The organism is Marinomonas sp. CT5, from assembly GCF_018336975.1.
Taxonomy (GTDB): Bacteria; Pseudomonadota; Gammaproteobacteria; order Pseudomonadales; family Marinomonadaceae; genus Marinomonas.
The window spans coordinates 4,191,943-4,248,538 of record NZ_CP025572.1 but is presented as its reverse complement, the minus strand read 5'-3'; the positions used below and the strand labels follow the sequence as shown (position 1 = coordinate 4,248,538).

The window sequence follows — 56,596 nt, the reverse complement described above, 5'->3', positions numbered from 1 at the left end:
TATTGGTGGGTTTTTGTTCCAGCTCAGCCAGCACCAATCGTTTCAGTTGGTTGGCAAGGGGTGATAGCTGGCGACCGCGCATTTGCAACAAATAATAAGGGCTCATGATTATTTTTCTGTCTAGTTTGAGTGCCTTCAAATCGGCCTTTACTTGGTGTCCAACCAATAAATCGCTTACTTCCCTTGCCATTGGGGCTATGGCGTTGGAAGACACCAGAATGGCAATCAATGCCAATAAAGACGTACTATTGGTTATGCTCAATGGCAGCTCGGCACGTTCTTCCATAAAAGCCGCCTCGACGGCTTCACGTATTGGCGCTCGGTGGGATTGCATGACCCATTCAAAGTGCGCAAGGTCACGAATTTTCACGTTATCTAAACTGGCTAATGGGTGGTCTTTACGAACCATGAGAGTGACCGATTCCGTGCGAGCGGGGTAAATTTCGAACTCGTTGGCGTCGTATTGTTTGGGAATTCGTGCGAGCACAAAGTCGTTGTGTCCGGCGATAAGATCACGTACCAGAATGTCACTGGTATCCACGTTAATATCAATTTCGGCTTTTGGTGCTATGGCTCGTAACTGCTGAATGGCTGGGATGACAAACCCCACCGCCGCACCAGTTACTGCACCAATGGCTGTGGTGCCACCGCCACCTTCCTTTAGCTCACCGACTTCGCGAGCAAGGTCACGCAATTCTACCAACAGGTTATGGGCGCGACGTGCCACGGCTTGCCCGACTAAAGTTGGTTCCATGCCTTTGGCGTGACGGATAAATAAACGTGTACCAATGGTTTGTTCTATTTCACTCAACATACGCGATGCTGCAGGTTGTGTCATCGCCATTTCATCCGCCGCAATACCGAGCTGACCGTGCTCGGCAATGACCGAAATTAAGCGTAATTGGTTAAGTTTAAGATGCTTGGCCAGACCTATATCCATATCGACCTCTATTGTTATTTTTAATAATGTCATCTTACTCTAAATGGAAGCGATTTTCGTCTAATAACAATAAAAAAAGCCCAAAAATGGGCTTTTTTGACCTCTTGGGTATGACCCTAAATTAAGGTATAAATTGGCGGTTTACAGCAGCTTCTGGATTGAAGCTGTCCACTGAAATATTCTGCGCTTTTGCCGTCCATTTCCATGTTGTGGCGAGTCGTTCTTTAGTAAATGCACCGTAGCCATCTTGGTCGCTGACGGCGTTATATACCAAAGATTTAATGGAATTAATGGTGTCCGTCGCTGTACTGGCATCGACTTCTGGGACCATCTCATGAACGATTTTTCCACTTTCTTCAGGGTGCTTCCAAGTGTAGTCGATGGCTTTTTTATAGGCTTTTACAAAGCGCTTTGTGGTATCTGGGTGCGCATTGATAAAGCGATCTGAGGCAATCACGGACGTTGAGTAGAACTCTAACCCCGCATCGTACCAAGGTAACACGCGCAATGTTTGGCCAGCACTTTTGGCTTGTTGTTGGTAGATCACAGTGTCAGTTACCCAAGAAATCACGACGTCGATGTTACCGGAAAGTAACATTGGGTTTAAGGCACCAGCGTCCGCTTTAACCAATTTAATGCTGCTTGGAGCAACGCCATTGACGTCTAGAAGCAAAGGTAAGAAGACATTTGATGACGTGTAAGGTGAGGTTGCGATACGTTTTCCGGCAACGTCTTTGACGTGTGTTATGTCTGAGTCTGCCGGTACAAAAAAGGCGTGGGGCGCTTTACTAAAGACAGAATAAACCGCTGAAACAGGAACATCATTTTCAGCTTTTGCCATGAGCAAGGCGACTAGATCAGATAGCCCCATGTCGGCGTTCCCTGTAGCGAGTTTACTAATGGCGTCGGTGGAGCCTCGGCCGCTGGCTACGGTGACATCTAAATCCATCTCGTTGAAAAAGCCTTTTTTGATACCCACATAAATTGGCGCTTTGTCGCCTCCTGGTAGCCAATCGAGCTGAAATTTTACTTTATCAGCGGCCAATGCGGTATTTGCACTTAACGCTGTAAATGTGATGACCCCAGCTAGGCAGATAGTTTGGAAGAGAGAGGTTCTTCGTGTTTGGTTCATTGTTTTCTCCATGCTTCATCCTAGTTTCGCTGTGCTTTTCAAGGCAAGCCAAAGTTGATCTCTGAAACAACCACAAAGAAAACAAGATGAGGAAAGAGCGAGAGGGCTGGGTACACAGTCGAGTAAAATGGAAACGGCTGTCACTTCCCTTTCGACATCCTCTTTGGGTTGTCGATAAGGCAGTGAGCAATGCCCGAACTTGGTTTGTTGACACTTGATACCAAATTTGACCGCTTCTACTCATTGCAGCGCATAAAATGTTTGCGCTTTTTACTACTAAGCAACAAGCAGGCCAGAAATTTTGCTTATAAAGCGGATCATTAAGTGAGGTTTCGTTCTTTTTATGCACTTGAGTTGGGCGATGAATGGCATCCTTGCACTAATAAGTATGAGTAATAGTGCGCCAAATAGGACGATTTTTCTATTATGAGGCATGCCTGTTGATGTTATTAAGACTGGTATAGGGTTTGCTTATTTTCGTTTCATTCGATCTAGAATTTAAAGAGTAGAAGCGGTTAAGCCTTATGGCCTGGACATTGCTCTTTCCTAATAAAAGGAGAGTGTTATGCCCCAGTATTTAATCCGCCAAGCCAAAGCCGTTGTAGGTTATGAAATTCCTCAAGATATCCGTATTCATGATGGCGTGATAGTCGCCATTGCTCCCACATTAGATCGCGAGTCTGACGATGAATTAATAGACGCATCACACTGCGTAGTTTATCCGGGTTTTGTGAATACTCATCATCATCTTGCTCAATCAATTTTAAAAGGCGTACCAGCAGGTTTAAACCAAGGATTAGGAGAATGGTTGGCCAGTGTGCCTTATCGCTTTTGGCCGCAGATTACTCCTGACTTAATGTATGTTGCAGCAAAGCTTGGTTTGTATGAACAACTTCGTTCTGGCGTGACGACCTGTGCCGATCATCATTATTTGTATCATGCGAACACGTCTCCTGAGCTAGAAGATGCGGTTTGGCGCGCAGCGGAAGACTTGGGTATCCGTCTGGTTTTATGTCGTGGGGCGGCTACTGCGCAAGGTAGCCACAAAGGCATGAAAGACAGTGGTATTAACCCCGAGACTTTGGACTTATCGCTCGATCGGCTCGATGCTTCCTATAAGCGTTATCATGATGCCAGTCCATTTAGTATGCGTCGTTTGGTCGTTGCGCCTACGAGTTTGATTCATACCTCTCCAGCAGAAGATTTACGCAGTTACGCACAATGGGCAAGAGAGCGTAATTTGCTTCGTCACTCTCATTTATTAGAAGTGTCTTTTGATGAACAAATGGCACAACAAAATTTTGGCATGAGCGCCATAGATTATGCTGCCAAATGTGATTGGTTAGGCGATGACGTGTGGTTTGCTCACTTAGTGCAAGCGGATGAGCATGCTATTGAATTACTAGCACAAACTCAGACTCGAATAGCTCATTGTCCAACATCAAACTGTCGACTTGGTAGTGGTATTGCGCCAGTTCTGGCGATGGAAAATGCTGGTATTCCTATTACCTTGGGAGTGGATGGATCTGCTTCTAGTGAAAATGCTTCGATGCTTCAAGAATTGAATCTCGCTTGGTTATTACATCGAACACATAGCGGCCCTGCGGCCACAAAAGTAGAGCAGGTACTTAAATGGGGGACGCAGAATGGAGCCGAGCTTTTAGGGTTAAAAACAGGTCAAATTGCTGAAGGTTATGCGGCGGATTTAGTTTTGTATTCTCTTGATGCCCCCCGTTTTGCTGGCGTCCACAGCCCATTAGAAGCGCCCATCTTATGTGGTGAACCTGCGCTAATTAAACACAGTTTTGTTAACGGTAAGCGGGTGATAGAAAACGGCCAAGTAATTGGTGTGGATGAGTTTGAGTTAACACGAGAGGTAAAACACGCTGTACAAGATTTGTTAGCGAGAGCTCCGTCTAATTAATTGGAGAAGCCATAGGAAGCGAGTAAACTAGTGCCCTATTTTATCCATCACTAAGGAAAAGGATGTCTCTCTTAACTCCACAACCTATCTCACAAATAAAACGTTTATCTGAGCGTGAATTAGTGGCTTTATTTGCTCTAATGATGTCTCTCACTGCGTTAAGTATGGATGCCATGTTGCCGGCGTTTCCACATATTGCGGAGTCTTTGGCGATTGTGGACTACCAGAAAACCCAGTGGATTGTCTCAGCGATGATTTTGGGGATGGTATTTGGCGAGATAGTATTTGGTCCTTTGTCAGATGCGATTGGGCGCAAGAAAAGTATTTTGCTAGGCATTAGTGTTTATTTGGTTGGGTCTGTAATTGCTTTGCTAGCGTCTTCGATTGAAGCGTTTTTAATCGGGCGAATGATTCAAGGCTTTGGTGTCGCAGGCCCTAAGATTGCCTCGCGGGCCTTGATTCGAGATATGTACAAAGGCGCGGCCATGGCTCGTATTATGTCCTTTGTGATGATGATCTTTCTTCTTGTGCCTATGTTAGCGCCTTCGGTAGGGCAGTTGGTGGTTAAGATGGCTGATTGGCGCTGGATTTTTGTGTTGTTAATGACGCAGTCTGCCGTCGCCGGTATTTGGTTGTTATTACGTCAGCCAGAAACATTAGCCATAGAAAACCGTATTCCTCTGCGTTGGGAGCGTATTTGGTTAGATATTCGGTTTGTCTTAAGCCGTCGTGATGTGGTGGCTTACACCATTTTGTTAGGCTGTGTGTTTGGTGCGGTTATGCTTTATATCAGCACCGCCCAGTCGATCTTTCAGGATGTGTATGAGACGGGTGATCGTTTCCCATTGTTCTTCGCTATTTTAGCGATCGGTTCCGCTATTATTAACTTCTCTAATGGCAAGATCGTGATGCGTGTCGGCATGTTGCGCTGTGTGGTTGGTGCATTAAGTGTGATGTTAACCATGGCGCTGATTTTGTTAGGGTTGTCTTTAAGTTTTGATGGCGTGCCGCCCTTTGGTTTATTCATGGTGTTGGGTGTGGTGATGTTTTCTTGCCTTGGGATGATTTTTGGCAATGTGAATGCGATGGCGATGGAGCCATTGGGTAAAGTGGCTGGGCTTGGAACCTCTCTGATTTCGTCTCTTTCCAGTTTGATTGCCATTATTTTGGCCGCGATCTTGGGGCAGTTTTATAACTTTACCCTTGTTCCTTTGGCGGTTGGTTTTGTGTTGTTTTCGGCCGTCGCCTTGATCATGCTGAGATACGGTTACCTCGCCAGCAAAACCTATCCAGAAGAATAAGATTTTATTCTGCATTGTTTTAATCCGTCTGTTTGTCTACGTCCTGTCTATAGCAAAATAAGGTAAACTATGGGCTCTGTTATTTAATTTGAGCCCATCTATGTCCTCTAATGTTCTCCAATCTGATTCCCTAGCTAAGCAGCTTTTTTCTATGACATGGCCCATGTTGTTTGGTGTGTTGTCTTTGATGAGCTTTCAGCTGGTGGACAGTGCTTTTATCGGACAGTTAGGACGTTTGCCTTTGGCTGCACAAGGTTTTACCTTGCCAATTCAGATGATTGTGATTGGTCTGCAGGTGGGGTTAGGCATTGCCACAACAGCGATAATTTCCCGTGCTTTGGGCGCTGGAAACAATCGTTATGCCAAACAGTTAGGTGGTTTGGTATTGTTGATGGGTAGCGTGGGGATTGCTTTCTTTAGCGTGATTATTTGGCTATTGCGTCATCCTATTTTGGCGTTATTGAGCGCGCCAGATTCAGTCTATCCCGTTATCGATTCTTATTGGCCCCATTGGCTGCTTAGCGCATGGGTTGGGGCGCTTATCTATTTTTATTACAGCATTTGTCGATCTAATGGGAACACCATGTTGCCAGGTATCATGATGATAGTTACCAGCATGTTGAATCTAGTGTTGGACCCGATTTTTATCTTTACCTTGGATCTTGGTTTGAATGGTGCGGCTATGGCAACGACCGTGGCATTTGGTCTGGGCACCTTGATCGTTGCGCCCAAAGTAGCGCGCAAGCATTGGATTACTTTTGATTGGCAAGATCTGAATATTGGCAAAAGTTTGGCTTCTATTGGTCATATCATGGGGCCGGCCATGATCAGTCAGTTATTACCGCCAGTGTCTTCTATGTTAGCGACCAAGTTGATCGCTGGATTTGGTACGGCGGCGGTCGCCTCTTGGGCGCTGGGGTCGCGCTTTGAATTTTTCTCTATCGTCGCTGTGTTGGCGCTGACTATGTCTATGCCGCCTATGGTCGGGCGCTTGCTCGGTGAAGGCCGTTTGGACGATGTGCGTTACGTTGTGCGCTTGGCGTGCCGCTTTGTTTTATCCTTTCAATTGGCGATCGCGGTGATTACCTTCTTTATTTCTGGCATGTTGGCGAACTTGATGACCAGCGACGAAGAAGTCTCGTCGATATTGCATTGGCATCTGATGATAGTCCCCGTGAGCCTTGGTTTACTCGGCATCTGTATGTTGATGGTGTCTATCTCTAATGCGTTAGGCAAATCCTATACGGCTCTGACTATCTCGGCATTGCGTCTATTTGCTTTCTTCTTACCTTGTTTGTGGGTTGGTTCAGAGATTGCGGGACTGAAAGGTTTATTCTTTGGTGTTTTGGTTGGTAATGTGCTGGCCGGTGTGTGTGCTTGGAGTATGTATCGAAGAGCGCTTAAGCAAGTTGTATATTCATTAAAATGAATAAGAAAATAATATTGTTGTTTTAATTGTTGTTTTGTTAATTCCTCTATCTTGATGATTACTATTTTTAAATCACTCTATATTATTTTTATAGAGTGATTTTTTTATTCAATTCTCTCAATTCTCTCAAACTCCTCTCAATTCTCTCAGTTTTTTAAGCCTCCAGACTCATTTACTTAATCGTTTTGACTGAAAAAATAATGTTTTTAGCCAATATAAAAAAATGATGCAGACTTAGTATATATGTTCAACATCATAACTATACAAAAGGAATTTGAAGTGAAAGACAATAAAAATCATACAAATATAGAATCCGACAGTTCTTTTTTTTTTCAAGAGGAATATCCTATTATTGGTGAATCTTATAATATTACTCGGATTCGTAATCAAATAGATTTCTCTTCGAGAATAAGCTACCCAATTTTTATTTCTGGAGAGGTCGGTACTGAAAAGGTTTCAGTAGCAAAGCAAATACATAAACGTAGAGGATTTGATAAGGCGTCTTTTATATACGTGCCCTCTAATATCGCAGACATTGTTAGCTATAATAGGTTTTTAGAAAAAAGTATATCAAATTCTCCAGGTGGAACACTTTATCTATCTGAAGTTGATCTTTTGCCTGAGAATGTTAAAACCTATCTAATCGACGTATTTACTAGAACTGATTTCAATAAAAAGTTATTTAAAAATAAAACTCGCCTTATTATTTCTTGTACTAATTCGTTAATTTCTAATTTTGATTCTCCTCAATTTATAGCCAAGATCTTTGGCTCTAGCGTGCCTCATTTAGAAATACATATACCCGCATTACGAGAGAGAAAAGAAGATCTTAAGTTACACATCGATTATGTCCTTAATAAATTTTCTCTTAGTCATGTAGAAAGCATCGCCATAGATTTATTGATAAGTTATGACTGGCCTGAAAATCTAGATCAGTTGCAAAGAGTGTTGTTTTTATTGGCCTCCGGCTGTGATGGCAACATAACCAAAGAAGACGTTCTTGCATTAAATCTTATTGAAAAAACAAATGATCAATTTGACACGATTGGAAAAATACTGGCACAAGATATTGAACAATTTGATCACGTTCATCCTGGTCTTAAGAAAGCCATAATATATATAGGCGAAAATTTTAAAGAAGATATATCGCTTTCTGATCTCTCCAATATGGCTTGCACTAGCCCTTCACACCTCTCTTTTCTTTTTAGAAACCATTTAGATTTATCTTTTAAATCTATATTGGTTCAGGTCAGAGTCCGGTACGCCAAGCAACTTATAGAATCATCCCCTCAGATGAAAATAACCGATATTAGTTTGCAATCTGGATTTGGTGATTTAAGTCACTTTGAAAAAATGTTTAAACGTTATATTGGCTGTACACCAAGGCAATATCGCCAAAAACTACGATTAGATAAAAATATTTCTCTTAGTATGTGATTGCATTGAAAACACCAGATTATTAATCGTTAGGACAGAGTTTATAAGAAAAGAAATGCTTAATATCAATTTTAAGAAGTAAATAAAGGAATCGAATATGCCAATTGATATAGAAAAAATGTTATCCGAATGGGCACCGGTTAGCTCTCGAGATATGTATCTGAATATGGTGGCGGATTCATTGGGTAAAGCCTCTGAAAATGCTACTCATGCTCAGCAACAGATTCAGACCATAACGGTTACTAATACGGCATTAGGCTCAGGGCTTATTTACTCGATAGCAGCAAAAGGTTCTTAAGTTGACTAGTGCTCAAATTTGTCAGCTCTAGCACTAAGAAAGGAGCCTATCTCAGGCATGACAAATGCTGCAATTTTCGATTCTGTCAGGTAAGTGAATAGGGCAATCGTAAGCAATTCCCTGTGATGGTTCAGGGCGAATGATTTGTGTTAATCAGCCAAACAACGGAAATGGCTAGTCACCATATGACCAGTCGAACCGCCAGTGTAAGTTGATATTGAATAAACTTTTTAGGAGTACGTTATGCCAGTAAATGAACAAATCACAGATTCCATTACACAGGTAAATACCAGTGTGGTGGGTGAAACGCCAGCTATGGCCATGGGGAATTTACTCATGTCAACCAGTCATGCATTAAGTGTCGCGGCCCATAATGCAACGGCGGCTCAGCAGCAAGCACAGATTACGATGCAAGCAGCCACCGTACAAGGTGTTAACTCTTTGATGGCGATTGGTTCTGCTGTCACAGGCCGAGGAGCAGAAGGAATTATCGAAAAAGGTTAATTCATAAAGCAATGCTCGCTCATTCATAAAACAGAAAAGGAAAAAAATAATGCCAGTAAATGAACAAATCACCGACTCCGTGACGCAGGTAAATACCAAAGTCTTGGGTGAAACCCCGGCTATGGCCATGGGTAATTTACTTATGTCGACCAGCCATGCATTAAGCGCAGCAGCTCACAATGCAACAGCGGCTCAGCAACAAGCTCAAATCACCATGCAAGCTGCCACTGTGCAAGGTGTGAATTCATTGATGGCGATTGGTTCTGCGGTCATTGGCCGAGGTGCCGAAAGCATCATTGAGAAAGGCTAATTCGACGTTAGCGTTAGCTTTATATTGTTATCAACTTAAACAGTAAAGGAATAAAAACATGCCAGTTAATGAGCAAATTACCGATTCAGTTACCCAAGTAAACACCAAAGTTGTTGGTGAAACACCCGCTATGGCCATGGGCAATTTACTAATGTCTACCAGTCAAGCGTTAGGTACGTCAGCCCACAACGCAACGGCGGCACAGCAACAAGCGCAAATTACCATTCAGGCTGCAACTGTTCAGGGAATTAACTCCCTGATGGCAATCGGTTCAGCGGTAACCGGTCGTGGTGCTGAGAGCATCATCGAAAAAGGCTAATTAAGCCATTACTAATCGTAAATATTCATAAAAGAAAGGAGTTAAACCATGCCAGTTAATGAACAAGTAACCGACTCAGTTACCCAGGTAAACACCAAAGTGGTTGGTGAAACGCCTGCTATGGCGATGGGCAATTTGTTGATGTCAACTAGCCATGCATTGAGCACTTCTGCACATAATGCGACGGCGGCACAGCAACAAGCTCAAATCACCATGCAGGCTGCCACAGTGCAAGGTGTTAACTCATTGATGTCTATTGGATCTTCGGTCATTGGTCGCAGTGCTGAAGGCATCATTGAGCCAGGTTAATACCATTTTGATGTGAGATTTATATCTCATTAAATTCCTCAAAAAGGATCGCAGAACGCGTCAACATTGTCTTCTGTGGTCCCCCTCTTAATTGAAAAGGAGCATCTTTATGCCAGTTAATGAACAAGTCACAGACTCGGTCACCCAGGTAAACACTAAAGTCGTAGGTGAAACGCCAGCGATGGCGATGGGTAACTTATTGATGTCAACCAGTCATGCATTAGGTACCTCTGCCCATAATGCGACGGCGGCTCAGCAACAAGCTCAGATCACCATGCAGGCCGCTACGGTGCAAGGTGTGAACTCACTAATGGCTATTGGCAGTTCTGTTATAGGACGCAGTGCTGAAGGTGTTATTGAAAAAGACGCCTAAGGCCGTTATCACGCTCTGACCTGTCTTCGCGGGTCAGAGTGACATTTTCGTAGGAGAATTAGATGAAGAGACTAAACGCACCGCCTGACGCAGATATGTCAGCATTAAACGCCGCTAACCAGTCCGTTGCTCAGTCGACTGCCATGGCGTTAGCGGATGCCACAGACAACTTGCGTAATTTGAATACTTTGAGCACGACAGCCATTGGCACCGCATTGAGTCAACTGCTTGAAACAGGCGATACCAAATACATGGATATCATCACTCAAGCGCAAAATGTGGTTAGCAACGGGGCTGAAAACTTTGGCGCCGTCGGCGAAAAAATTGCCAGTGTTCTGTATGACAGGACTTCATAGTAACCAACACTTTTCTCAATGCTTATTGCATGAGATGTAATCCATCCACCTTTGACTATTGAGATTTGCATTTAAGGAGTGAAGATGACACAGCAGGACATGCGCTTTGAAAACGAGTTTGAACAAGAGCTGCCAGCTGCAGCCATACAAGAATTTAATACGTTACAGTCTTTTTCGATGCAGCCTACTAGCCTATTAGAAACGACGTTAACCGATACATTAGGTTTATCGATGCATAACGCCGTGACTAATCAGCAGCAGTCGCATATGACAACCGCGGCTTCTATCACCAATGCCTGCGCACGACTGTTGCAAACGAAAACCGCTGTGCCTCTTTCCTCTTCTGCCAGCAAACTCAATGACGATAGCCTCAATAATGAACAAGATAATGAGGCCGAAGAAGTACTTGAGCCCAAAAAGAAGGAAAAGAAGAAAAAGTCACGGCTGAGTTTATTTGGTTTTCTTTTTGGAAGAAAAAAAGGAGCGGATGATGGAAAAGCTGAGTGAACTGAAGTTTGACATGAATGCGCAATTAGAGCAGATCGAAGCGTTTACCAGTCAGCAATTGCAGGTTGTGGAAGAGATGATCAATAGCACTCATGAAAAGCTCTCTGTTTCAGACGCAAATAAAGCGGTGGAACAAGTCGGCCAAGAAGTCACCGGAATACTAAGTTCCCTCGAAGAGCGTCTCGAAGAAGAAATGGACAAAATTAACCAGCAGCTGGAAGGCTTGCTACCAACAAATAATCAATAGAGGTTGTTATGGCTAAGAAACCACTCGTCGTCAATGAACAAGTTACAGACTCCCTAACCCAAGTAAATTCGCAAGTTTTAGGTGGTAGTCCCGCCAGCGCCATGGGCAATTTATATACTGCCATGGGATTAGCTATGTCTAATCTTAATAGCAACGCGACCAGCTCTCAGCAGCAAGCGAATATTGGAATGCAAGCGGCCACCGTACAAGGTGTGAACTCACTTGCAGCGATTGGTACAGCAGTATTGAGTCGAGCCTCGGAAGGCATAGTGGAGAAAGACGCACAATAATAATTGTGCGATTTGAATCCAGCAAGATGACCAGAAAAAAGGCCAATAGGAGATATTGGCCTTTTTCAGTCCCAACCACATGTTCGTTTCTGGAGGAATAATGAGTGATGATAAATCCAAAGACCTACAGCAAGTCACCGTGATGATTGATCAACTGACCGAATCAGCCATGTCCGACACCATGGGGCTACAGATGCAAAATGCTGTGACCATCCAGCAAGGTATGCAAACTATCAGCAATGCGGCTACGTCAACCGCTTGTGCGCTAATTCTTAGAAAAGGCGGCTAATGAGAGATGACCCATGGCCAATGAAAGCGCAACCGACAAGGCCCGCCAATCCATCGCCCAATCCACCGCCATTGCTGTGCAAGACGCGGCGGATAACTTGCGCAATTTAAATACCATTAGCACCACGGCCATTGGTGTTGCCATGGCCGAACTGATCGCCACTGGCGACCCAAAATACATCACCGTCATAGAACAAGCGCAAAAAGTCATGGAAAAAGGCACCGCCAACTTCGCCGAACTGGGCACCAAAGCCGCTGATGTGGCTAAAGGTTTTGGCTGATTTCTCCCGCGTTTAGACCAAGTATTTACAGATTGTCACTGCTTAAACTAGCGCTCTTACTTTTTCATTCGATACAAAGGAAACCTTATGAGAATCATCGATATAATCATGCTCGCTTGGCTTGTTGCCATTTCACTTTGCATAGTCAACCCTATTTTTGAAGCCGCGGTAAAAGCATCTTTTGCTGGGTTCTGATGTTACTAAGACGGAGTGGGGGTTACACATAGAGTGCACAACTTTCAGCATAATCCAAAGCAAGCCCACCCATTGGATAGTATCTCATTAGACAGTAATCCCTTATTGCCGCCATTACGCTTGGCTCAAAGAGCGTCTTGGGGCGTCACTCAAAACGACCAGCCACCTTCTTTAAGCTTACGGCCTTTGCAACTCTCGGACGCCCCGCGCTTGCTCGAATGGATGACCGACCAACAATGCGCTGACCTTGCCATAGAACCGCTTCGCTCCTTAGCGCAAGCGGAACGCCTAGTCACCGGGCAGGGCTATTCCCATAAGCATAGATATGGCATTTTCCTGCAACAAAACCACGTAAAAGATGACCTCATCGGCGGCTGTGCATGGGGCCTACACAGCGACGGCGAAGCCTACCTCAGCTATTGGGTATTTCCCGCCTACCAAAGAAAAGGACTGGGTAAAAAAGCCATCTCGATCCTACTCGCGAAAATAAAACATCAAGGTATAAAACGCGTCAGTGCCGAGGTGTTTGACCATAACTACGCCTCCATCGCCTTACTCAAGAGGTTGGGCTTTGTGAGGCAGGGTGAATTAAGGCATGAAAACAAACGTGTGTTGTGTTTTATGGTGCGAATTTAATCATCAATTCCACGCATTGCCCTGCAAAACACCTCGATTCGAACGCGTTTTTCTAACACCAAAAAACTACAGTAAAGACATAGCAACACATTACGTTAACTGTATTTGTTTACTTAAGCACCAAGGAGCCAAACGCCGTGAACCGCCAAACGCCCATCACCATAGAGCAACTATGCAGCGATCAAATAATCGACGCCGCGTACGCTCAGCTGTGTAAGCAATGGCACCTGCGCAAGGCCGTGAAGAAAATGAATCGTGTTTTAGAGACCTTATGTGTCTCTAAAGCAGAAAAGAAAACCTTTATCGGCGCTCTCTATTTCAGGGTACGTGATAAAGGCTACGACTGGTTGGGATATCGCATTGAACTGGTGACGTTAAAAACGCCCACAGGGACAAACGACACGCCCAACCAACACGCACCTTCTAATACGACAACACCCAGTCATACGTCGCATGATACGGCCAATGCTCCCGCTACAGCACAAGGGCACAACCGCCCCGCGCTGCGAGCCACACGCCACTATCAACTGACGATGAACAAAACCTGCATTACAAATCATTCTTTCCACAAAAACAAAGAGCTGTTTCACCGGCTTTATGAGCAAGGGGCTTCGCCAGAAGCCTTGGCGACTTATGTAAAACGATGGTGGGTGTGGGCCAAGGGCGGTGTCGTATTGGACGGGGGAATGGAAGCGATAGGGTACGGGGTGCGGGGTAAATCGTTACTAAATTAGCACCTTCACAACTGAAGTTGTGGATCTGCCCCAACATCTCTGAAACAACTAAAAAACTTTCAACGTCAAAAAACAGCGAATAAAGCACAAAAATGCAAAAACCAAATAAGAAAAGAACCGACTAAAAACCAACATCATGTGGAATCGCCAACAATAAAGGATACAAAATGGAACCTAAAAAGCGAAAGGGTGTGACACTAGACGAATCGACGTTCAGAGGCGACACGTCACAAGGTAATAACCTCAAAAAAATCAACATAAACATACACGAAAAAAAACAGAGTGAGGAACAATTCGATGACTCAGATAATTTGAATCAGAGCGAAGATGATGAAACACCAGATAACATCAAACAAAAAAAACCTACAGATCAAACATCAACGGCATGGCTAAAAGGCATCTTCGAAGCAAAAACAGCAAAACAAGAAGAAAAAGAAAATCGGTATGAAGAAACATCGAATCAACAACAAAAAAACAGCATTGAAACAGACTCTCAACCAAGCTTAATAGAAAACGCACGAATCGCGACACGTAACAAACCAAACGCGGGGATGACACTGGAAGAACAACGCATCGCACAAGAAATACATGAATACGGTCTCCGGAGTATGGAATATAACAAACACATAGACAGTAACCTAAACGCATTGGTGGACGGTACATCATTCTGGTGGCAACTAGGTGGTGGGAAAGGTAATTACGCGGGTGACTGCGCTTTCGCCATAATGGGTACCACACTACTTGTCGTAGACCTGGGTACGACAAAGATGCGCGAAAAATTAAAAACTATCATCACAAATATATTGAATCACAAACAATGTCAACTACAGATCAACGAACTGATACTGGTAATAACTCACTGGCATGACGACCACACGGGGGGGGGGACAGCAGAACCCGACGCGTTCGTGACATGGTTTAGAAACCGCACAAAAAAACACCAACGCGTATCAAAACCATCGAATGTGACAAAGATCACGAATGGGTTCGTAAACCTAAATAATCTGAAAGGAACGAAAAACAATGGAAAAGACGAATGGGTACGAGTGCGGAGTGCACAATGGTTAATAATAAAACGACAAGCATGGGACATGCAAATATACCAACCGCAGATGAAATCTGCCAAAGATCCCAACAACAACGATCAAACGAAAATAGGTAACGACACATGCATAGGCATCGTAATAAACGCTCAAGATGCATGCATACTGACAATAGGCGACATGGAAAAGGACGGTCAGGTAGAACTGGGCAAAGCTATCGCAGCACGAATGGGTGAAAACATACAAATATTCAATTACTTCAAAATAGCCCACCATAGTAGTGGTTCGAACTTGCCGCCGCCAGAAATAATACGCACGCTAAACAACGACGCAATATGGATCAGCTCAGGGCATACATTCAACTCCACGGGATACAATAAGTTCGGACCGCAACTAAAAGAACAAAAACAACTCGGACAACTTATGGAAAAGATCGAAGAAGAACGAAAAGAAAATACGGATGACTCGTCAATGGTCAACGACGATAACTACGAAGAATCATACGCGCAGGAAGAAAGCGTGCAAAAAACACAACACATGTATGCTCTAGTCATCGACTCAAAAACGTATCAAAACAACATGCGAGAATATGTGCCAGCTGCTATGAGAAACTTCGTCAACAAATACAACGCGAGCGTCGTAATAAGTGACGCACTGATCAAACTAACAAAAAACGATAAGGTAAAGATAAAAAACGAAAACAAATGAAAACGAGAATAAAACAAAAAAATAGGACGCGGGCGGGGTTTGGGTATGGCTCAACGAATCGAAAGCATGCGATCCGGAAAGACGTCGAGATGCGTTAGTCCTCCAGAGAACCTTTAAATGGTAACTCTCAGTTTCACAAACGTTACGGCTATCCTAGACTAACAATCGCACCCCAGAGTTTGGGGTCAGATCAAATATTTGGGTCATTAAGTGAGGCTTTATAAAGTAAATCCCAGTTTCACAATCGTTATGGCTATCCTAGTTTCTTGATCTGACCCCAACACTTTGACCCCAACTCTTCAAGATCGGACCCCAACACTTCTTGTCATGTAGCGACTCTTTTGGCGGTGTTTGCCTGCTGTCTTGGCACATAAAAAAAGCGGTTTATCTATGGTTAAGATAAACCGCTTTTTTGTTTTGATTTGCTTTAGTCGCTAGGCTAAATGCTTAAAGAATAATCCCGAATCGATCTAACACCGCTTGGTCAATTTTCTCATCATACTGATAATCCGGCTCTATATATCCTTCATCGCCTTCTTTTAGCGTAGTGTCATAATCATCTGGATAAACGGCCGCATCAGTTCTGACTTTTATTGTTGCAGCTGCAATCACTTGCTCTCGTGTTATTGTTGATGATTCGAGATCATCCGCTGTGTTTACTATGTTTACATTTCCACGCATGTTGCTTTCTCCCTACAAAGATTCAAAGTGGTCACAGACGCCACGGGCCGCGATATTGTCGCTCGAGGCCCACGGCTCATAGTGCCATGTCGACGACCGAGGACCGGCACTGCCGGATCCGGTCCAATACGCGCCGAAACGCGATGCTCCTACGCCTGACGAACCTACTGTATAAACCTGACCTTCTCCATTTGTGTCAGCCCCATACCATTCGTAGCCACTATCTCCGTTGCCACGATCCCAGCGTTCAGACCCCCACTGCCACAAGTTTGGGGTCAGATCAAAAACTCAATGCAAAGGCTCAACAAGTGAGTCTTTATATAGTAATTCTTAGTTTCAAAATCGTTATGGCTATCCTAGTTTCTTGATCTGACCCCAACACTTCCTTCACTCTTTACTTTTCGGGCCAGGTTTTAGGGGTGTGACTCGGCGGTTGGTGAGTTGTTCTATTTGTTGTTTGAATCTTTCGTTGCCGAGGGCCATGTTTTGCTGTGTGGCTTTGCGTATTTGTTGTGTGTTTTTTTCATCCATGTGGCCATGGAATAGTGTTTGGTAGTTTGCGGCTCGCTGCTTTTGGTTTTTGCCTAGGCCGAAGTAGATGGGGTGTGGCTGCCAGAATGCGGCGCTGAGGCTGTCGCTTTCTTGGGCGTGGAAGCGGTAGCTTGACCATTTGTAGTCGGCGGGGTGGTTTACCATGTTTGCTCGGACTGGGTTGAGTTCTATGTATCGTTGGCAGATGAGTAAATACTCGGATGCGTTGATGAGACAGGATTTGAATCGGCCTTCCCATAGTGTGCCGCTACGTTGGTAGGTGTGGTTGAAGTATCTGACGTAACGCCGGCCGAGGGCTTGCATCATTTGTGATATGCCGTTGTTGGTTGTGGGAGTTGCAAGAAGATGAATATGCTTAGTCATGAATACCCATGCGTGGATGGTGACATTGAATTTCTGTGAGTATTCTGTAAGCCAATGGGCGTAGGCGATAAAATCTTCTTCTGAAGCGAAACACACCTGTCGATTATTTCCTCTTTGAATGATGTGTTGTGGTACGCCGGGAAGGCAGAGTCTGGGTAGTCTGGCCATGAACAATCCTTGTATATGGTTGTATCGTTACTTTGGGAGCTTGGGGTCAGATCAAAAACTTAAACAAATCACTCTACAAAGAGTGATTTGGCTAAGTGCGGCCTTGACGGCACCGGAGCGTCCATATATGTCCTGTTGAAATAGTTCCGACCTTGTGAGGTTACACATGACGTTTATTTGAACGTACTCTTCAATCCCACAACACGGCTACTAGACAATGTACGTTTTAATTTGGGCATACCTCGGTAGCGTTCGGAGTATTCCCGGGTGGTCAGTGCCCGGTGGAGCATATCCAATTCCTCTTTAAGCATTTCACTGCGCAGGAATTCTGCGGCACCGATATTGTTTTCCAAAGCTTTGATATGGCTATTTAGATTCATCACCGGCATGCCATAGGCGTACTCGGTTTGCTGGTCTTGGGCGTCTGTCAGTGGGACGTATTCGATGTTTTCAACCAGGGCATCGTACACATCGTGTTCGCTCTTGGTCTTACACTCAGAGGTAAATTTGGTTTTTGAGGCCGCAAAATGCTGTTTTAGGCCATCTAAATCTATTGTCGAATCGTATAAACAACGAATCTGCACTTTTTCTACAATCAAATGCTCGTCGGCCATTTCGCCAAAACTTTGATTTAAGTCTTTAAGATGGTGATAAGTGGCCGCGCTGCCAGTCAATTGCATAAACACGTGGTTGTTGTCGGCGACTTGATAAATCAAAAACTTAATCGTCTCTCGCAGGTTGTGGCTGCCATCTGAGGCACGGGCCAACGACACTTTGTTTTGTTTAAGCAGTTGTTCGATCTGTTTGGCTATTTGAGCGTAAATGGCGGTGATGATGAAAAAGTCGATCATACCGGCATTGGTTCGGTCTTGCTCGGTGGAGCCTTTGCCCCAAACGTCAGGATAATCGCCGACTGGTCTGACATCGGAAACAAACGTCTTCAATTCACCTAACTTGGTTGAACTGTATTTACAGGCCAGTAGGTTGCTGTTGTTGGCTACTTGGCTATCAAAAAGTTCTTTTAAGCCTTTAATTTGGTTGGTTCTCCTAGTTACTCTGTCGATGTCTGCCCAAATATACAAATGGGCTTTTACGTTACTGATCAGTTGATTGATTGCCTGATTGTTGTAGCTGCCATAGGTGCCGGTAAACTGTTTGTGCAGCACGTTAATCACCGCTTTGCGGGCATTTAACCTATGGGTTGTTGCGTTCTTAGGCACTCCTAAGGAGTAACCCCGCTTGATGCGTTTGTGTAGCTTTTTCGGTGAAGAAGACTTGCCAGCCAGTACTTCACGGGTGATCAATATTTGCTCTTCAATATGGTAGGCTTCATCCAGCAATGGCATTTCAATGTCGTTAACGCCGGGCACGCCACTTTTTCTTTTGGAAACCTGCCAAGTACCATCCCTCAGCAATTTGCTATGGTGCTGGCATTCGAAAGTGTCTCGCCTTGGCACCGTGACATCAATCAATTCGCCGCGCAGATTACCTGATGCGGTCCAGGCGAGGTTGTAGTCGTCCATGGTTTTACCGAAGGTACTCTTTGGTTTTGGCCCGGTCTTATCAGATAAATCCGGTTTGACGTACTTATATCTGACGACTAGGCGATGGAGGTAGAACTCGTCGATGATCAAGGTTTTTTGTCCGCTGGCCAGTGGCTCTGCTGCTTTGAGCGGTAGCTTGCTCATGACATTTTCCACGGTTTCGCTCGAAATGATGTCGCTTGTTTCGCCCAGTGCAGTTTTGTTGCTGTTAAACCATTGGATCACCGCTGCTTTGGTGTCTTTGTTTAGACCCAGTGAATGCTCAACACATTGGTAGTGCAGATCGATGGCGGTAGATTGAGAGCTAAGTGCTGTTTTGAGTATATCTCTGGCTTTTTTCCAGGTTGGTTTCGAGCGGTAGTTTAGCTGGTTGACGTCGACGGTTTCTTGCGGGTACATGGAGTCGAAGATGGGATCGACGCTAAAGTCTGTGGCAGCTACCGCTAAGCGTTTGATTTTTTCAATATCTTTTGCCAATTGTGGATCTCTGGCGTTAGGCTGTTTTGTTAACTCGCTATTGATTGTGGATAATTTTGGACCGCTGATCAAAGTTATGATTTCATTGACTTTGTCCCATCGATGATCTTTAAAGTTACTTTCACGCCGTTTGCTTATGAGTTGTATTTCGTCTCGGATAATCGCTTTACCCTTGTCGTCGAAAATGATGATATAAAGTACATCTTGTCTATCGGTTACTGATTTTCGCCCTACGACTATTAATTTCTTTTTGCCGTCGTTTCGGGTTTTTTCTGCTATGGCCAAACTGGCGATAGGGGTGCGGTCTTCGCTGTGAGCAACCAATTTCAATTGATACTCGGGCGCTTTCCAGTCCGCTGTGGTTAAATTGGCAAAGCGTTGCCGGGACAGGTCGCCCGACTGCAGAGGGTGAAACATATCGCATTGATAAACGGTTTTGCGGTCGCCGGATTGACGGTAGCGGATTGTACCGCCATAAGCCAGTTTAATAGGCGCCAGTGGTTCACCTGTGGCATTGTCATAATTTTTCTTGAGGCCGTTTTTAATAAAATCGGCCATAGGACGGTAGGTGGCGGTGGTGGTTGGTGTGGTGTTTTTTGGCATCAGAGTAAAGCACATGTTGGCCAAGTACAGGGCTTCGTTGATGGCTTCGGCTATTTTCTGATAGGCCCGGTACCACAGGTCGAACGGGATATCCGGGTTGATGACGATTTGGGTGTCCCAATCGCTGGGGTCGGGCATGATGTCGGTTTGGCCTTTGTCACTAAACAGTATCCGTAATGCGGTGCCGCCTTTGATGAAAAACCAGTAGATCTTGTTGCCATCTTCGGCATCTCGCCATTTGGCGAAACGGTCGTCCCACTCGATGGCGTCGAGTTTATCTTGCAGGAGCTTGATGCTCACCACGTTAAATTGCTGAATAGCGGTATCTTCGTTGAGCCAGGTGGTCAGTTCCCCGTTGGCTATGATTTGATTAGCTGTTTTGTCTGACATGATGATCCCCATTGCTTGATGAATCGACACATTAGCTTTTTTGAAGCTTTGGCTTCACGGCGTAATTTGGGAAATTTGCAGTGTTTAAAAGGAAAACTGAGGGGAGCACGTCACTTTAAGTTTGGGGTCAGATGAAAAACTCAATGCAAGACCCTGACCCTGTAAAAGATTATGTGTAACTGCCATTTAGTTAACGAGTTTGCGGTCAGATCAAAAACTAATCCCTTAAGTGCTCAAGTGATTCTTTAATGGATAATCCTCATTGTCATCATGTGACTATGTTTCTCTAGTTTCTTGGTCAAACAAAGCAGTAATGATGCAAATCTTCCTCAACCCAACCAACCATAACTCAAGAATGTGTGGAGCCGGATGAAAAATAGTACCTCGTCTTCATCCCAGCTGATGAGACATGCCTATCTTACCTTGGGGTGGTGAGTTGATCTGTCGGTGACACTTCAGTACTCTGCGTAGCTGTGCTGGCGTCATCTGCGCGGCGCAAATAAATGATAAATTTCTTTTGCCTGTTAAGTGAGTGGCGGCAAAGATCCTCTAGCCTCAAAAAGGGAATGGAAAGTCGAATGGGGAGTGCTTGATGAACCGCAATGGACGCTTAAATCGAATCGTTCTCGTTTTGTTGGCCGTTGGGTGTGACCATTATGTCTTTGCGAGTGATGTTACGGCAAATGACCCTGAGCCGCTTCATAGACAGAAACAGTGGTGGATGCACGCTCATGAATATGCTTCGAAGCAGGTGGAATTGTGGTCGAGTGGTATAGACTCATTTTTGTCTAGAACAGACGTGACGGACCCAAATGACACAAAAGTCGACTTAAAAGTCGGAACCATCGCTAAGGAAGGCAACCTCGCTGGGTTTTATGATATTGGGGCACAATTTCATTTTCCTAATACGCGAAATAAACTCGATCTAGTGGTGGAAAGTTATGGTGATTCGCTTGATCGCTATTTCAGTTCATCAGATGATGCTCGGGCTTTGAGCGAATCAGACCAAACGGATGATGTCGCTGATGCCATTTTAGAAACGAATTCAACGGCCGCTTTGCGTTATGATGAAGTGGGTTGGAGTGCGGACGTTGGGGTGTTGATGTCGTTGCCGCTTGACCCATATGTCAGGGTAAGATTTCCTCAAACACATGCCATGACGAATTGGGCGTTCGATCAAGAACCACAAGTATTTGTTTATAACACCAAAGGCGTCGTCGCTCTTTATTCGATGGAAATAAGCAATATCTCCCATGAGTCGCTTGTCTATGGATTGCATGCGGATCTGACAATATTGGCTAAAAATGAGGACGTATACGCTAATCAGAGTTTTTTCGTTAACCAGCTATTAAACGAAGACAATGGACTCTACTACAATGTTAGTTTTCTACAGTCGAGAGAATCTGACGTTTATCGCGATAGTTTTTTATACTATTTTAAATACTCCCACGTACTGCATGACAAATGGCTCATTGGCGAAATAAAACCCCAAGTGACCTATGAGTCAGAAAGTCATTACCAACCAGAGTATTCATTGACCTTAGCTTTAAAAATTCTTTTTGGTAATCATTTTGTCAATTAACATTTGAGAGATTGGCAGAATCGCTGGGTGCAGCTTAAAAAGGAAACCAACGCCTGCTGCCGTGAGGCTTTATCAAGAGCGGCTCTGTAACATTGCGTGTAACTTCTCTTCTCGTTTTTTGATTTTCCCCCAACTTAACAATGCACCCACCACCCCCAACTTCCTATTCGTAGGTTGGTCGCGGAGCAAGCAGTTCGTAAACGAAGAAGACGAGTAAGGCGCTGCCGACGGTGACGAAGACGGCGGTCATGCCTTCTGGCCCAAAGGTGTCCAGCATAATGCCGATGATAAGTAAGCCGATCATACCGCCCAGTGAGTCCATGATGGAGTGGCTCATGTTGGCGGTCATTTGGTCCTGCTTGCAGAATCGATCGCCTAACGAGGCTAATCCAATTCCGTAAATTCCACCTAATGAACCGCCCCAGAAAAATAACAGGGTGAGCGCCAGCCAGTATTGGGTGTAGATGGAAATAGAAAGGTACACGGCGCAAACGACAGAGCAGAAGAGGCAGACCAGCACGATGGTGCTGCGGTTGATGAGCGAAGAAAGGGTGCTCATGAGCATACCTAAACTGACACTACCGATCATAAACATAGTGAGTAGTAACTGTGATTGGGGTTCACTTAGGCCATTCTGCATACCGTATAAAGTAAGAAAGCTGGGCAAGCCAAAGAAGCTGATGCCACCCACAAAAGCCGCGGTTAAGATGACTTTGGCATGACGAAAAGCGAATAAGAAGCGTACCTTTCCCATTTCTTGTGTGGTGCTTTGTTGTTTGCGCATCAGGATGTAGAGGCATAACGGAATACAGGTAATGAGCGTGCCGAGTTCAAATGGCCAAATTCGGTTAAGCCAAGGCATTTGTAGAGCAACAGGGCCTAATGCAATACCGCAAGAAAGCGACGAAGAAAAGAGTCCCATGAATAGTCCTTTCGACTTTCCTTGAGCAAGCATGTTTAACCAAGTTTGTGTGATCACCAGTGTTAGGCCTGTGGATAAACCGTAAAAAAAGATGCAAAAGAGCCATAATGGGTAATTGGTACAATAGCTCATTAGGAAAAGACTGGCAGCTCTGGCTAGGGTGAAAATAACCAAAGAATTAAATAGTCCCCATTTTCCTATGCAGTGTGAAAGAGGGCGAAACAGCAGTAACATGCCAACGATTTCAAATGACATGGCGGTGCCAATCATGGTGTTGTCATAGCCTTGGCTTTGCATTTGAACAGGTATGGTTACATAGTTTATACCCGATGAGAGTTGCACGAATAAGGTGCATAAAATCAATAAAATAGGCGCAACTTTTGTCATTCTGCTTTCTCCTTAATGATTCGCCACAGCATGCATATTTGACCACTTTCATTGAGACTAAATTGGCAACCCATATTGTGTAAGTGGTTGATGGTGGTCTTCAGGTTAATCTCTGTAACAGTGTTATTTGCTATGAAGGCTGGATGAGACAGGGTGTTGCCGGTATTACTAAAGAGCTTTTCAAGGAGTTCTGGTTCGAGAATGGATTGTTCCGGGGTTGGTTCTTCTTGGTTAGTTGAAGTTTTAAATACTGTGGTTAACTGCCAGGCATCCAGACCTTCTTCCGTCAGACTGGTTTCTCCGATAAGGGGGATTTGCAGTAGATCCGAAAGCTGACGGTGAAAAGTTAACAGCTCATCTGCAAAGAATTCTGAGCTGAATAAGGCGTCGGTGTCTAATGGAAAATGCCAAATATGGTGGCTATGGCAACGGGATTGTGTCGCACTGTTGAGCGTCTGGAACCAGCTTTGTACTGACTGTTTAACTGGTTTTTGTGTGAAGGGTTGTAAGCTTTGTGAATATTGGTATAAGGCAATGCGCAAGGCCATATTACTGATGTTATCTGGTTCAGTAAGGGGGCTTTGCAGGTAAAAGTAATGGATAAGTCCTGATAGGGTATTGTTCAGTTCGTCGGCATGAGATAAGCGTTTTGTGGTGTCGGCTTCTTTCTCCTGACTGGAATTGAGGTGGTTCAAATGGGAGCGACGAATCCACCATACTGTTAATCCAAACACTAAGCCTAGGAACACAACGATAATTTTGGCTTTATCAAACACTCTGTTAATGGGCATTAGGCGAGCGTAAAAATGACTTAGTTCTAGATCCATTGCCAGAACACCGATGAATTCACCTTGGTTGTCGTAGAATGGCGAGTAGCCACTAATGAAGGTTCCCCATTGATCTTTGTAGGGGGTGGATGAGGTCATAATCTTATGTTCTTCTAACGCCGTTTTTAGTTCTGGCGGGGCGTCTGTGTAAGGTGTCATTAAGGCGGGCGGCTCATCTGGTATGCCATCACCATCGGCGTCATTTTGTGGGCTGGGGTTTACCATAAAGTAAACCGTGCCGTTTCTTAAAATACAGGTGTAGATATAACGAATGTTGGGGGTTGCTTCGCGAATGCGCTCCATTTGGTTGGCGGCATGCTGATAGCTTGGGTCAGCATCAGTGGTTTGGTCATCAAATGAAGCATGTAATTTGCCATCTAGTGTGGAAGCCGATGCACTGACCGATGAAATCAAACCAATTTTAATTTGCTCCTCTAGGGCTTCGATGGATTTTTTATAGAGTAAATTAATAGTAGTGCCCAGTAATGCAATGAAAATGGCACAACAGAGAACGGATTCGATCGTCGTTTTAAGGGTATGTGAGTTTTTCATAATAGGTTATCCAATCTTGCGAGAATCAAAATGGAAAATAGATAAAAGCCTGGAAAGAGGTATCGACAGTAGCGCATGATGTGCTCTGTTTTATGGCCACCTTGTTCCCGCACTTTGATGAAGATGATGATGAGAATGGATGCAAAGATGCTTAAGTAACCCATAATAATCATGCGTTGTATGAAGGTGGTGTATGGCAACCTAGGCAGTATGTTGCTGGTATAAAAGGTGTAGGCAACGACGGTGAGCATCATGGTAAAGGAGGTGTTGATGCGCTCCGGAAACCCTTTGATCCAGAATACCGACCAACTTGCTGCGACAATAATTGAAAGCGGAAGAATAAACTGCCACAAGTAATAGTCGGCTTTGCGTTGTGCTTTAATACTGATTTTCAATCGTGAGAAGAAAGTTTTTTCAGCATCGTCAAGGTGGTGATAAACATGCTCGCTTATGGTGGCTTGAGGTTTGCCTTTTATTTCCCATTCACTAAGCGATTTGTTGTCCGGCTCTTCTAGAAAAACATGGGCTTTACCAAAAGTGAGTTGATTTTTTTCGTAGGAAAAAGGTTCCATGATGATTTCAAAGTTTTGATCGTCAAATGGAAAACGTCGAAAATCCATTTCGGTAGAGAAAGTGCCCTGAAAGCGTTCGTTGTAAGTGATTTCCCCAGTACTAGAAAAAATGAGGCGTTTGTTCGCTGTTTGTTGTTTACCTACCGTATTGATGAATTCAAAGGCCGGAAACCAGATATTGCCATCACCGATAATCGTATCTGCCGTTTGATTTTCATAGATACGCTGTCCGGTTTTAGGTTTTAAGGGGTTAGTTGTATCTTGCCAAGATGCGACCAAATAACCGTCTATTTTATAGGTTTGGTCGATTGTATTAATGCCATATATTTTGTTAATTGAAATGGAAACATTAACGATATTTTTTGCGTATATTGGCGCAGCAAAAAAGTATCCTACGAATATTATGGTTAACCATTTTAAGTGTCTTTTCATTATGTGTTCTCCTTGGTTTATTTGAAAAAACCAAAATAATTGGCAGTAAGAGGATGTTGGATACTTTTTGGCTTCTGAAAGGCATAGGGAGTCGATAATTCATCCAGTAGCCTGTCTAACATGTGCTGGGTGACATGACTTAGTACAACGACGTGACTCATTCGTTGGTTTTTACCTTTTACCTCAACGTCGTCTTGAGCCAATGAAAATTGTCGATTGATCTTATCGTTTGGTGTACTAAAACGGACGATGTTCGAGCCATTAGGTTTTGGCATGACTATGAGATTTGGTTGGAATTGAGCAAGTCTTGTTAGCTGCTGGTGAAGGTAATTAGCATTGTGCTCGTTTCTTATGGCGATTTTCTTTAAACCTTGAGTACCAAGCGTCGATAATCTTTCCCATAAATAGAGTGCATAGATGCCTTGTCTTGAGCCTGAAACGGTTGAATCTCGTCCAGCAATGTAACTTGGTCGATGTGGCGAGCCTACTTTAAATTTTTCGCGCATTAAAAATATGCCACAGGCCCAAGGGGCTCCAATCCATTTATAAGGACTAGAGCAAATGGACATGACATCTGGGTGGCGAAATTCATAGGGATCTTGTGAAATAGCAAACGGATCGTCTTTTAGATAAGGTGAAAAATTGGCTGACAAGGCGCCGTCTACGTGTATCCAATAACGTCGATCAAATTCACTGTTGTTGCCTAATATAGGTTTTAAGTGGTTGATTATTCGGTTTATCGCGTCACTCCCACCGCTGAATGTTGTGCCGTGATTAAGAATCAAAATGATGGGATAGTCTCGCTCAAGGAAGAAGGCCGCAATTCGGTAGAGATCTTCTTCTTTCACCGCACCAGATTCTTTTGTCGCAAGGGCTTGTTGCCAGTTGCCTTGATTAATTGGGCAATCACCTAAATAGGGGCCAGCGTCATTGAAAGTGCTAAGGCCTAGAATTTGGCAGGACTTTTTAACCGAGTAGTGTGTTGCCTCAGAGTAGATAACGACGGGCTTATTTTTTGTCTGAACGGCCTGATGGTGGCCTTCTACTGCGTACCCATTTAGGTAGTCTCTTGCGTTCCAGAGGGCATATAAGTTTCCTTCGGTGGAGCCCATGGCAGTGGTATGACCCCAATAGCTTCTTGGGGGAAAGGAAGTAGAGAACCCCCACAAGCGAGCATAATAATCAATGACGGCCCGTTCAAATTGTTTGGCGTTTATTTCGTAGGAACCGTCTTCAAAGCCATCACCAAGATTGAGTAGGTTTAACGTTAGAAAGGGCAGCAATGAAGATGAAAATTGCACATCTTGATTCGTTTGATAACCAAGAAAAAGCTGCTTTTTCTCACTCATATTCTCGAAAAAACGGGTGAGTAGGGTTTCTTTTTTAGCGTGTGTAAGGCCTTGTTCGCTAATGGCTAATTGTTCAGGGTAAATCATATTAGGTACGAATCCATATGGAAAAAGATGTATCTAATCTATGTTCTATAAGGCCTGTTTACACGGGTGAATGTGGCTAAAATACAGCAGGATCAAGGGACTTTAGTGAGAGCCTATGACTGTGACTAATAGTGGGTAGAGTTAAGAGGTTTAAGAAAAATATTTTAAAAAGCGGCTAATAAAAAACGCTTATCAGCGGTTTTTTTCATTTGACTTAATCTCGCTATCTGAGTGCTTCCACTGAGACTACTGTCGATGACATAAGCACATTGAGTGTTATTGTCTAGTGGTTGGAAATAGTGCATGTCTGCGTGGCTGACGCTGCCCCATAACCCTATTAATAAGATGACATCGTCCTGTGGTAATGCTTGTCGGAGCGCTGTGACCCGTTTGGCATCAGTGTAAAGTTTGTCGCGTTCTTTTTTTATGGGGAGATCGTTTTCGTGGAGCATGTGAAATTCAATCCAAATACTTTTGTTGGCTGTGGTTAATTTAAGGTCTGCTTTTGAAGCAAATCGTTTGTCACAGCTTTCTACCAAGTCGCTTTTTATGTTGTATTTAAAGTGTTCCTCACCTTGCTGATATTGAGCTGCAAAGTCGATGTGGTTTGCTTGAACCGAGTCCGCAAGAGGTTGGCTTAAATCTAATGCCATCCAGGCACGAATAAAGGGGTTCGTTTGTGGGAGCTTGGCAATCTGATTGGCTTTTTTAAAGTCATATCTGCTAGCCAATTGAGCGAGTAGTGTCTGTTGTAGCATCGAGGTCCCCTTTTTTTATGATGTAGGTTACTGGGTTGAATGCGGCGTGATGCCGCATTTTTTTATGGTGTTGCGCTTAGTCGTCTTGGTTGTCTGGAGCACCAAGCCCTAGAGCGGCCGTGGCAGAGTAATCCTTATTTTTGCTGTATTGGGATAGGTTTTCTATAAAGCGATTGATCAGTTGTTCGGCGGTATTTTCGTCGATGGTTTTTTCACTAATATAGGTATCGATTTCAGTACGAATGTGTCCGCCTGTTAAATCGTCTTTTTCCCGTTGAATGATGATGGCGTAAAGGGCCTGACAGAATGCAAAGGAATCCGTTTTACTATAGATACGGTGCTGTCTTCCGGTATTACTGCTGTTTGGGTATCGAGGTTCGGAATAAGATACGGTGTAAGGTTGAGTTCTTGGGTCGTTGCCGATCATCTCCTCACATGAGAAAAGCACGAAATCGGTTGAACGGTATTTATCTAGCACATCGTTGCAGATTGGGCGGTTTGCTGAAATGGCCAAATTATAGTCGCAGAAAAAGATATCGACGCCTTTGATTAAGCTCGACATTAAAACATTGAACGCGTTTTGTAGGTCGTCCGGAAGCTCGTCTTCTTCTGGCAACTTTTCAAATTCTGCAGATTTTACCATGTAAGAGCTACGCCAACGGGCGAGCAGCTCTACGCCGTTTGATTGATCGCGATATTTATAGGCGACTTTGTAGCCACTGTCGAACATGTCTTCGACATTGGGTTGGTCGGTAAGGAATGCAAATTTACGTCCGTCTGACGCTTCACATAAACGAAATAATAGCTGACTCATGGAGTTCTCCTGTTAGATAGTGACTCTTAGATAGTGACGTTGGCAGGATATAAAGCTTTGCTGTTGGTTACTCGGAGGAGCTATTTATAAAAGCAGGGAAATAGATTATTCGATGTGATGTGTTTTATTAATTTTCAATATTCCATCAAATATGGGTTTGAAGAGTCTCTTTAATGTTACTGGCAGTGGGCGGTTTATTGCTTTCTTTCAGTTTCTTTTTCGTAGTGATTTTGGTCTGTGGGTCTTGAGGCAAGAAAACACGAAGGAATACCGGTTAAATAGCGTAAATTTGGACTGGTTTGGCTTGTGGTGGTAGGGGCTTCATGCGAAATGGAAGCGGTGACAGTGTCTTGCACAGCAGGGGCAATGTCGTTTGTATCGCTGGTGGCGTTAATGGTGCTGTTAGAGTCGTTCGCTGTTTCTGTTCTTTCTGCTCTTGCGCTTTCTTCGGCAGTAACACTTTGTTTTTCTTTTGAGGTTGTTTTTTCTTCAGCGGTAACACTTTGCTTTTCTGTGTGTATTGTTTTTTCTTCGACAGTAATATTGGGTTCACTGCCTTTTTCTTGGCCATCAGGATCTGTTTGGGGTGTTGACCCTGTGAATACTTCTAGCGGTAAATTGCTTAAGCTAAGTGATAAATTATCGATAAATTGCTGGTATGGATTACAGCGATAATCGAACGTGGCCAGAGTGCTAGATTGCTCACTCGTCGTTTTTGCAGACGGGGCTGTGTTCTGAGCTTTTGTTTGATCCTCCGTTGCACTCATACCTTTTTTGTTAGGTACACTTTTTTGGTGTACTGGTTTCGATATAATTCGATATCTATAAATTACTCTTATAAATCGACGTTTTGGCTTTTTCATAATGATTCTCTAAGAAAATATAGAAGTAAGCTACGCGCTTACTTCTATAGGGCGTTTTTATACCATAGTTGACTATGCTAACTATTTGCCAGAGCGCTATGTCATGATGGTTAGATAAGGCCTTTTGTAAGGGAACTAATAGCATCATTGACGAGTTTTTGAATAACCGCTTTTGCTGCAATTTGTTTGGTTAACATTTCGGCTTCTAAGATCGCCTTTTCTCTTTCCATTTCGATATCGAACTCTTCTTGAGAAATAAGATTTTGCTCTTTTGCTACAAGCAAGTTTTGAAATGATGTTTGTTGTTTTTCCAAACTTTCTTTTAAAGCCTCACCTAAAGTATTTTTTAGGGAGGAGTCTTCTAATTTATCGAGTGTTGTCGCAACGAGATGATCAAATGTGGGGTTCATGGTTATATCTCCTATTGTCTTTTAGCAAGTTCGCCTACGATCATAGTGTTCATTAAACGTTGATATTGGCTCATTCTTCGTTTAATCATAAAATCGGATATCGAGTTTTGTTTTTTATGTATTGCCATGTCTTGCTTCCATAAAGAAGCTAATATTCTCGTTTGTTTTAAGGTTTCTTCGTTTTTTTCTCGTACTTCCTGGCGTCGTTCTAGACTTCGTATTTGCACATCAATATCCAAGTAGGCCGAAGAATAGTGAGTAAAACTCCGGTCTTTTTCTGGTACTGACTGTAAAATCAAATAGAAGTGATCAATTTTTTGATCAATTCTTTCCATCTGCTCCACCGTCTTGTCGTCATAGGGAGAAATCATTTCTACGGCACAACCTGACGTTAGAAAAAGGCAGAGAAGAAGAAAGTGAGTAATAATTAATCTTTTCATAATAGTCCTATGAATAATATTAAATGAGATTTAAATAGTACTTTAAGATGCATATGAAAAACTCAGGTTAACTCATGCTATTTTCCCCAAGATATTATTTATCTTTAATTATATTTTTTATCTTTATTAAAGATTTGAATGAATTTTATTTGATCAGTGCTGTGGTCAAAGGGGGAATTATGAAAGATATTAAGAAAGCGCTTAAAATTGCTCAAAAAACGCTTAAACCAAAACCTCAGAAACCAAAATTAACACCAGATCAGTTTAAGCAATTAACTAAGGTAAATATGACGCTCAATATGGTGTTACAAGGGAAGCTGACCTTAAAAGATTTGAGTGATGATACTCAAGATATGTTATTGAAACTTGCTAAAACCTTTATAGAAGAAGCGGCCAAGAAAGCAACTAAGAAGATTGATCCTTAATATTCGTGTTATTGGAGGGAGCGGACTGTCGGCGGATACTGTCAATCAACTTATCAAGTATAGTGAATAACACTTCAATGCTGTAACCTGCTAAAAAGGCGAGGGCCATTGGGGATAGTGCCATTTCGCCCATATTAGGTTTAAGAAACCAACCCGTAATCATTCCTGCCAGGCAGCCTAGTGTTAATCGTAAACGATAGCCTATTTCTCTACTGGATGTATAAGTCAGGTTACGCACCTGTTGTAATAATGTCCGAAGAACGAAAATTAATGCGCCTAATAACCCATAAATAAGGGGGAGTAGGTAGTTCTGCAGCATTTGCACAAAGGATTGTGCGGCAATTAGGTTCGTTGAAAATGCAATGCCAAGATCACTGTCTGATGTATTATCGACAGATACTCTTTTTAATTCTAGTTCCTGCCCAAGCATCCATATATGGTTCCAGTCTTTTAATAATAGGTAGTTCGCTTCAATTTCAACCGGAATCGAATTGGTGATGGGGGGAGAATAATCGGCTAATGTTTGAATTAATGTATAACCAAATAGATAAAACATCTGGATAGCCAGTAAGAATATGAGGGTCAGCACCGTATAATAGCGATACCATGTAATGGTTTTTGACGCTGTTGGGTGGGAGAGTTTTCCGCTGATTTTATCAGGTACAACCGCTTTAATACTTTCTATTGTCACTGGATAAACTTGACGAGCGAGTCGGTCATAGCAATGTATGAGTTGGATTTCGTCGCTGATTGTCCAGCTATTATTATCGACTTTAGCGCTGACACTGATGATGCCTTTTGCTATATCGTTATTGATCGTTAAGTTCCCGTGACGCGCGACATATTGCAAGAGTCGGCGGCCATCTTCAGCAAGCATAGTAAGCTCTTTATTGGACGATGTTGCTTTTATTGATGCATCGTTTGCCACGGGATTTTTCTCTTAATTAATGGTTATGTTTGTAATTAGTAGTGGTAACAGGATACTTCGTTATCTAGGTAATTGATGAGTCTGCATCCACCCTGAGAATTGTTCCAAATGGCTTTGGGGCTGTTAAAACTGTACTCGTTTTGTTCTAAATTGGCTTTGTTGGTATAAATTCTTAGAGATGAATAAGCCTCTAGCTTAGTGTCTTCTGGGAAATGAAAAATATGATTGTTTGTCAATGCTTCTAAACGCCAACCAGATAGCATTACATCTTCATTAGAGATATTGCTTATCTCGACAAATTCATCACCTTCATTACGAAATTCCTTACCATTGAAATTCATATAACTAACGATTGTTTTGCTATTTGCATTGTCACCATAAGATAGGATTGAAACAGTGCGTCCTTCATCATCAAACAAGGTTCCGGTATCGCCTCGATTATTCCAAATCGGTCTATTTGTATTAAAGCTATGCTCGGTATTGCCAGCTGTGTCTATGCAAATAGTGTCGTTGGGTGCAAAGACGCTGCTATCAGGAAAAATATAAACTTGCTTTGGTGATCCTGCCTGAATTCGCCAGCCGCTAATGTCTATCGCCAAGTCACTGTAATTTCGAATAGTTACGGACTCATCTTTAGGCGTCGGGTTGCCTTTAAAGTCAATATCTTCAATTTGAACTTGGCTTAAAGCCTGTATTTTATTGAGTTTTTTCCAGTATTCACCGGCTTTCTGTCGTGTTACTGGCAAGCAGGATGTGAATGAATTGAGCAATTCGGAGAGTTCTTTATGTAGGTTTTTATTGAAAAAAGACATGATTTTTTCCTTTTGGTTTAAGTGTTTTTTTAATATATATTTATAGTGAGTTGGCTGATTCTTTTAATTTATCAAACATGACTTTTTGGTTGCTGTTATCAGCAAAAGCAATGGTGTTTGATATATAAATATTTTGTTTTGTGTCTAGGCTTAAGACACTTGCTCTACCTGTACTTCCCCAAAAGGTATTAACCATAATGCGGTCCTCCGAGGGAATATCATGTAAAATTTTTGATTGATAATGTAATATCTTAGTAGAGCCTTCAGGAAGGTTTGATTGATCTTGGTAATCATCCATGTCTAGTTTTAAGTTGACATAGTTGTCTTTACTAATATTAACTCTAAGTAAGGCGACAGGTCTGAGAGAAGCGCTTGCCCGTCCATTGTTCGTTGCGACAACACTGACATCAAAGAAGCTGTAAATGTCTCTTTGTTCTTTTTTTAATTTGGTTATTTGGGTGTCGATGGCTTGAATATTATCTCTTAGTTTTTCTACACGAATTTCATTTTCTGAAATGACTTCAATTAAGTCTTCTTTAACATCAGATAGTAGAAAGTTTAAGGCATCTGTATTAATTGGAGCCCCTTTGCCTTTTTGAAAGTGCATATCAGCATAATCACGAGTAATTCTTAATACTTGTTTTTCGTAATATCTTGCTTCGTCATCATCAATATAATTTCGTAGAGACCAGTCTTTTATTTCTCCTACCCGAAATTCGATCAATAAGTGTGCTTTATCCTTTGGGTTCAAATACTTGTTTATTGTAGCAATATGCTTACTTAATATAGACTTGGTTTCGGTAATATTCTTAATGTCCATCTTGGCTTTATTGAAGGCAGCATTAATGGTTTCTATTGAAAATTCAGGATAGTTTATTTTGTCAGCCCGGTTGCCGTTTTTATCAAATGTATAGAAGAGATCCTCATCCAAATAAGGTTTAAGCAGTTGCAGCTCATCCGTTGAAAGTGGCACTTTAAAGTCACTTGAATTAATACGACGGATCTCTGTTATTTCGATATGAACATCCGGCTGCTCCACGAAATAAATTTGCCAAATGGGAATGATGGCAGCAGATAAAATACCTAAGATAGAAAGGCTAATCGCCTTTACATGTTTTCGTATCATTTCGTTCATGGTTTTAATCGACATGATCTTTCCTTGTAGACAATCCTTTTGGATCCATCGTATTGGTTATTTATTCAGGTGTTAGCAGTGTTTGTTGTAAGCACTTTCTAACTTTTCATCGTAGTGATTCTCGGCATAGCTCGGGCCGTTGTAATAACGTGCGAAGGTCGCCCAATCTAAGTTTTGGATCGCTTCGAGTAGTCGACTGTTTGATTTGATGAAATGGACAAATGCTATGAGGTGATGTCGTTCTGCCAAAAACATATCTCTGACAAAGGATTCGACGTCGTCATAGCCTGCGGCTTGGTGGTTGAAGCCCATGATTTGATAGCGTCCAAAAGAAGCTGATTTGAGTGCGGCAGTACGGTCAAGTTTCATGGCTGCTTGTAGGCGCACATATTCTTTTTCACCGCCAATATACAAAGAGCGATCCCATTTTGCAGATGAGATCTCGGGGTGAGATTCATCAAAGCGATGGTCACTGTATTTTGAAAACTGATGGGCTTCGAACAAGATACAAGGCGCATCATTATCGAAGTAACCGCTGCCTGATGATTCCACTTCAGAAACGGCTTTAATGGCCGCTACTTCGCAATTTAATAGCGCTGCCGCATCATGATAATCTTCGTTCTTTAAGCCTTTTTCTGGCACAATTTTTGGTAAGAACAAATCTAATGTAGAAGAGGGTTTTTGAATGGCTTTGTTTAACGCTTGGTGAGTTTTTCCATTGCAACTGATGAGACTATCTGGGTTTTTAAAACCTAGAATCTTTTCTTGCATAAGTGCTATGGCATGGCAGGTTTTTGATGCACTTTCATCCGCACCAAGCTCTCCGTCTTCGGCTAAAGGTTCATTAAGACCAATTTTTTCTTGAATGGCATTTAGGGCTTTTTGTATGTTTAATACATCTTCTGTTTTATTTTCTCCACCAATACCAACGGATGATAAAAGAACTAGTTCAGACATAATCTATTCCTATTAAGCTATGAATTAGTCTTAAATCTTAAAGAGAGCGGTCACTTGAGAATTGGGGAAACAGGGGGATTTATCAGGCTAATCAATGGGGAAGAGAGGAAGAGCCAAAACGCCCTATTCACGGTTTCTACAAGAAGTCGTTGCTCGATTACCAGTGTGGTTATGTAAGAAGTTTTAAATTCTCTAGTTTTTTGATTTGATTGCAATACTTTGAGAAAGGCTAAATGTCTACTTTCAAAGCCTGAACTATTTGCTCATACATCTCATCCACCGCTGCTGATTTTTGTGAGCGTTTGCTACGAAAGACAGCCACGTCCATTGCTGTCAATTTAGGTAAGTCATATTCCGCGGGTAAGTTTTGTAAGACTTGCAACTCGGTAGGAACACTGCAACGAGTCAAGGCGGCGACGGCTAATCCACTTTCCACGGCGGTAAGCTGGCCTGCAAGCCCTGAGCTTTTATAGACGATGCGATACGCTTTGTTAGCCTTATTTAAGGCCGACAATGTTTCCATTTGCGCCATGCTGCCTGCTTCGTAGACCGCAATAGGTAGAGGATTGCGCCGCCACACTTCGTATTTTGAAGCCCCCACCCAAACGAGTGGCTCGTGAAAAAGTAACTCGCCATGTTCTGGTTTGTCGCGAGAGATTAGTGCGATATCCAGTTCGTTGTTCTTGATACGTGGAATAAGAGAGGTGGATTGCTCACAGGTTAATTCGATTTCTACGCCCATATAACGGCTAGTAAAGTGTCGTAATATGGGGGCTAGGTACATGGCATAGTCATCTGGAACACCGATGCGAATGAGTCCCGTCAATTGTTTGCCAAACAGGGCGTCATAGCCCTCAGACTGTAATTCGAGCATGCGTCGTGAGTAAGTGAGTAATTCAATGCCTTTGGATGTGACCTCTAAATGGCGAGGCCCTCTGGATAAAATAGCCGTACCAATAATGTCTTCTAACTTTTTGATATGCATGCTGACGGCGGATTGAGAACGATGCACTAAAGGCGCGGCGGCGGATAAAGACCCCGTATCGACCACCGCCACAAAGGTTCTTAACCAGCTTATTTGTAAGTCAGGGTAATTCATCAATATCACCTATTCGTTTTTCGAATGATTGATTAGTAAATTATACGTTTTACTCTTTTATATAACTGAGCGACGCTTGCTGCAAGACAAAAGGTATCAACAAACGGAGGGGTTAACATGGTTTCTGAAGCGGCAGGTGTAAAAGCGGGTTCTTCGACTTTATCGGTGAGTCGAGGCTTGCTCTATGTGTCCTTTGCCGCCATTGCGTGGGGTACGGGTGGGGCTGTCGCGGCCATTCTCTATCGCAATGGGCTTGGGCCAGTTGCTGTGTCGTTTTGGCGCTTCGCCATTGGTATGTTCGTTCTTGCTATTGTGGCAGTTATTATGAACTCGAAAGAGAAAAGACGTGCCATGGGCGCTTTCATTCGTGAACGCTGGGGGCGGATGGTAGTTATTGGTATGGGCTTAGCGATTTACCAGACCGCTTATTTTGCCGCAGTACAATATAGCGGTTTAGCAGTGGCCACCATAGTGACGTTAGGGTTGGGACCAATTTTGATGGCTATCGGTTCTTATCTGACAATGGGTGAACGAATCGGCTGGTCGGGTGCACTGATCATCGCCTTTGCTATTTTTGGCCTTGCTTTGTTGACGGGTGGCGGAGAGATTGGATCTCATTCACTATTAGGATTGGCTTTTGCTTTCCTATCTTCTATTTGTTACGCCTGTGTGACGCTTATTACCAGAGCGATGGGACGGTATGCTTATATTGATCAGTTTAATGTGACCTTTTTTGGCATCGTTATCGGAACCCTTTGTCTGCTGCCATTTGCCTTATTTGAGGGGCTAACTTCTCGCTCAGGCACTATTTTTCAGAGTGTGGTTTTTCTCAGTTATCTAGGTGTGGTGCCGACTGCTGCCGCCTATATACTATTCAATGCAGGTCTTTCTTCTGTCCGAGCCACAACGGCATCGGTGATGGTTCTTATTGAGCCTGTCACTGCTGCGCTGATTGCCGTGCTATTTTTGGGCGAGACACTGACGCCTATCGCGGTGTTTGGTGTCATTATTTTAATGTCATCCGTTGTTGTTTTAGCGCTTTCTGAACGTCATGGTGCGTTGGTCGTGGCTAAACAAAAAGTGAGTTAAGAAAGCGTATTTCGCAATATCGTCCAATCTTTTCTGTTTGTGATTGGTTAGTCTATTGTTATGGATTGGGCGAGTTTAGAGAGGCTTGTGATGTCGGCAGAAAATCGGTTTCAGTTTGCTAAAAGTGCGGCCCTCGATGAGGTGATGTTGCTGGAAGCCTCTATGAGCGATTTTTCCTATGGTACTCATGCCCATGAGGAGTTTTCTTTTGGGGTGACATTATCGGGCCGTCAGGATTTTTTTACTTTAGGCGAACATCATAAAAGTTATTCTGGCAATGTGATTGTGTTTAATCCAGAGGACGCCCACGACGGTCGTTCTGGGGCTGACGATCCGCTTCACTACAAAATGTTGTACATTCATCCTGGCCAGTTAAATCCCATGCTGGAAAGCGCTGGCGTGCGTAGAGCTAAGGACGTTCGCATCGAGCATCCGGTGCAAAGTGACCCCATGTTAAAACATCATATTTTGCGTTTGGCTGCTTTGGTTGAAAGCGACATGTCATCTGCGCTCGAATATTCGTCTGTGCTGTTTGAATTTGCCGAATATTTGGCGCGCCGAAAAGGAGTGGTGATGGAAGCGAAACGACGGGTGAAAGACCCTGTTTTTGAGCGAGTCCGAGACTATTTGCATGCCCATGTTAGTGAGGAGTTCTCCCTCGATGAATTAAGCCAAGTGGCGCATATGTCGAAATACCATTTGTTGCGTTGCTTTCGGGATTATTTTGGGATGACGCCCCATCAGTATTGGCAAAACTATCGAATTAACCGTGCCAGAGAAGCATTGGAACTGGGGATGCCATTGGCTGATGTGGCCTTTGCTTTTGGTTTTACCGATTTGAGTTACTTTAATCGGCGTTTTAAGCCCATGTTTGGGCTCACACCTTATCAATTCAGGCGTACTTTGCTGCGCAGTTAGTCGACACACCTTTACCTGTTTCTAATTTTTATCAAATTATTATTTGAGGGATTCCTATGCTCGCAATCATCATCTACGCCTTTGGGGTTATGTACAGTCCTGGTCCGGCCAATATGCTCGCGCTTTTTGCTGGCATCAATGGCCAAGGTTGGCGTGCTTTTCTGTATTGCGTTGGTGTGGGGGTTGCTATGTTGATCTTATTTTTACTGATCGGCTATCTTGGTAGTGAGATTATTCCTAAAGAATATCAATCGGTTATTGCTGTTGTAGGCGGAATGTATATTGCCTACCTTGGCGTAAAAATCCTTAAAGCGAGCTTCCAAAAAGAGTCGTCTACAGCCAAAGAAACGTCGGTGAGTTTTAAATCGGGGATGGTATTACAGCTTTGTAACCCCAAATCGCTGGTCGCCATCGTGCCCATTGTGACTGTACAGTTTCCGCGAGCGCATGTTGAAGGTGGACAGATAGCACTTTGGTCATTGGGGCTTTCTATTATGGCTTGTGGCGCACCGAGTGTGTATTTGTTGGCGGGGGCGCGTCTTAAAAAAGCGGCAATGAACCCCAAGGTGATGGCTTGGATTAATCGTGTGATGGCCTGTTTACTCTTCTATGTGGCTTATCGGTTTATTTTTAATGTTTAAGGCATACAGAATGGGTGAAAAATAACAATACAGATGATCTGTATTGTTATCTGTATGTCTTTTTAATGATCTGTCTGCGTCTGTTCGGTTGGTGTAAATGCACTTAACATTGTTCTCTCACTCACCTAATTTAGTAAATGAGGTTGATATGATCATCATTGCGTTATTCCAACACATTTCTAGTTGTTTACAACGTTATACGACTCGCAAAAAACTCAGCGCATTATCTCATCACTTGCGTAAAGACCTTGGCATTATGCAAGACAGCTTTGAGGCGGAAGTGAGTAAAGGCAATGTGTTTACTTTGATCAAAGAATTGATTGCTGCTCCTCACTTAGCGGCCGCAAAAAAGAACCGCACTGAGGGGAAGTAGGAGACTCCTTGCTCTCAAAATAGAGCAAGGAGTTTTTTTGTTTAGTCCTCAAATGTGCCTTTTATTTGCGTTACGCCATCTTTTACATGGCAAACACCTTTCGCAAAGGTGTGTTGTATATCGAGGTTTCCATCAAGAATTAAGAAGTCAGCGTCTTTTCCGAGCGATATTTCGCCTTTGTCATTTGCCAATCCTAGGCATTGAGCTGGTGCTTGAGTGAAAGGAATAACCGCGTCAGTGATCGACATACTTCCGACCTGAATCATTTCTTTTAGCTGATAGAGTAAAGAGCCAAATCCCGCTACTTTTAGACCAATTAGCTCGCGTTTTTCATTGAATATCGGCACAGAGCCATTACCGTCAGAGCTAATGCAAACTCGGCTAGTATCAATGTTTTGTGCTTTGCAGCGAGTGAGAAACGTGGATGCTTTAACGCTGCCTGTCGCACCTTTGTCTGGGTTAATGCCAGCGGTCAAATCAACAAAACCACCTTGCTTCAACCATTCCATACCTTGATCTGCCAGTAATTCGGTGCGATTGACGTGAGTCGGGATGAACTGAGAAACTGGAATGTCAGACTGTTCTACTACCTCAAACAGCGGCCCAAAGCCTTTCTGGGAATTGCCAAGATGTACGACAACGCGACCACACTTTCCAGAAATAAGACCCGCAACGCGGGCTTCTGAAGCCATGCGAGATAGTTCTTCGATTGTTGGTTGTGAAGAACGATGGTCGGAAAGTGCGGTTTTTAAGCCAATGACTCGGTCAATAAAAACAATATCTCGCTGAATTGATTGAGTAATTGTTTCGGTTGGAACCTTGTAGCCGCCAGTAAACATATAGGCGCTTACACCTTCGGTAGTCAGGGCTTTTGTTTTAGCGTACAGGCTTTCATTGTGGCGCGTTGCACTGTCTGTTCCCAATAAACCAACAACCGTGGTAATGCCTGCTCGTGTTAAATGACTGAGTAGCACTTCGGGCGTACGAGTGTGATAACCGCCTTCGCCACCGCCACCGATCAAGTGTACATGACCATCGACAAAACCAGGGATGAGTGTTTGTTCTTGTGCATCAATAATATTGATATCAGCGATGCCTGTGATATCAATCTTGCTTTCTATCTTTAAAATTTTGCCCGCAGCGATCAAAATATCTTTGATACCAAGTGCCTCAGGTGCATACACATTTGCATTTTTGACGAGAGTGAACATATATAAGACCATAATGGATACATTTTGTTGGTATTTTTATATTAAATGGGTACATTAATCAAGTTGCTATCGTCTATATTTCTCTTGTCTACAGTCGCAGATATAACGACTCTATGTTAAAATCTTGTGCGTATTTTATGCGGTTTTATTCAGAAACTTCATTAATCTCAATTAGATAGGCTTTCATGAGCGAAAATAACAAGCAAAAAGCAGTACTGTCAGTTACGGAAGACATACGATCTAAGATATTGGACGGGACTTATCCTGAAGGTATGGCGCTTTCGCAAGTGGATATTGCCAGTACTTATCAAGTTAGCCGCACACCAGTGCGCGAAGCCTTGCAGATATTGGCAGGAGAAGAGTTGGTTGAAATTCGTGATACAGGCAGGGCAACGGTTACAACAATTTCCCCGGAAAGTTTCCTTGAAAAATGTGAGCTTAGAGCTTTAATTGAAGTAAAATTGCTAGAATTATCGATTCCTTTAATGGGCACTGAAGATATTGCAAAAGCCCGTGAAATCAATGAAAGTCTGAAAAAATGCGCACCTGAAGAGTGGACGCCATTGAACTATCTGTTCCATGAAGTCTTATATAAACCAGCCAATCGTCCTTTGATGCAAAATGTGATCAAAGACCTGCATCATCGCCATTACGCGCGCTTAAAGTCTTTTATTTTGAGTCACCGTAATGCGCCGCGCTCATTGCGCGAACACGATGAATTGATAGATCGATGTGAACGCCAAGACATAGAAGGTGCTTGTTACGCGCTGGAAAGCCATATCATGATGAGTGCTTATGCACTGGCCGAACAGTTAAAAGCACAGCAATTAAAACGTCGTCAAACCGCTTCACTTTAAACCTTCCAGTATTAACAGCATGTATTTTCTCGATGGTCTTTTCAATAGTCTTCTTAGGGATTTTCCTTAGGAAGGCATTGTTATTCGTCTACCAAATTTCTTGTACCTATGCTCCTTATTTGGGCTTAGCCTTATCTTATTTTGAATTATGTATGTTCTAAATTCTGTAATTTACTTGAATTTATGTATCCATTTATTCATTATTGACTATTGATATGTATCCAAAGTATTCTTTATTTGTCACATCGGAACTCAATATAGGATTACAACAATGAAAAAACTAATTGCGACTGCGATCATTGGTGCTGGGTTTTTATCCGCTAGTGCTTCGGTTTACGCAGCGGACAAGCTAGAAGAAGTAAAAGCACGTGGGGTCATGAAGTGCGGTATTCATCCTGGTAAAGCGGGTTTTTCAACGCCTGATACAAAAGGTAATTGGACGGGATTGGATGTTGAACTTTGTAAAGCTGTTGCTGCAGCTGTATTTGGTGATGCCTCTAAAGTTGAGTTCATTACAATGAACTCGCGTAACCGTTTGACGGCATTAGTGACAGATGAAATTGATATGTTGGCGCGTTCTACCACTTTCACCGCAACACGTGATGGTTTGAATGGTGTTGATGTCACCACACCTTGGTTCTATGACGGCCAAGCCTTGATGGTTAAAAAAGAATTAGGTGTGAATTCTATTGAAGAATTAGACGGCGCGACTATTTGTACTTATCCAGGTACGACGAGCGAGAAAAACATTAACGACTATTTCGAGTCGCGTGGCTTAAGTTATAAAGCACTCATCGTAGAGGGTAGCGCAGAATCTACCGCTGCTTATCTAGCGAATCGTTGTGATGCAGTGACCAATGATGCTTCAGCACTGGCAGCCGATCGCCAAGGTATGCCAGATCCATCGGCAAACGTTATTTTACCTGAGCGTATTTCTAAAGAACCACTTGGTGCTTATGTCAAACAAGGCAATGATGAATGGCGTCAAGTCGTCACTTGGACGGCAATGGCATTGATTGAAGCAGAAGAGCAGGGCGTTACTCAAAGTAATGTCGATGAAAAACTAAAAAGCACAAAACCTGATGTTATGCGCTTACTTGGCACTGAAGGTAGTTTAGGTAAGAACTTTGGCTTGGATGATAAATGGGCTTACAACGCCATTAAAGCAGTAGGTAACTACGGCGAAATCTTTGACCGTAACTTAGGTAAGGATTCCGCGCTTAAGTTTGATCGCGGCTTAAATAACATTTATACCAAAGGCGGTCTGTTATACGCCTACCCGTTCCGTTAATCATAATTTGAGCCAGTTTGCTCTATGCAAGCTGGCTTTTCATTGTCATTAGCGTTTGAAAGCTCTACTTGTAAGCACCATCTATGGCAGTTGTTTATGCATTCTTTTTTATATAACCGAAAAGTTCGAGACACTCTGATACAGCTCATATTTTTTGCAGTCATTTGTTTTGGAATTACCTATCTTGCCCTAAATGCTGCGACCAATATGCGCGATGCGGGTTTGACTAGCGGCTTTGACTTTCTTTTTCAGCGAGCAGGCTATGATATTAGCTATAGCTTGATTCACTACGATCCAAAAACCTCTACGCATTTAATGGCGTGGGCAGCCGGTATGGTCAATACGATTGCGTTTGCTGTTGTAGCTATCTTATTAACGACTGTAATGGCTTTGTGTTTGGCTGTTATGCGTTTGTCGCAGAATTTCTTATTGTCTAAAGTATCTCTTTGCCTTGTTGAATATGTTCGTAACGTACCTATTTTGGTTCATATTTCAGTTTGGTATACCTTGTCGCTGATGCTGCCAAGTGTGCGTCAGGCGTTTAATTTTGGTGATGTGTCGTTTCTTTCAAATCGTGGTTTATCTATTCCTAGCGTGGAATGGAATTACGGTTTGTTGGCGTCTTTAGTGTTTGCTGCGTTATGGATTGTTTTGTGCTTTTTTGTCAAAAAAAGAGTCTCTACAACAGGGCGACGTATTATCTCTGTACTGCTTATGACAGTCGTTTTGGTGGTGTTGGCAAGCCTTGTATTTACGCCTGTTGTTAGCTTTACCACACCTAAATTAGTTGGCTTTAACTTCAAGCATGGTTGGACGCTTCCTCCAGAATTTATAATGCTTATCATTGCAGTAAGTACTTACTCTGCGGCACATGGTTCAGAAGTCATTCGAGGCAGTATCTTGGCTATTTCAAAAGGTCAAATGGAAGCCGGTTTAGCGCTTGGTGTCAGGCCTAATATTGTGATGAATAAAGTGATTATTCCGCAAGCTCTGCATTCTATTATTCCACCAATGACGTCTATTTATATCAACGTATTAAAAGCCGCGGCATTAGGTTCGGTGGTTGGCTTTATGGACATTATGGGCACCATGGGTGGCAGTAGTTTAAATATTACAGGTCAAGCCATTGAGTGCATTGTGATTGTGATGGTGAGTTATGGGATTTTGAATCTGATACTGGCGGCCATTATGGGACGTTTCAACAAAGCTATGCAGTTGAAAGGACGATAAGATGAATCATCAAGCGAGCATTGAAAAAATCACTGGCAAACCAATTGAAGCGAGAGCGAAAAAAGAGGTTCCTTTTAGCTTTAGTCGAGTTACGGTGTGGATAAAACGTAACCTTTTCAACACTTGGTTAGACAGTGTAGTTACTTTGGCTCTTATTGCACTCTTGTGTTTACTGTTGCCAAAAGCCTTAGATTGGTTGTTTTTTTCCGCCACCTTCAGTGGAACAAACCGCGCAGATTGCGCACCGGGAGCAGCGTGTTGGATTCCGATTCGACAATACATGGATTATTACATCTATGGGCCTTTTCCTGAATCAGAGCAATGGCGAGTGAATTCGGCGTTTGCTGTTGGGCTTTTTGCCTTTCCTTTATTGTTTAGTCAACGAATCCCGCAAAAATGGATTGTGGCTTATATTCTCGTTTTGCCTGTTGTGCTTTGGTTGTTGCTTAAAGGTGGTTTTATCTTTGAAGACATTTCAACCAGTGCGTTGGGTGGTCTGACTCTGACCTTCTTCTTGGGCATTATTGCCATGTGCTTATCTTTGCCAGTGTCTATTTTGTTGGCACTTGGTCGACAATCTCAGTTACCCATCTTGCGCTGGGCTTGCACTGGCTACATCGAGATTATTCGCTCGGTGCCTGTGATTACCTTCTTGTTTATGGCGTCTTTAGTGTTGCAGCTTTTTTTGCCAAGCGGTGTGTCTATCGACGTATTGTTCCGAGTCTTGTTCGTGCTGATTTTCGTTTCGGCTGTATATAAAGCTGAGATCATTCGTGGTGCGATCCAAGCCGTGCCAAAAGGTCAAATTGAAGCGTCCTATGCGATGGGATGTGGCTACTGGAAAACGATGGCATATGTGGTTATGCCGCAAGCATTACGTAATTCAGTCCCTGCGCTAATCACCAACTTTATTGGTTTATTTAAAGAAACTACCTTGGTGATGATTCTTGGCTTATTAGAAGTGATGGGGGCGATTAATGCGACTTTTCATAACGCGGAATGGCTTGGCCTTCATGCAGAAGGTCCAATTGTTATTTCGGCGTTTTTCTTTATCGCTTGTTTTTCTATTGCACAGTACGGCGCATATCTAGAGCGACGTATCAAACGCACAAAACATTAATTGGAATGCATTATGTCTGAACAAACAGTAGTAAAGCTGGATCAAGTTAATAAATGGTACGGTAAATATCATGCACTGCGCGATATCGATTTAGCAGTTGCCAAAGGCGAAACCATTGTGATTTGTGGACCTTCTGGTTCGGGTAAATCTACCTTGATTCGTTGCCTTAATAATTTAGAGCAACACGATGAAGGAGATATCACTATTTGCGATATCACCATTAGTGACAATGTTAAAGACATCGAGAAAATTCGTCGTCATACAGGGATGGTGTTTCAGCACTTTAATCTTTTTCCTCATATGACGGTGTTAGATAACTGCACCTTTGGTTTGCGTCATGTGTTGGGTATGCCATTGGTTGAGGCAAATAAAATTGCGCGTGATTTGCTTAATAAAGTTAAAATTGGTGATCAAGAGCAAAAGTATCCAGGCCAACTTTCCGGTGGTCAGCAGCAGCGCGTTGCTATTGCCAGAGCGCTCACTATGTCTCCTGACATTATGTTATTTGATGAACCAACCTCAGCACTTGATCCCGAAATGATCTCTGAAGTGTTGGAGATTATGCGTTCATTGTCAAAAGACGGCATGACGATGATTTGTGTAACTCACGAAATGGGTTTTGCCAAAGAATTCGCGGATCGAATTGTCTTTATGGAAGCGGGCAGTGTCATTGAGATATCACCTCCAGAAGAATTTTTCGTGAAGCCAAAAACAGAGCGGGCCAAAGTTTTCTTGGATCAAATTCTAGCGCATTGATTTTTTTGGTTTTAGCAATGAAATTTAAAGTTTCTTATCCAACTCGATAAGAAGTGGACCATCTCCTCCCAGGGACAGGTCTTTTTAAGCAATTCAGTTTAGGCTGAGTTGCTTTTTTTTGTCCTGCTGTTTCTATTGGTGGTGAGATACAATAAGTACTCTTGCAACCATAAACTCTTATTCCAACGTCATAAAATACACACATCTTGAGTTTATTCTACTGGTTGTGAGCCGTGCCAAATTATGTGATCAGGCTGAAATAAAGGCCGACTATATCGAGGAAGTCGCATGTTAAGATTTTTTAGAATTCGCAATGGAATAATTCAAGAAATTTCCAAAGAGGATGAGAATTTTACTACTCTTCAAAAAGAAGCGAACTGGATTGATGCTGCAGAACCCGATGACGATGAGCGATTGCAGTTAAAGGAATTATTAAGAACGGATCTTCCTGAATCCGATGATGTTGAAGAAATCGAAGCTTCTGCACGTTGTTTTGTCGATCAAGCAGGCATTCATGTGCATTCGCTATTTTTAAATCAAACAGAAGGACGTCATAAGACCTCAACGGTTGCTTGTATCTTGCAACAAGACAGATTAATCACTATTCGCGAGACCGAGTTAGCGGACTTTCGATTATTGAGAATGCGTGCTCGTCGAGGCCACATTGTTGTCGACTCACCGGCTCATCTGCTGGTGACTTTGCTTGAGAATAAAGTCGAAAACCATGCAGATACGCTAGAAGATTCTCATCGACAGTTGGAAGACGTAAGTCATCTAGTATTGGAAGACAATGAAACAGAGCTGGATACTATTATCGAAAAATTAGCACGTCTAGAGGACAGTAATGGAAAGATTCGTCTTTGTCTGATGGATACGCAGCGTAATATTTCTTTTCTTTTGCGTCACTTGCCTAATCGACAAGACTATTCAGAAACGTTACGAGAGGTGATGCGTGACGTGGAAACCTTGATGTCTCACACAACTTTCCTGTTCGATAAAATCAACTTTTTGATGGATTCAACGCAAGGTTTTATCAATATTGAGCAGAACAAAATTATCAAGATCTTCTCCATTGCTTCGGTGGTGTTTTTGCCACCAACTTTGGTTGCCAGTATTTACGGGATGAACTTTAAAATCATGCCAGAGTTGGGCTTTGATTACGGTTATCCTGCCGCGTTAGGTTTGATGGTCTGTTCAGCATTTGCACCTTATTGGTACTTTAAACACCGTGGCTGGCTGTAAATAAGCGGCTTTTCTTATATTTTCAAATAAAATGATCATGTTGAATCCAACATGATCATTTATCTTTTTTTACTCTTCTTCATTGCCTTCATGAGCTTTTTGACTGTCTTTTTATTTAGGTAATTACTTATTGAAAATGCTGTTGAGAATGACTACTATTTGTAAGTTGTTTTTAATCATTGGAGAGTGTCGTGGAAGATTCAGTTCAGCAGAAAATAGTCGACTTCTTGCAGGTTGGTGGCCCTGTGGTTTGGATTCTGATGGTATTTTCTGTCGTCGCCTTGACCATTGTTCTGTTAAAACTGTGGCAGCTTTCCTCGCTTCGTGCAGAAAGCCTAAAAACCAGTAATTTGGCTTTGGAACAATGGCGTAATGAAAACGATGCGGAAAACGCGTTGGAGCAACTTAATGAAAAGCGTCCTATCGATGCATTAGTGGCTTACACCATGCGCGCTTTGTTGGCTGGGAATACACAAGTTGATCTGATTCGTGAAGAGGCTGAGCGACGCGCCATGAATCAACTAAACCAACTTCGTTCTTACCTTCGACCATTGGAAATCATTGCTACCTTGAGCCCTCTACTAGGTTTGCTCGGTACAGTATTGGGTATGATCACCGCGTTTCAGCAAATGGAAGGCGCAGGTAGCCAAGTGGATCCTTCTGTCTTGTCCGGTGGTATTTGGCAGGCCTTGCTAACCACGGCAGTCGGTTTGGCGGTAGCGATTCCTGTTGTCACATTACAAAGTTGGTTAGAACGCAAAGTGGAACGTATTGCTCATAACATGAATGATGCTGTGACACAGGTGTTTACCAGCAAACAGGCCAAGCAACTAGCCAAAAAAGCGGACGAAGAGTTGTTGCATGCCGCTTAATTTGTCTCAACCTAAACGGAAGAATGCCATCAGTCTAACGCCACTGATTGATGTGGTGTTTATCTTGCTGTTGTTCTTTATGTTGACCTCTAGTTTTGTGCCTTGGCGCATAGTCGATACACCTTTATCTGTCTCATCGGAAGAGCAAAGTTTGCCGCAAGAAAAAGACAATCTTATTCTGACCTTAAAGCAAAATGACAATCAGGTTTGGATCGATGATCAGGCGATCAATTTCAACGATCAAGCGGCTTTTCAAAGCCTTGTTTCTGAACATAATGAGGGTGTTTTTATTATCAAAGCGGAAGATGGTGTGTCTTTGCAGAGCTTAATGGATCTTGCGGACCGACTAAAGCTGAATGGCGCAAACACAGTATCTATTGCGAATGCCTTTGCCATGCCGGAGGCCGAATGAAGATAGGGGAAAAATACGCCGCGAGAAACGCCAGTAACGATGACAATATGGTACCACTGATTAACGTGGTGTTTTTGATGTTGGTCTTTTTCATGGTAGCGGGGCAAATTAAAAAGGCCGACCCTATTCCTGTTATGCCACCACAGTCGATTAATGATAACCGAGCAGCCACAGACCCTAATATTGAAATTGTGGTCGGGACGGATAATAGCCTTTATGTTGATGATAAATTATTTGCTATCGATGATGTGCAAGCTTACTTAGAGCAACAATTTGTTTCTACATCAAACAAAGACACTTTTTGGGTACAAATCAAAGCTGATGGCGCCATTTCTCTAGAAAAGCTACGTCCAATATTTAATCAGGTGCGTCTGGCTGGGCTTACAAAAGTGAGTTTGGCGACACAACTTGAGCGGGGAAATAAATGATTTCTAAGCGTCATTGGATTATTGCTGGTGGCTTGGCGATTTCTGTTCATGCCGCTGCTTTTTATGCGGTATTTTATGCTCCGTCGGCTGGTAGTCAGTCTGCGGGGGCGCAAGGTATTGAATTTGATTTAGGTATGGTTGGGGACCTTGGGGCTTCTACTGAAAGCTCGGTTGTTCAGGAAGAAGTGAAAGAGGTAGAAGAGTCTATAGAGACAGAACCCCCTGAAGAAGAGGTTCAAGAGGAAGACATTAAACCGGAAGTTGAACCTGAACCTGTTGTACAACCAGAAGCAGAACCAGAACCAGAACCTGTTGTCGAGCCTGAAGTTCAACCGGAAACCATTAAAGAACCAGAGCCAGTTGAGGTTAAGCAAGCTTCACCAATTGCAGTAAAAAAACCAGAGCCCAAACCCAAACCAGAGCCTAAGCCTAAACCCAAACCTGAGCCTAAGCCCAAACCTGAGCCTAAGCCCAAACCTAAAAAAGAGACTCCAGTCGTGAAAGCGACTCCAAAAAAGGTTGCACCGCCTCCTGTTGCACAGCAAAAAGCGACAACAGGAAGTGCCGCAGCGGTAACCAGTGGAGGTAACCCAGGAGCAAAGGTAAACTATTTCACAAAGCTAACATCGGTTTTAGCTCAAAATAAACGTTACCCAAGGGCATCTCGTCGTCGCAACGAAGAAGGTGTTGTCTCTTTGTCTTTCGTTGTTCATGCAGATGGCTCTGTATCAGATGTAAAGATCAAAAAAAGTTCAGGCTATAAACGTTTGGATAATGCCGTACTGGACATGATAAAGCGCTCGACGCCTTTGCCAGCATTTTCAAAGGGCATTACAGAAAAGGAATTGCGGATTAACTTGCCCGTGTCCTTTAAGTTAAGTGATTTTAGATAAAATAGTACAGTTGAGGTTATGAAGAACAAAAAACGCCGTTATTTTAAATACTAAAGTTAAAGAGCGGCGTTTTCATTAGCGATTTTAAGAACCATATCTAATAGATTTGATAAACCTATTTTGCTACTTAACGGACTTTGATTCGAGCCAAATAGCGAGTTGTTTAGGGTAGTCGGTTTGAATCGCACCAACTCCTGCATTGATCAGGGTTCCCCAAATACTTTCAGGGTTAACGACAGCTTTAGAGTCGGAGAAGTCGAAAGGAGGAACAAGATCCAAAGTATTTATCCAGATACGGCAATCCATCTTTTCTAATTGCTGTTTAGCTTCCCATAACTCTTCAATATTCTGTGGTATGAGCTCTATCATAAAAGGTTTAGCTGTTTCTAACGCTTTTAGGTTTGTAATCAGTTGCCCTTTTTTAGGCGTTAGCATTGGCATATGCTTGATACTGGTATTGAGTGAGTTCCATGTCTCGGTAGTCGTGTTGAAATCAGACTTTACAATGGCGATGTCTTGCATGTTTAGTTGTTCTACTTCTTTAATAAGTTCAGCTAACTCCTCTGGTTTTTTTGTATCAATATTGATCATGATCTTACCTTTTGCATGCTCCAACAGTTCGGACAGTAAGGGTAAAGAGTAGTCACTAACGGCATTTTCTTTTCCACCATCACTGTGTCGAAGTCGCAAGGCTTTTATCTGCTCTAATGACGTTTCGCAAACAAGTCCTGTGCCATTGGTTGTTCGATCTAACGTTTCATCATGGATGACGACGAATTCGCCTGTTGAGCATTTTTGTGTATCAATTTCAACGATATCAGCGCCTGCTTGTATAGCATGATCGACTGCTAAAAGAGAGTTCTCAGGCGCTTTTTGCCAAACCCCTCGGTGTGAAATAACTATGACTTTGGGATTCTTCAGGGAAAAATCTAACGTTGCACTATTTTGTGACATTCTTTTACCTATATACGAGTTTTGATGTATTAATTAAGGCCGTTCATGGTTGTACGGCCTTTGTTTTTGCGAGACAGCTTAGTGAAGCGTAACCTCTTTTATGAAAGTATTTGTGATGGCGTCTTTCAGAGTCTGGTTGGCCCAGTCGGTACTATTTTTCCGTTCTTCTATTGATATCAAAGCATTGCTGTCATCGGCATCTGGGTTTTGTGGTGCAGAGCCAAACCTTTGATTAAATGCTGTTTGAGTTGCTGCGCTGGTGAGCCAACTGACAAATAATAGAGAGGCGGCAGGATGTTGAGTATTTTTAGGAATGACGACGATATTTCCGCCACCTGGCATGCCTATTTTAGGAATATAAAATTTGATGTTTTTTGAAATTTCACCTTTGTTTTGTAAGCCAGCTAAAAAATCCTCCCAAGTAGCGACCATGGCAAACTCACCACTGTTTAAGCGCGTTATGCTGTCTGAATTTGACGCCGTAATAATGTACTTATCTCTGTTATCATTAAACCAATCCCAGGCAGGCTGTAATTTGGTCATTGTTGTTTTGGTTGGTTTATCTGTTTGATAATGAATATCAGTGACAATGTTTTTGGTGATTGATTCTATTAAGGCTGGTCCTGAGCCACCGTTAACGGTGTTAAAACCTAGCATCTCTGGGTTTTTCGATAGGTAAGCATCAAAGTCGGCAATAGATTGGGGTAATTGTTCTTTACTAATGAATGCCGGGTTGTAAGCAATCCCGGTCTGATTCCCCCAATAAGCAACGCCGTAACCTTTAGAGTCCGCACCTTCTATTTTATATTTGAGCTTATTTGCATTGGGTAATAAGGAGGATAACGGCCCTATCAAGGTCTTTTTAGCGTTAACTTTAGTGATGTCTCCACCACCAAGAGAGAGCACATCAATATCGCCATTTTTACGATTAGAATTGGCTAAGAATTTTTGCAAATTAGCATCATGGCTGCCTTCAGGAATAACAACTTCAATACCATAGGTCTTTTCGAAACTTTTTACCTGTTGACGAAAATCATTCTGTAAAAACCAGTTGTACCAAACAACTTTGCCTTCACTTTTTGCCTGAGAAACCACTTGCTCCCATGACATAGATGATAAGTCAGCTGCATTTGCCGCTGGAATGATGCTGACTGAAGCTAATGTGAGAGATAACAGTAACGCTTTCATACATTATTTCCTTTTACATTCACGAAGTTATTTAAGGGTTACAGTTAAGGGTGAATTACCCTTTGCCCGTTATTGATGCTGTGTTTTGGCCTTTGAGAAAACGCTCTATGAGCAACATCAAAAAGACATTGGGCACAACAAGAATGAGAGATACCACGGCCGCATTCGGACGAATGAAGTTATAGCCGAGGTAAGAATAGAGAATCGTTGGTACCGTGGTGAAATCTGGTGACCCGATGACAAAGGCTAAGGCAAACTCTTCAATACTCATGATAAAAACCATGATGAAGCTAGCGAATAAGCCAGATCTTAACGTCGGCAAATAGGCCGTACGAAAAACGGTCAAACTGTTGCCTCCTAGATCTCTTGTAGCATCCACAATATCTTGTCTAATAAGCGAAAATGAAACCGACAGAATACGAATGGCGTACGGTATAAAAAGAATAGTGTGACCTATTAATATGCCTAAAAAGCGTGAGTAAATACCGAGCTCGGTTAGCAGTGATGAAAAAAACAGCGCAACCACAAAACTCGGAATCATCAGCGGCAACAAGGTAAGTGATTGTGCGACGGCCTTACCGGGAAACTCCAGACGTCCAAATGCAAAAGCTGTCGGTAACGCGAGTAAAATAGTGCATAGAGCAACGGTTGGCGCCAGCGTATAACTATTCATTAACGCGATCGGTAGCGATGTGGTTGTCCACACTTCTATCCATCGTCTAAAGGATAAAACGGGTGGCAATATGTCTGGGTACGACCAAGCATGGCTCGGGTCCACTAAGGACCACAGGATGGCGAGAGAAAATGGAATGACCAATAACAGCAAGGATAGGCCAACAATAAATAATACTAAAAGCTGATTTGTTCGAGACGTGTTCATCGTTTTGCTCCCCACTTAACAATGCGTTCGGTAATAAAAGCGAGTAACAGCGATCCAACAAGAGCGGTTAACATGAGTAATAGGGCGACAGTGGCGGAAAGGTGCCAGCCATCTACTGAGGAATTTTTCATACGAAGCATAAACTGAGTGAGCGAATTAACGCTGGTGGGTCCTGCGACAGCTTGAAATGAATAGTCCCCAACTGCGCCAATGAAGATGATAATTAAGGCAGCCTGTAATGCCCTTAGAGTGAGTGGTAGGATGATTTTTATAAATCGATTCCAGCTGCCTGCACCGAGATCTCGCGCAGCATTAATAATATCGTCACCAATAGATTGCACTGCATTGCTTAGTAATAAGAGAGCAAACGGCATTTGTTTCCAAACTTGCAAAATGATAACGCCTATCCCATAGGTGTCGTTTTGCATACGAATGGGTCGACTGACAAAACCAAGGTGAACAAAAATGAGATTCAGAAAACCATTAAATGAGATGAAATTGACATATAAAAATGCCGCAACAAGACCATGTACTAGCAAAGGAGCTTTGAGTAGGCTGGAAATAAATTGAGAGCCAGAAAAAGGTTTCCTTAGCCACAGCGCGAGAGGGTACGCGAAGGCGATGGAGAAAATGGCACTGATCGTTGCTATTTTTAAAGAATAAAAGAAAGATCGCCACAACTGATCGTTAGCTAAAATCTCATGCCAAAACTTCAAGGTGAATTTACTGTCTCCAGCAAAATTGAAGTAGCCAACGGATTGGGCTATTGCCATCGAAATCACGACCACAATAAAGACTAATACGAACCCTAATCCGGGTATAAGCAGTGCATAAGCTAATAAAGTATTTTTAGACATGATTAAGATTCCTCAGCAAGAAAACGAATCTTATTGGCTGGTATATGGCAACTAGCTTGCTCTTTTTCCTGTAGCTGCTGAAAGCCAAGGCATTGAATACGAATGTTTAACTGATGGCTTGTGGTAGGCGAAAGTAAAAATTCAGTCAAATTACCAAGGAATGTTTTGGCAATAACCTTTAGCTCTACGTTGTTGATGTCTTGAGTGTCGAAAGTCATGTCTTCTGGTCGCCAAAATACATAGGTTTGTTTAGCAACAGGTTTACCTTTGCTTTCGACGAGCAACTCACCAAGTTCTGTTTGTACTCGATAGCCAGTTGTTGTTTGTTCAAGAACCGTGGCGGCTAATATATTGGCAGCACCAATGAAGTCCGCAACAAAGCGATTGACTGGATTATGATAGATTTCTTGGGGCGAGCCGATTTGCTGTATTGCGCCTTGGTTCATTACAACAACTAAATCAGACATGGCTAATGCTTCAGCTTGATCGTGGGTGACATAAATGGCAGTGAAATTTTGTTTTTTCTGTAACTGGCGTATTTCGAAGCGAACAGAATCGCGTAATTTTGCATCAAGATTTGAAAGTGGTTCATCAAACAAAATGACTCCAGGCTGAATAGCAAGCGCTCTTCCAAGTGCGACGCGCTGTTGTTGTCCGCCTGATAATTCTGTGGGTAATTTATCCAGTTGTGACGTCAGAGATACTTGCTCTGCCACTTCATTAAGAAGCACTTTTTGTTCGTCTTTTGGTAGGTTTTTTTGTTTAGGACCAAATAAGAGATTATTTGCTATGCTCAGGTGTGGGAACAAAGCATAAGATTGGAAACACATGGCCGTGTCTCTTTTCTCTGGAGGTAGGTTGTGAACTTCTTTGTCACCAATAACGATGCTACCTGAGGTAGGAGAGGTAAACCCTGCAATGGTTTTTAACAGCGTTGTTTTACCACATCCAGATGGTCCAAGTAGGGTGACAAATGAACCACTTTCAATGTTTAGAGATACATTATGTAATGCTTCAAAATCTCCAAATCTCACTTTAATCGAGTCAATAAGTACGCGAGTCATGACTTTCTTTCTCTTTATAATTATGGGTATTCGTTCTGCATTGATTAAATTTCCAATACAACATTAATACACTTATAGAGTATTAATATAACAATAATATTACACTTTATGTTTAATATTTGTTTTTTTATCTGAGAGTGGGTAAATTAACGCGGAGAAAAAATAGAGAAAGGCCGGAATATTTGAATGATTAATGATGCAATGGAATCTACGAAAATAACGGCTAATGAGCGCATGATTTTAGATATAGTGAGGCGCTCAAAAGGCCTTGCTCGCTCGGCCATTACAAGACAAACTAATTTGACCCAGCAATCGGTACATCGAATTGTTGATCGTTTGTTGGAGCTCGAATATTTGCAATTGGGAGATTCTGTCGTCCAGGGACGCGGTCAACCAAGTCGAGTGGTGAACCTAGCCCCTAATGCTTTTTTTAGCCTAGGTGTGTCATTAAATACCGATGTTATGTTGGTGTGCTTGGTGAATTTTAATGGCGAAATACTGGTGCAAGAAAATATCCCTTTTGCGCCAGTTAATCGTCGGGAAACACAAATATGGTTAAGCGCATTAGTCGTCAAATGGCAACAAGAGTACCCTTTTATTGAAGGACGTATTATTGGTTTGGGCTTTGCGATGACTGGGTATTTTGTTAAACAAAAAGGACATATACGTCCCCCAGACCCATTGTTAGATTGGGCTGAGATTGACCTAGAGCATGAGCTGAGCCACTTACTTAATATGCCTGTGATTCTGTTAAATAATGCAACGACTGGTGCGATTGGAGAGGCTTTCCATGGCGCGGGTTTGAAATATCAGACGTTTGGCTATTTGTCATTTGATTTTGGTTTTGGCGGAGGTATCGTTATTGATGGAGAACCTTTCTTTGGGGCTTTTGGCAACGCAGGAGAGATAGGTCGTATCTACACGTCGGACGAAATACCAAAACGTCCTGCTTTGGCTATCTTGTTAGAAATGCTTGCGAGTCGTGGTGTTCATGTCCCATCAGTTGCTAGACTGAATGATGAATTTGATTCCAATTGGCCCGTATTGGCTGAATGGATTCAACTGACTACGCCCCATTTGTTACGCGCTATTAATGCTCTTCGAAGTGTTATTGATCCTAGTGCTATCGTTCTAGGAGGACAAATCCCTAAGCCATTAGCACGTATGTTATTGGCGGCTTTAGAACAACAAGGGGTGAAATCGCCACAAGATATTTCGGTTTGGCCAAAGATGATAGTCAGTGAATTGGAAGACGATTCAGCTGTATTAGGTGCAGCACTACAGCCGTTGAGGAATATGTTTTTTCGCAAATAATGTAATGCCTATAGTGCATAGGCATTACATAGTGTTTTTGTTTCAAAAAGAGCTTATTGCGCAATAAGTGCTTTCGGCGTTGGGTTTTGTGGCAGTAGTAACCACACTTTTCCAAAATGCTTGAGCTGACCTGCATGGAAGTGCGCTTCTTCGCCAATGCCCTGATACCAATCAATATGGCCTGGCCCCTTAATGGCACCGCCTTTATCTTGGGCAAGCAAGAGACGAAACTCATGACCAATTAAGTTGCCATAAGAGTCTAATTTCGGAACTTGAGCGAGCAAAATTGAGCCAAGTGGAATGACATTAGGGTCAACCGCAGCAGAATAAAGTGGCGTTAATGGGACATTGGCTGCACCCACTGGGCTTTGTGGGCCTTCACTAAAAAATAAGTAACTTGGGTTGGTGGATAAAATTTCACGGTTACGATCTGGGTGATCACTCAGCCATTGACGAATACTTTGAGCGGAAATATGGGCGCGATCAATTTCACCTCTCTCGATCAATTCCTTTCCTAGACTGCGATAAGCGTGTCCGTTTACTCCACCCCAAGACAACAGCTTGCGCTCACCATCTTCGTATTCGACTACGCCAGAGCCTTGTACGTGCAAGAAAAAGTTTTCCACCAAACTGGACGTGTAAGCAATTTCTAATCCTTGTCCTGCTAAGGCGTTTTCAAAATCAATTTCCTCCCGAGAAGGATAGGTGCCATCGGCATTCGGGTGAGCGGGTTTTCGATAGAGCGGGTAACGGTAGACTTCGTCAGGTAGGTGTCGAACAGGTATAACAGGTACGTAATATCCGGTAATTTGTACGTTGCCTCTTTGATCTTGTCCGGCCAATTGATGGGCGATCAGTTGCGGCTGTTGCGCGGGATTTTGTAGCCAATTATTGATTTCTTGAGCAACGAGTTTCAGATCGGCCACACTGGTTTGCGTGTTTTCAAGTACGAAATCTTTATCACCAATTCGGTTTAAATACTTTATTTGCTGCTGTAATCCGCTCTGGAAACTTTCATCTGGTAGAGGTAAACCGGGCGGCAGACTTTCTTTTAAATATAGGGTATCACGCTTCAAAGCCGTGATGTCTCGGCCATTGTTTTCGAAGTCATTGGAACTGTCTATCTCGTTCATACTACAGCTACTTAATAGCGTAAAAGAGATCAGGCAGACTGGGCGAATTAGGAAACGGCGATGTGTTTTGGACGGTAAAAAGTGTCGTATCAAAGAAGAAAAAGTCATAAGCCCTATGTCTATAAAATGAATCGGTAAAATACTAAATGGTCGAGTTTGGACCATAAATAAAGAGCGAGGTTC

General features: G+C 42.9%; 62 protein-coding genes (1 of these 62 cut by a window edge). 36 read left to right on the top strand and 26 right to left on the bottom strand.

What is annotated here, in order from left to right:
• Positions 1 to 940, bottom strand: the 5' portion of a protein-coding gene (locus C0J08_RS20250; protein WP_212653698.1) for a LysR family transcriptional regulator. It extends 5 nt beyond the left edge of the window; only the first 940 of its 945 coding nucleotides appear in the window; the start codon lies at positions 938 to 940; the stop codon falls past the left edge of the window.
• Positions 941 to 1,061: 121 nt separating this feature from the next.
• Positions 1,062 to 2,072 carry an ABC transporter substrate-binding protein gene (locus tag C0J08_RS20245; protein WP_212653697.1) on the bottom strand — a complete coding sequence of 337 codons (1,011 nt, stop codon included), beginning with the start codon at positions 2,070 to 2,072 and terminating at the stop codon, positions 1,062 to 1,064.
• Positions 2,073 to 2,637: 565 nt separating this feature from the next.
• On the opposite strand from C0J08_RS20245, the gene C0J08_RS20240 reads away from it, so the two are divergent.
• The 19 genes from C0J08_RS20240 to C0J08_RS20150 all read left to right on the top strand — a co-directional run bounded on the left by C0J08_RS20240 (position 2,638) and on the right by C0J08_RS20150 (position 15,561).
• Positions 2,638 to 3,996: an amidohydrolase family protein gene (locus C0J08_RS20240; protein ID WP_212653696.1), complete on the top strand. Its 1,359-nt coding sequence runs from the start codon at positions 2,638 to 2,640 to the stop codon at positions 3,994 to 3,996.
• 62 nt (positions 3,997 to 4,058) lie between these two features.
• A complete protein-coding gene (locus tag C0J08_RS20235) occupies positions 4,059 to 5,297 on the top strand; it encodes a multidrug effflux MFS transporter (protein ID WP_212653695.1) in 1,239 nt (412 codons plus the stop codon).
• A 100-nt stretch (positions 5,298 to 5,397) separates the two neighbouring features.
• Positions 5,398 to 6,726: an MATE family efflux transporter gene (locus tag C0J08_RS20230; protein ID WP_212653694.1), complete on the top strand. Its 1,329-nt coding sequence runs from the start codon at positions 5,398 to 5,400 to the stop codon at positions 6,724 to 6,726.
• Between the two features lie 279 nt (positions 6,727 to 7,005).
• The gene (locus C0J08_RS20225) at positions 7,006 to 8,163 is read left to right on the top strand and encodes an AraC family transcriptional regulator (protein WP_212653693.1); all 1,158 of its coding nucleotides are present in this window, start codon (positions 7,006 to 7,008) and stop codon (positions 8,161 to 8,163) included.
• A 97-nt stretch (positions 8,164 to 8,260) separates the two neighbouring features.
• Positions 8,261 to 8,461, top strand: a complete 201-nt coding sequence (locus tag C0J08_RS20220; protein ID WP_212653692.1) for a RebB family R body protein — start codon at positions 8,261 to 8,263, stop codon at positions 8,459 to 8,461.
• Positions 8,462 to 8,704: 243 nt separating this feature from the next.
• A complete protein-coding gene (locus tag C0J08_RS20215; RefSeq protein WP_212653691.1) occupies positions 8,705 to 8,965 on the top strand; it encodes a RebB family R body protein in 261 nt (86 codons plus the stop codon).
• Between the two features lie 49 nt (positions 8,966 to 9,014).
• Positions 9,015 to 9,275, top strand: coding sequence for a RebB family R body protein (locus C0J08_RS20210; protein ID WP_067342300.1), 261 nt, complete (start codon positions 9,015 to 9,017; stop codon positions 9,273 to 9,275).
• Positions 9,276 to 9,333: 58 nt separating this feature from the next.
• On the top strand, positions 9,334 to 9,594 hold the full coding sequence (locus tag C0J08_RS20205) for a RebB family R body protein (RefSeq protein ID WP_067342298.1): 261 nt from the start codon (positions 9,334 to 9,336) through the stop codon (positions 9,592 to 9,594).
• Between the two features lie 48 nt (positions 9,595 to 9,642).
• Complete coding sequence (locus C0J08_RS20200; RefSeq protein WP_067342295.1) at positions 9,643 to 9,903, top strand: RebB family R body protein; 261 nt, start codon at positions 9,643 to 9,645, stop codon at positions 9,901 to 9,903.
• A 109-nt stretch (positions 9,904 to 10,012) separates the two neighbouring features.
• Entirely contained in the window at positions 10,013 to 10,276 is a 264-nt protein-coding gene (locus C0J08_RS20195) for a RebB family R body protein (protein ID WP_212653690.1), read from the top strand.
• A 62-nt stretch (positions 10,277 to 10,338) separates the two neighbouring features.
• Positions 10,339 to 10,632 (top strand): hypothetical protein, encoded by a 294-nt coding sequence (locus tag C0J08_RS20190; RefSeq protein ID WP_212653689.1) that lies wholly within the window; start codon positions 10,339 to 10,341, stop codon positions 10,630 to 10,632.
• Positions 10,633 to 10,716: 84 nt separating this feature from the next.
• Entirely contained in the window at positions 10,717 to 11,139 is a 423-nt protein-coding gene (locus tag C0J08_RS20185) for a RebB family R body protein (RefSeq protein ID WP_212653688.1), read from the top strand.
• Positions 11,123 to 11,386 (top strand): hypothetical protein, encoded by a 264-nt coding sequence (locus C0J08_RS20180; protein ID WP_212653687.1) that lies wholly within the window; start codon positions 11,123 to 11,125, stop codon positions 11,384 to 11,386. The genes C0J08_RS20185 and C0J08_RS20180 overlap by 17 nt, the downstream gene beginning before the upstream one ends.
• Before the next feature lie 8 nt (positions 11,387 to 11,394).
• Positions 11,395 to 11,676 (top strand): RebB family R body protein, encoded by a 282-nt coding sequence (locus tag C0J08_RS20175; RefSeq protein WP_212653686.1) that lies wholly within the window; start codon positions 11,395 to 11,397, stop codon positions 11,674 to 11,676.
• A 100-nt stretch (positions 11,677 to 11,776) separates the two neighbouring features.
• Entirely contained in the window at positions 11,777 to 11,965 is a 189-nt protein-coding gene (locus tag C0J08_RS20170; protein WP_212653685.1) for a RebB family R body protein, read from the top strand.
• A 13-nt stretch (positions 11,966 to 11,978) separates the two neighbouring features.
• On the top strand, positions 11,979 to 12,245 hold the full coding sequence (locus tag C0J08_RS20165) for a hypothetical protein (RefSeq protein WP_212653684.1): 267 nt from the start codon (positions 11,979 to 11,981) through the stop codon (positions 12,243 to 12,245).
• Positions 12,246 to 12,473: 228 nt separating this feature from the next.
• Positions 12,474 to 13,076: a GNAT family N-acetyltransferase gene (locus tag C0J08_RS20160; protein WP_212653683.1), complete on the top strand. Its 603-nt coding sequence runs from the start codon at positions 12,474 to 12,476 to the stop codon at positions 13,074 to 13,076.
• A gap of 137 nt (positions 13,077 to 13,213) precedes the next feature.
• Complete coding sequence (locus C0J08_RS20155; protein WP_212653682.1) at positions 13,214 to 13,810, top strand: hypothetical protein; 597 nt, start codon at positions 13,214 to 13,216, stop codon at positions 13,808 to 13,810.
• Positions 13,811 to 13,977: 167 nt separating this feature from the next.
• Positions 13,978 to 15,561 (top strand): ComEC/Rec2 family competence protein, encoded by a 1,584-nt coding sequence (locus C0J08_RS20150; RefSeq protein ID WP_212653681.1) that lies wholly within the window; start codon positions 13,978 to 13,980, stop codon positions 15,559 to 15,561.
• Between the two features lie 447 nt (positions 15,562 to 16,008).
• On the opposite strand, the gene C0J08_RS20145 is transcribed toward C0J08_RS20150, so the two are convergent.
• From C0J08_RS20145 to C0J08_RS20135, 3 genes are all read right to left on the bottom strand, one after another.
• The gene (locus tag C0J08_RS20145; RefSeq protein WP_212653680.1) at positions 16,009 to 16,242 is read right to left on the bottom strand and encodes a hypothetical protein; all 234 of its coding nucleotides are present in this window, start codon (positions 16,240 to 16,242) and stop codon (positions 16,009 to 16,011) included.
• Between the two features lie 387 nt (positions 16,243 to 16,629).
• Entirely contained in the window at positions 16,630 to 17,325 is a 696-nt protein-coding gene (locus C0J08_RS20140; protein WP_212653679.1) for a transposase, read from the bottom strand.
• A 173-nt stretch (positions 17,326 to 17,498) separates the two neighbouring features.
• A complete protein-coding gene (locus C0J08_RS20135; protein WP_212653678.1) occupies positions 17,499 to 20,339 on the bottom strand; it encodes a hypothetical protein in 2,841 nt (946 codons plus the stop codon).
• A 592-nt stretch (positions 20,340 to 20,931) separates the two neighbouring features.
• Between C0J08_RS20135 and C0J08_RS20130 the strand changes: the two genes are divergently transcribed.
• Positions 20,932 to 21,921, top strand: a complete 990-nt coding sequence (locus tag C0J08_RS20130; protein ID WP_212653677.1) for a hypothetical protein — start codon at positions 20,932 to 20,934, stop codon at positions 21,919 to 21,921.
• A 163-nt stretch (positions 21,922 to 22,084) separates the two neighbouring features.
• Here C0J08_RS20130 and C0J08_RS20125 read toward each other — a convergent pair whose 3' ends face one another.
• The 9 genes from C0J08_RS20125 to C0J08_RS20085 form a co-directional block, all read right to left on the bottom strand.
• Positions 22,085 to 23,230: an MFS transporter gene (locus C0J08_RS20125; RefSeq protein WP_212653676.1), complete on the bottom strand. Its 1,146-nt coding sequence runs from the start codon at positions 23,228 to 23,230 to the stop codon at positions 22,085 to 22,087.
• Positions 23,227 to 24,609, bottom strand: a complete 1,383-nt coding sequence (locus C0J08_RS20120; RefSeq protein ID WP_212653675.1) for a PDC sensor domain-containing protein — start codon at positions 24,607 to 24,609, stop codon at positions 23,227 to 23,229. Before C0J08_RS20120 ends, C0J08_RS20125 begins: the two co-directional genes overlap by 4 nt.
• Positions 24,606 to 25,613 carry a ligand-gated ion channel gene (locus C0J08_RS20115; protein WP_212653674.1) on the bottom strand — a complete coding sequence of 336 codons (1,008 nt, stop codon included), beginning with the start codon at positions 25,611 to 25,613 and terminating at the stop codon, positions 24,606 to 24,608. Before C0J08_RS20115 ends, C0J08_RS20120 begins: the two co-directional genes overlap by 4 nt.
• Before the next feature lie 17 nt (positions 25,614 to 25,630).
• Positions 25,631 to 27,049 (bottom strand): pyridoxal-dependent decarboxylase, encoded by a 1,419-nt coding sequence (locus C0J08_RS20110; RefSeq protein ID WP_212653673.1) that lies wholly within the window; start codon positions 27,047 to 27,049, stop codon positions 25,631 to 25,633.
• A gap of 164 nt (positions 27,050 to 27,213) precedes the next feature.
• Positions 27,214 to 27,807, bottom strand: coding sequence for a hypothetical protein (locus C0J08_RS20105; protein WP_212653672.1), 594 nt, complete (start codon positions 27,805 to 27,807; stop codon positions 27,214 to 27,216).
• Between the two features lie 76 nt (positions 27,808 to 27,883).
• Positions 27,884 to 28,621 (bottom strand): hypothetical protein, encoded by a 738-nt coding sequence (locus tag C0J08_RS20100; protein ID WP_212653671.1) that lies wholly within the window; start codon positions 28,619 to 28,621, stop codon positions 27,884 to 27,886.
• A gap of 194 nt (positions 28,622 to 28,815) precedes the next feature.
• On the bottom strand, positions 28,816 to 29,484 hold the full coding sequence (locus C0J08_RS20095; protein ID WP_212653670.1) for a hypothetical protein: 669 nt from the start codon (positions 29,482 to 29,484) through the stop codon (positions 28,816 to 28,818).
• A 110-nt stretch (positions 29,485 to 29,594) separates the two neighbouring features.
• Positions 29,595 to 29,894: a hypothetical protein gene (locus C0J08_RS20090; RefSeq protein WP_212653669.1), complete on the bottom strand. Its 300-nt coding sequence runs from the start codon at positions 29,892 to 29,894 to the stop codon at positions 29,595 to 29,597.
• Between the two features lie 11 nt (positions 29,895 to 29,905).
• Entirely contained in the window at positions 29,906 to 30,334 is a 429-nt protein-coding gene (locus C0J08_RS20085; RefSeq protein WP_212653668.1) for a hypothetical protein, read from the bottom strand.
• Positions 30,335 to 30,513: 179 nt separating this feature from the next.
• Between C0J08_RS20085 and C0J08_RS20080 the strand changes: the two genes are divergently transcribed.
• A complete protein-coding gene (locus C0J08_RS20080) occupies positions 30,514 to 30,759 on the top strand; it encodes a hypothetical protein (RefSeq protein ID WP_212653667.1) in 246 nt (81 codons plus the stop codon).
• Here C0J08_RS20080 and C0J08_RS20075 read toward each other — a convergent pair.
• The 5 genes from C0J08_RS20075 to C0J08_RS20055 form a co-directional block, all read right to left on the bottom strand.
• Positions 30,740 to 31,687 (bottom strand): hypothetical protein, encoded by a 948-nt coding sequence (locus C0J08_RS20075; protein ID WP_212653666.1) that lies wholly within the window; start codon positions 31,685 to 31,687, stop codon positions 30,740 to 30,742. The two genes, C0J08_RS20080 and C0J08_RS20075, sit on opposite strands and share 20 nt — an antisense overlap.
• Positions 31,688 to 31,722: 35 nt before the next feature.
• Entirely contained in the window at positions 31,723 to 32,499 is a 777-nt protein-coding gene (locus C0J08_RS20070; RefSeq protein ID WP_212653665.1) for a lamin tail domain-containing protein, read from the bottom strand.
• Between the two features lie 40 nt (positions 32,500 to 32,539).
• A complete protein-coding gene (locus C0J08_RS20065) occupies positions 32,540 to 33,649 on the bottom strand; it encodes a hypothetical protein (protein WP_212653664.1) in 1,110 nt (369 codons plus the stop codon).
• Positions 33,650 to 33,706: 57 nt separating this feature from the next.
• The gene (locus tag C0J08_RS20060) at positions 33,707 to 34,591 is read right to left on the bottom strand and encodes an N-acetylmuramidase family protein (RefSeq protein ID WP_212653663.1); all 885 of its coding nucleotides are present in this window, start codon (positions 34,589 to 34,591) and stop codon (positions 33,707 to 33,709) included.
• 229 nt (positions 34,592 to 34,820) lie between these two features.
• On the bottom strand, positions 34,821 to 35,690 hold the full coding sequence (locus tag C0J08_RS20055) for a LysR family transcriptional regulator (RefSeq protein ID WP_212653662.1): 870 nt from the start codon (positions 35,688 to 35,690) through the stop codon (positions 34,821 to 34,823).
• Positions 35,691 to 35,807: 117 nt separating this feature from the next.
• Here C0J08_RS20055 and C0J08_RS20050 point away from each other — a divergent pair, with 117 nt between their 5' ends.
• From C0J08_RS20050 to C0J08_RS20035, 4 genes are all read left to right on the top strand, one after another.
• Positions 35,808 to 36,779 carry a DMT family transporter gene (locus tag C0J08_RS20050; protein ID WP_212653661.1) on the top strand — a complete coding sequence of 324 codons (972 nt, stop codon included), beginning with the start codon at positions 35,808 to 35,810 and terminating at the stop codon, positions 36,777 to 36,779.
• A gap of 90 nt (positions 36,780 to 36,869) precedes the next feature.
• A complete protein-coding gene (locus C0J08_RS20045) occupies positions 36,870 to 37,697 on the top strand; it encodes an AraC family transcriptional regulator (protein ID WP_212653660.1) in 828 nt (275 codons plus the stop codon).
• Positions 37,698 to 37,753: 56 nt separating this feature from the next.
• A complete protein-coding gene (locus C0J08_RS20040) occupies positions 37,754 to 38,338 on the top strand; it encodes a LysE family translocator (RefSeq protein WP_212653659.1) in 585 nt (194 codons plus the stop codon).
• A gap of 97 nt (positions 38,339 to 38,435) precedes the next feature.
• Positions 38,436 to 38,711, top strand: coding sequence for a DUF1127 domain-containing protein (locus tag C0J08_RS20035; RefSeq protein ID WP_212653658.1), 276 nt, complete (start codon positions 38,436 to 38,438; stop codon positions 38,709 to 38,711).
• A gap of 41 nt (positions 38,712 to 38,752) precedes the next feature.
• On the opposite strand, the gene iadA is transcribed toward C0J08_RS20035, so the two are convergent.
• On the bottom strand, positions 38,753 to 39,922 hold the full coding sequence (iadA, locus tag C0J08_RS20030; protein WP_249344399.1) for a beta-aspartyl-peptidase: 1,170 nt from the start codon (positions 39,920 to 39,922) through the stop codon (positions 38,753 to 38,755).
• Between the two features lie 185 nt (positions 39,923 to 40,107).
• Between iadA and C0J08_RS20025 the strand changes: the two genes are divergently transcribed.
• The 10 genes from C0J08_RS20025 to C0J08_RS19980 all read left to right on the top strand — a co-directional run bounded on the left by C0J08_RS20025 (position 40,108) and on the right by C0J08_RS19980 (position 49,023).
• Complete coding sequence (locus tag C0J08_RS20025; RefSeq protein ID WP_212653656.1) at positions 40,108 to 40,779, top strand: GntR family transcriptional regulator; 672 nt, start codon at positions 40,108 to 40,110, stop codon at positions 40,777 to 40,779.
• A 271-nt stretch (positions 40,780 to 41,050) separates the two neighbouring features.
• Positions 41,051 to 42,070, top strand: a complete 1,020-nt coding sequence (locus C0J08_RS20020; protein WP_212653655.1) for an amino acid ABC transporter substrate-binding protein — start codon at positions 41,051 to 41,053, stop codon at positions 42,068 to 42,070.
• Between the two features lie 96 nt (positions 42,071 to 42,166).
• Positions 42,167 to 43,300, top strand: coding sequence for an amino acid ABC transporter permease (locus C0J08_RS20015; RefSeq protein WP_212653654.1), 1,134 nt, complete (start codon positions 42,167 to 42,169; stop codon positions 43,298 to 43,300).
• 1 nt (position 43,301) lies between these two features.
• Entirely contained in the window at positions 43,302 to 44,420 is a 1,119-nt protein-coding gene (locus C0J08_RS20010; protein ID WP_212653653.1) for an amino acid ABC transporter permease, read from the top strand.
• 12 nt (positions 44,421 to 44,432) lie between these two features.
• Positions 44,433 to 45,176, top strand: a complete 744-nt coding sequence (locus C0J08_RS20005) for an amino acid ABC transporter ATP-binding protein (protein ID WP_212653652.1) — start codon at positions 44,433 to 44,435, stop codon at positions 45,174 to 45,176.
• Between the two features lie 288 nt (positions 45,177 to 45,464).
• A complete protein-coding gene (gene corA / locus C0J08_RS20000; protein WP_212653651.1) occupies positions 45,465 to 46,418 on the top strand; it encodes a magnesium/cobalt transporter CorA in 954 nt (317 codons plus the stop codon).
• A 191-nt stretch (positions 46,419 to 46,609) separates the two neighbouring features.
• A complete protein-coding gene (locus tag C0J08_RS19995; RefSeq protein WP_212653650.1) occupies positions 46,610 to 47,290 on the top strand; it encodes a MotA/TolQ/ExbB proton channel family protein in 681 nt (226 codons plus the stop codon).
• Complete coding sequence (locus C0J08_RS19990; RefSeq protein ID WP_212653649.1) at positions 47,280 to 47,702, top strand: ExbD/TolR family protein; 423 nt, start codon at positions 47,280 to 47,282, stop codon at positions 47,700 to 47,702. Before C0J08_RS19995 ends, C0J08_RS19990 begins: the two co-directional genes overlap by 11 nt.
• Complete coding sequence (locus tag C0J08_RS19985) at positions 47,699 to 48,130, top strand: ExbD/TolR family protein (RefSeq protein WP_212653648.1); 432 nt, start codon at positions 47,699 to 47,701, stop codon at positions 48,128 to 48,130. The genes C0J08_RS19990 and C0J08_RS19985 overlap by 4 nt, the downstream gene beginning before the upstream one ends.
• The gene (locus C0J08_RS19980; protein ID WP_212653647.1) at positions 48,127 to 49,023 is read left to right on the top strand and encodes an energy transducer TonB; all 897 of its coding nucleotides are present in this window, start codon (positions 48,127 to 48,129) and stop codon (positions 49,021 to 49,023) included. Before C0J08_RS19985 ends, C0J08_RS19980 begins: the two co-directional genes overlap by 4 nt.
• A 123-nt stretch (positions 49,024 to 49,146) precedes the next feature.
• On the opposite strand, the gene C0J08_RS19975 is transcribed toward C0J08_RS19980, so the two are convergent.
• The 5 genes from C0J08_RS19975 to C0J08_RS19955 form a co-directional block, all read right to left on the bottom strand.
• Positions 49,147 to 49,977 (bottom strand): glycerophosphodiester phosphodiesterase family protein, encoded by an 831-nt coding sequence (locus C0J08_RS19975; RefSeq protein ID WP_212653646.1) that lies wholly within the window; start codon positions 49,975 to 49,977, stop codon positions 49,147 to 49,149.
• Between the two features lie 78 nt (positions 49,978 to 50,055).
• Positions 50,056 to 51,165, bottom strand: coding sequence for an extracellular solute-binding protein (locus C0J08_RS19970; RefSeq protein ID WP_212653645.1), 1,110 nt, complete (start codon positions 51,163 to 51,165; stop codon positions 50,056 to 50,058).
• Between the two features lie 55 nt (positions 51,166 to 51,220).
• Entirely contained in the window at positions 51,221 to 52,045 is an 825-nt protein-coding gene (locus C0J08_RS19965; RefSeq protein ID WP_212653644.1) for an ABC transporter permease, read from the bottom strand.
• Positions 52,042 to 52,902 (bottom strand): ABC transporter permease, encoded by an 861-nt coding sequence (locus tag C0J08_RS19960; RefSeq protein ID WP_212653643.1) that lies wholly within the window; start codon positions 52,900 to 52,902, stop codon positions 52,042 to 52,044. Before C0J08_RS19960 ends, C0J08_RS19965 begins: the two co-directional genes overlap by 4 nt.
• A gap of 2 nt (positions 52,903 to 52,904) precedes the next feature.
• The gene (locus C0J08_RS19955) at positions 52,905 to 53,966 is read right to left on the bottom strand and encodes an ABC transporter ATP-binding protein (protein ID WP_212653642.1); all 1,062 of its coding nucleotides are present in this window, start codon (positions 53,964 to 53,966) and stop codon (positions 52,905 to 52,907) included.
• A gap of 186 nt (positions 53,967 to 54,152) precedes the next feature.
• Between C0J08_RS19955 and C0J08_RS19950 the strand changes: the two genes are divergently transcribed.
• Positions 54,153 to 55,280, top strand: a complete 1,128-nt coding sequence (locus C0J08_RS19950; protein ID WP_212653641.1) for an ROK family transcriptional regulator — start codon at positions 54,153 to 54,155, stop codon at positions 55,278 to 55,280.
• 53 nt (positions 55,281 to 55,333) lie between these two features.
• Here the strand turns inward: C0J08_RS19950 and mltA are convergent, their stop codons facing one another.
• A complete protein-coding gene (gene mltA, locus C0J08_RS19945; RefSeq protein ID WP_249344397.1) occupies positions 55,334 to 56,413 on the bottom strand; it encodes a murein transglycosylase A in 1,080 nt (359 codons plus the stop codon).
• Positions 56,414 to 56,596 lie beyond the last annotated feature (183 nt).

Excerpts from the sequence above, each read along its gene's own strand:
- C0J08_RS20125 (WP_212653676.1), bottom strand. The coding sequence starts at position 23,230 with ATGACAAAAGTTGCGCCTATTTTATTGATTTTATGCACCTTATTCGTG.
- C0J08_RS19975 (WP_212653646.1), bottom strand. The coding sequence starts at position 49,977 with ATGTCACAAAATAGTGCAACGTTAGATTTTTCCCTGAAGAATCCCAAA.
- C0J08_RS20170 (WP_212653685.1), top strand. The coding sequence starts at position 11,777 with ATGAGTGATGATAAATCCAAAGACCTACAGCAAGTCACCGTGATGATT.
- C0J08_RS20220 (WP_212653692.1), top strand. The coding sequence starts at position 8,261 with ATGCCAATTGATATAGAAAAAATGTTATCCGAATGGGCACCGGTTAGC.
- C0J08_RS20095 (WP_212653670.1), bottom strand. The coding sequence starts at position 29,484 with ATGAAAAAGCCAAAACGTCGATTTATAAGAGTAATTTATAGATATCGA.
- C0J08_RS19960 (WP_212653643.1), bottom strand. The coding sequence starts at position 52,902 with ATGTCTAAAAATACTTTATTAGCTTATGCACTGCTTATACCCGGATTA.
- C0J08_RS20190 (WP_212653689.1), top strand. The coding sequence starts at position 10,339 with ATGAAGAGACTAAACGCACCGCCTGACGCAGATATGTCAGCATTAAAC.
- C0J08_RS20005 (WP_212653652.1), top strand. The coding sequence starts at position 44,433 with ATGTCTGAACAAACAGTAGTAAAGCTGGATCAAGTTAATAAATGGTAC.
- C0J08_RS20140 (WP_212653679.1), bottom strand. The coding sequence starts at position 17,325 with ATGGCCAGACTACCCAGACTCTGCCTTCCCGGCGTACCACAACACATC.
- C0J08_RS19985 (WP_212653648.1), top strand. The coding sequence starts at position 47,699 with ATGAAGATAGGGGAAAAATACGCCGCGAGAAACGCCAGTAACGATGAC.
- C0J08_RS20110 (WP_212653673.1), bottom strand. The coding sequence starts at position 27,049 with ATGATTTACCCTGAACAATTAGCCATTAGCGAACAAGGCCTTACACAC.
- C0J08_RS20055 (WP_212653662.1), bottom strand. The coding sequence starts at position 35,690 with ATGAATTACCCTGACTTACAAATAAGCTGGTTAAGAACCTTTGTGGCG.
- C0J08_RS19970 (WP_212653645.1), bottom strand. The coding sequence starts at position 51,165 with ATGAAAGCGTTACTGTTATCTCTCACATTAGCTTCAGTCAGCATCATT.
- mltA (WP_249344397.1), bottom strand. The coding sequence starts at position 56,413 with ATGAACGAGATAGACAGTTCCAATGACTTCGAAAACAATGGCCGAGAC.
- C0J08_RS19955 (WP_212653642.1), bottom strand. The coding sequence starts at position 53,966 with ATGACTCGCGTACTTATTGACTCGATTAAAGTGAGATTTGGAGATTTT.
- C0J08_RS20020 (WP_212653655.1), top strand. The coding sequence starts at position 41,051 with ATGAAAAAACTAATTGCGACTGCGATCATTGGTGCTGGGTTTTTATCC.
- C0J08_RS20010 (WP_212653653.1), top strand. The coding sequence starts at position 43,302 with ATGAATCATCAAGCGAGCATTGAAAAAATCACTGGCAAACCAATTGAA.
- C0J08_RS20180 (WP_212653687.1), top strand. The coding sequence starts at position 11,123 with ATGGAAAAGCTGAGTGAACTGAAGTTTGACATGAATGCGCAATTAGAG.
- C0J08_RS20200 (WP_067342295.1), top strand. The coding sequence starts at position 9,643 with ATGCCAGTTAATGAACAAGTAACCGACTCAGTTACCCAGGTAAACACC.
- C0J08_RS20045 (WP_212653660.1), top strand. The coding sequence starts at position 36,870 with ATGTCGGCAGAAAATCGGTTTCAGTTTGCTAAAAGTGCGGCCCTCGAT.
- C0J08_RS20025 (WP_212653656.1), top strand. The coding sequence starts at position 40,108 with ATGAGCGAAAATAACAAGCAAAAAGCAGTACTGTCAGTTACGGAAGAC.
- C0J08_RS20070 (WP_212653665.1), bottom strand. The coding sequence starts at position 32,499 with ATGTCTTTTTTCAATAAAAACCTACATAAAGAACTCTCCGAATTGCTC.
- C0J08_RS20215 (WP_212653691.1), top strand. The coding sequence starts at position 8,705 with ATGCCAGTAAATGAACAAATCACAGATTCCATTACACAGGTAAATACC.
- C0J08_RS20150 (WP_212653681.1), top strand. The coding sequence starts at position 13,978 with ATGGAACCTAAAAAGCGAAAGGGTGTGACACTAGACGAATCGACGTTC.
- C0J08_RS20165 (WP_212653684.1), top strand. The coding sequence starts at position 11,979 with ATGGCCAATGAAAGCGCAACCGACAAGGCCCGCCAATCCATCGCCCAA.
- C0J08_RS20185 (WP_212653688.1), top strand. The coding sequence starts at position 10,717 with ATGACACAGCAGGACATGCGCTTTGAAAACGAGTTTGAACAAGAGCTG.
- C0J08_RS20085 (WP_212653668.1), bottom strand. The coding sequence starts at position 30,334 with ATGAAAAGATTAATTATTACTCACTTTCTTCTTCTCTGCCTTTTTCTA.
- C0J08_RS20130 (WP_212653677.1), top strand. The coding sequence starts at position 20,932 with ATGAACCGCAATGGACGCTTAAATCGAATCGTTCTCGTTTTGTTGGCC.
- C0J08_RS20145 (WP_212653680.1), bottom strand. The coding sequence starts at position 16,242 with ATGCGTGGAAATGTAAACATAGTAAACACAGCGGATGATCTCGAATCA.
- C0J08_RS20195 (WP_212653690.1), top strand. The coding sequence starts at position 10,013 with ATGCCAGTTAATGAACAAGTCACAGACTCGGTCACCCAGGTAAACACT.
- C0J08_RS20050 (WP_212653661.1), top strand. The coding sequence starts at position 35,808 with ATGGTTTCTGAAGCGGCAGGTGTAAAAGCGGGTTCTTCGACTTTATCG.
- C0J08_RS20100 (WP_212653671.1), bottom strand. The coding sequence starts at position 28,621 with ATGAGTCAGCTATTATTTCGTTTATGTGAAGCGTCAGACGGACGTAAA.
- C0J08_RS20175 (WP_212653686.1), top strand. The coding sequence starts at position 11,395 with ATGGCTAAGAAACCACTCGTCGTCAATGAACAAGTTACAGACTCCCTA.
- C0J08_RS20245 (WP_212653697.1), bottom strand. The coding sequence starts at position 2,072 with ATGAACCAAACACGAAGAACCTCTCTCTTCCAAACTATCTGCCTAGCT.
- C0J08_RS20080 (WP_212653667.1), top strand. The coding sequence starts at position 30,514 with ATGAAAGATATTAAGAAAGCGCTTAAAATTGCTCAAAAAACGCTTAAA.
- C0J08_RS20205 (WP_067342298.1), top strand. The coding sequence starts at position 9,334 with ATGCCAGTTAATGAGCAAATTACCGATTCAGTTACCCAAGTAAACACC.
- C0J08_RS20135 (WP_212653678.1), bottom strand. The coding sequence starts at position 20,339 with ATGTCAGACAAAACAGCTAATCAAATCATAGCCAACGGGGAACTGACC.
- C0J08_RS20115 (WP_212653674.1), bottom strand. The coding sequence starts at position 25,613 with ATGAAAAGACACTTAAAATGGTTAACCATAATATTCGTAGGATACTTT.
- C0J08_RS20120 (WP_212653675.1), bottom strand. The coding sequence starts at position 24,609 with ATGAAAAACTCACATACCCTTAAAACGACGATCGAATCCGTTCTCTGT.
- C0J08_RS19965 (WP_212653644.1), bottom strand. The coding sequence starts at position 52,045 with ATGAACACGTCTCGAACAAATCAGCTTTTAGTATTATTTATTGTTGGC.
- C0J08_RS20090 (WP_212653669.1), bottom strand. The coding sequence starts at position 29,894 with ATGAACCCCACATTTGATCATCTCGTTGCGACAACACTCGATAAATTA.
- C0J08_RS20240 (WP_212653696.1), top strand. The coding sequence starts at position 2,638 with ATGCCCCAGTATTTAATCCGCCAAGCCAAAGCCGTTGTAGGTTATGAA.
- C0J08_RS20230 (WP_212653694.1), top strand. The coding sequence starts at position 5,398 with ATGTCCTCTAATGTTCTCCAATCTGATTCCCTAGCTAAGCAGCTTTTT.
- corA (WP_212653651.1), top strand. The coding sequence starts at position 45,465 with ATGTTAAGATTTTTTAGAATTCGCAATGGAATAATTCAAGAAATTTCC.
- C0J08_RS19980 (WP_212653647.1), top strand. The coding sequence starts at position 48,127 with ATGATTTCTAAGCGTCATTGGATTATTGCTGGTGGCTTGGCGATTTCT.
- C0J08_RS20105 (WP_212653672.1), bottom strand. The coding sequence starts at position 27,807 with ATGCTACAACAGACACTACTCGCTCAATTGGCTAGCAGATATGACTTT.
- C0J08_RS19950 (WP_212653641.1), top strand. The coding sequence starts at position 54,153 with ATGATTAATGATGCAATGGAATCTACGAAAATAACGGCTAATGAGCGC.
- iadA (WP_249344399.1), bottom strand. The coding sequence starts at position 39,922 with ATGTTCACTCTCGTCAAAAATGCAAATGTGTATGCACCTGAGGCACTT.
- C0J08_RS20210 (WP_067342300.1), top strand. The coding sequence starts at position 9,015 with ATGCCAGTAAATGAACAAATCACCGACTCCGTGACGCAGGTAAATACC.
- C0J08_RS20015 (WP_212653654.1), top strand. The coding sequence starts at position 42,167 with ATGCATTCTTTTTTATATAACCGAAAAGTTCGAGACACTCTGATACAG.
- C0J08_RS19990 (WP_212653649.1), top strand. The coding sequence starts at position 47,280 with ATGCCGCTTAATTTGTCTCAACCTAAACGGAAGAATGCCATCAGTCTA.
- C0J08_RS20060 (WP_212653663.1), bottom strand. The coding sequence starts at position 34,591 with ATGTCTGAACTAGTTCTTTTATCATCCGTTGGTATTGGTGGAGAAAAT.
- C0J08_RS20040 (WP_212653659.1), top strand. The coding sequence starts at position 37,754 with ATGCTCGCAATCATCATCTACGCCTTTGGGGTTATGTACAGTCCTGGT.
- C0J08_RS20235 (WP_212653695.1), top strand. The coding sequence starts at position 4,059 with ATGTCTCTCTTAACTCCACAACCTATCTCACAAATAAAACGTTTATCT.
- C0J08_RS20065 (WP_212653664.1), bottom strand. The coding sequence starts at position 33,649 with ATGTCGATTAAAACCATGAACGAAATGATACGAAAACATGTAAAGGCG.
- C0J08_RS20035 (WP_212653658.1), top strand. The coding sequence starts at position 38,436 with ATGCACTTAACATTGTTCTCTCACTCACCTAATTTAGTAAATGAGGTT.